Source organism: Alkalihalophilus marmarensis DSM 21297 (genome assembly GCF_000474275.2).
GTDB classification, from domain to species: Bacteria; Bacillota; Bacilli; order Bacillales; family Bacillaceae_D; genus Alkalihalophilus; species Alkalihalophilus marmarensis.
The window spans coordinates 113416-171086 of record NZ_ATAE01000003.1; the positions used below are offsets into that span (position 1 = coordinate 113416).

Here is a 57671-nt window from a genome sequence, read left to right on the forward strand (position 1 = left end):
GTTTGTGTTTCTTACAGATTTTATTATTATGGATGTATAAATTAGACCGTCAGTATCCTATTATTTTAGCGGAGTTAAAGCAGAGAAGAGTGTGAATAATTCTTTTACCAAATGATTTCATATGTCACTTCAAAAATGAGGTAGTTTGACGGCCAATCCAAATGATTGGTCGTTTTTCATTATGAATAATCTTCTTTTCTTATTAAGACACTAAAGAAGCCTGTTAAAAAAAGGAGATGAAAAAATGAAGCAGTTTATGATCGTATTAATGATTAGTTTGATGGTTGGAAGTTTTTCTGGAGTCGTATATGCAAATGAACTAGACGGGGTTCATCAAACATGGTGGGGAGGAAAAGATGACGAGCGTCAAGTTGATGATGAGATTCCAGAGCCTCAAGGTGGTCCTGAATATACAGAGCGCATAAGGCAGCCCGTCTCAAATATCATTTTACAGCAGCGCTATCCAGATACAGTTATTTTAAGAGGACCCGATACGTCCAACCGTATTGCATTAACTTTCGATGATGGTCCTGATCCTAGATTCACTCCTGAGTTGCTTGATGTGTTAAGTGAGTACGGGGTACCGGCAACGTTTTTCGTTATGGGAGCAAGAGCTGAAAGGTACCCAGAAATTGTAGAGCGTATGAATAATGAAGGTCATGTTATCGGCAATCACTCCTACTGGCATCCAAATCTTGTAGAAGAGGGAGATATCGCCACGCTTGAGCGAGAAGTCAATCAAACCGAAGATGTGATTAACGATATTGTCGGCTACCGCACTCGTTTATTCCGTGCTCCGTATGGCTTCTTATATAATCAGCTTGTTGAAAAATTAGCAGAAATGGATTACTCGGTGATAGGGTGGTCGCTAGATACGCTTGATTGGCGTGAGATGCCGGCTGAAGAGATTGCTTATACGGTTATAAGTAATGTGAATCCAGGCGCAATCATTCTCATGCATGATGGGGGCGAGTATGACAGTGATCGCACGAATACGATTGAGGCAGTACGCCAGCTTATACCAGTACTTCAAGAGCAAGGATTTGAGTTTGTAACTGTACCCGAATTAACAGGTATTCCATATCAAAGATAAATATGCGATCCTTCTATTAGTTGCTAATGGACGTTGCAAATAACAAGTGTAAGAGAGGTGGGGAAGCACCGCAAAAAGACGACATTTCATTCAATTATTGAAAGTCGTCTTTTTGATTTCTATTATGCAATTTTCATTAAGCTGGCTGCTAAGTAGCTTTTTCTTTATTCGTTCTCTCCCCTTTCACCTTCATTACATTCTTCATACTTCCATTTGTAATAATCGCACTCTAGCTTATAAATCTGGCGTCTCATCGCATTCCAGTCTTCATTCCCAAGGGAGGATTTACGCAGTTCTTCAGTTATCTCCTCTAGCTTATCCATAGTAATGTCTGATCCGTTCTCAAGCTCATGTCTCATTTCTTGTATTTGATCCTCAAGCTTCTGCAAGCCGTGGTCCCATGTGAAATAGAAATCAACAGGTCTCATTTCTTCTGATAAAATGTGCTTCACTTCACAAACTTCCTGCCGCGGTCCTACAATAGAAATGTCTGTCGCATGAACGGTAATCTCGACCTCATTGTCCCCTAGTTGAGCCGTAATGTATTTCATTTTTTTGGCGATTTTAAAGTTAAAGATATGCTCTAGAACGTACGAGAGCATGATGAAATTGAACCAAACAAGCTTTTTCGGGTCATGTACATATGTTTTGATCTGATGCTTCTTTAACGTTTCTTCCACTTCTTTTAACACATCATCATACTTCCCTTTACGGATCATAATAGCAAACTGCTGCTGAGAGTGCATTTGGAGTATATTCGGCAGCTTTATAAGTGGAATTAAAATAAGCAGGATCATCGACATGCCACCTAAAATGAGTGTGTATGGATATCCCATTAAGGTTTGCTTTATTTTTGAACAATCAGGATCTCTATTTTCCATTCTAGTTGAGATATACCCATTTATTAAAGGGATAAGAAGGATTAACACAATAGAGGCAATTCGTACGATTGTATCATCATCGGGCATTAAAGGAATAAAGGTTTCTGCTAAGTCTGGAAAAACAGTCGTCACCAAAATGTAAATCCAATAAAGAGATAAGAGTCCCATGAAACTAACTTTTGAATCGTCTTGTGATGGAATGCGTCCAAAGAAGGTGAGAGTAGCCATACTAAATACTTTACTTAAAAGTTTAGCTATTCCAGTTAGGATGATTCTAAAATATGGCAATTGATCCACCTGCTTCTTAAAGTTCTTGTGTCACGTTTACTATTCCCTTTATCACAACGGTTAAACGCTGTATCACAGCTTCTAAAGCTCACAAAGAGATACAGGTATGCTATGAAGATATGCTATGATTGAATGACAATAATTCGTATAAAGGATGATCGGTTTTGACCACTGTACTTAGTGATTTTCTCATTCGGCAATTAGCGTCGAGTCAGCCAGTTTATAAACGTGGATTAGAATATTACCGAGCTGGATTAGTAGAGTATGTCTCTTATAATGAACTATACAATTCCTATCAGGCAAAGGTTTCAGGAAGCTACATGTACGAAGTGGAAATTGATATAGAAGATGATGGCAGTCTTGATTTTGCTTGTGATTGTGAAGCGTCCTTTACATATCCAGGAGCCTGTAAGCATGTTGTGGCAACTTTGCTTGAGCTTCAGGAAAGAGGCACTGTATTTGAACGAAATCGGCAAATACTTTCAAAGAAGAGTTCACTGTTAACAGAATTTAAATCTGTTCAAAAGTGGAAACAGCCTGCTCTTAAGAAAAAACAGAAGCTTCTAGTCGAGTTTGAGCTAAAAGTAATGGCTGCTGGTGGATACTTTAAGCATATGGTTAACTACATTCAGTTAGGTATGAAAGTAGGAGAGAACAGAGTGTATGTTGTGAAGGACTTGTATGCTTTTTTAAAAGCAGTAAATCAAAAGCGACCATATGCATTCACTAATAAATTCAGCTATGAACCTGATGAGTATGTTTTTGAAGAGGAGGACGAAGCTGTATTTGATCTCCTGTTCAGGTTGCTCGCTGTTGAAGAGCATCACACAAAAAATACATACGGTCATAAGTCCACAAAACGTCATCTGTTAATGCCGGCTGTGTATATGCATTCCTTTTTAGATTTATTAGCTGCACGCAATACTATCTTGCACGTTGATAGTACGAAAGAATATAAGGAAAGTCTGCAAGTGAAGACACTTGAAAAAGGGGATGATTTTTTTAAATTCTTTCTCGAGGAAGACGATGATATGGTGGAACTTCAGGCAAAACTTCTCCCAGATGTTTTATTTGTTGATCAGCCATACCAGAGTGTTTTAAAAAAAGACACGTTCTATAAGCTGACTGAGGAGCAAGCTAAGTCGCTGGAGATACTAGCTAATGAATATGAAGAGGATGAGCCGATTGATGTTATTCCTAATGATCAGCTAGAATCCTTCTGCTCAGAAGTACTTCCGGTTATTTCCCAGTACGGTATGGTTGAGATGGAGGAAACGTTAAAAGGTAAAATTGATCAAAAGCCTCTTCAAGCCTCTATTAAAGTTGATTATGAAGAGGAAGAATTAGTACTTGACGTATCATTTAGATACGGACAAGAAGTACGAAATCCTTTTGCTAAAAAAGATGCTGCCCACTCAGATACAATCATGGTGCGGGATGTTGAAAAAGAGCAAACAATTCTTCAGGTTCTCGAGCTTCATCCGTTTGAAGTAGAGGGAGAGAAACTTGTCCTACATCGAATTCAGACAATCATTGAGTTTTTATTTGAGCACTTACCAAGTCTAAAATCTTATGCTGATATCTACTTAACGAGTGATGCAAAAAAGCTCTTGTTCCAACCGGGTTCTACCCCATCAGTTTCTGTCGATGTTGAAGGAGAGTCAAATTGGCTTGATGTGAGCTTCTCTATTGATGGAATCTCTGATGAAGAAATTGTTGATGTACTGCGTGCCCTTTATAACAAAAAGAAATATCATCGTCTTTCAAACGGCTCATTCATTCATTTAGAAGAAGAGCAGTATGGTTCACTTCAGAAGGCAGTTGATTCATTAGGTGCTTCAGCTAAAGAGTTAAATAAAAACATGAATGTGCCTCTTCATAAAGCTTTTTCATTAGATGAGAGTCAGGCAGGGTTGAAGTTATCAAAAAAGCTGCACCGGCTCATTCAAGATGTTCAATCACCTGAGTTCAGCGAATGGAGTACGCCTGAAAGACTTGACGCCGATCTGAGAAGTTATCAGGAAACAGGCTTTAGGTGGATACGAACCCTTGCTAAATCAGGGCTTGGTGGAATATTAGCTGATGACATGGGACTTGGAAAAACGCTCCAAACCATCACACATTTGCAAGCTGACAAAGAAGCTGCATCAGAAGCAAAATCTCTAATTATTGCACCGGCTTCAGTCATTTACAATTGGGAAAAAGAGATTAAGCGGTTTGCACCAGAACTCCATGTTGTCGTCATTGCTGGTGCCAAGGGAGATAGAGATCATGCTCGCACTATAAAAGAAGCTGATATTTGGATTACTTCATATCCGCTGATTCAGCGAGATTATGAAAAGTATGAAGGGATTACTTTTGACACGCTGGTATTAGACGAAGCGCAGGCTATAAAAAATGAACAAGCGAAAACGACAAAAGCGGTAAGAGCCATTAAAGCCTCAAGCCGATTTGCTTTAAGCGGTACGCCGATTGAGAACCGTATAGATGAATTGTATACGTTGATGCAGACGATCTTGCCAGGCTTGCTTGGAACAAAGAAACAGTTTCGGGATCGATCGCATGATGAGATCGCTAAACGAATTCGTCCCTTTATCTTAAGACGTCTCAAACGTGAGGTATTAAAAGAGCTGCCAGAGAAGATGGAGTCTGTTCAGTACACGGATCTTTTGCCGGAACAAAAAAAGTATTATTTAGCACAGGTCAAGCAGCTTAGGTCAGATGTAGATGATGCAATTTCTAATGATCAATTCCAGAAAAAACGGATAGAAATCTTAGCCGGCTTAACAAAGCTTAGGCAAATTTGCTGTCATCCTAGACTCGTATCAGAAGAGGATGGGGTGGAGTCAGGGAAATTATTGCGGCTTATGGAGTATGTGGAAGAGGGAATGGAGGCAGGCCAGCGGATGGTCATTTTCTCTCAATTCACGTCCATGTTAGCCATTATAAGAGCTGAATTTGAAGAGCGAGGCTGGGAGTTCTTCTATTTAGACGGACAAACGCCGGCAGCTGAACGTTTGAGGCTTGCTGATCACTTTAACCAAGGAGAAAAAAGTCTGTTTCTCGTCTCACTAAAAGCAGGTGGAACGGGGCTTAATCTTACAGGAGGCGACACCGTGATCCTCTATGATACGTGGTGGAATCCGGCAATCGAAGAGCAGGCTGCTGATCGAGTGTACCGATTCGGACAGACCAAAAATGTTCAAGTAATCAAGCTGATTGCAAACGGAACGATCGAAGAAAAAATCCTTGCCCTGCATGAAAAGAAGAAAGCGCTGGTGGATGCTGTCATTCAACCAGGAGAAGCACAAATGTCCTCTTTATCTGCAGAAGAAATCAAAGAACTGCTTACCTTTTAACGACAGCCTCCTTGCTTTATATGGCAAGGGGGTTTTCGCGTTGGATGATGGGCAAAGTATTGACCAGGTAAATAGTTAGAGGAATATCGGCATGTTTTGTAGAATGTACCAATTACCATTACGAGCACAGGGAGGGGATTAGGTGTCAAGAAAGTGGCTTATCTTAACAGTATTAACAGCTGTTATAACAGTATGTGGAGTCAGCTATTTTTATATATTTCATCAACCAAACAGTGAAGCAACTGCGCACGCAGAAGCACGAATGATACCGTCAGATCATCCTGACCCTGAGATGATGCAGGAAGAAGCTGATTTCCTAGTCACGTTACAATATGGTGAATATGAAGAAGAGATTGTGTATCAAGACGGGCAGGAAAATAAGGTGAAAGCAATTATTTCCGCACAGCACAGCTATTTAAATACATTAGCTGGATGGGGGAGAGCCGAAGATTTAAATGTAGCAGCAACGATGCATACGAAGGAATGGAAAAAGTTACGCGCTGATATAAAATGGCTGCATGACGAAGGGCTTGCTGATTCGCGCATTAAAAATGATATGAAAAATGCGAGGGCCTTTATGTATGTAGCAGAAACGGGTGACTCTATGTCGCTGCGCTATTTACATCGTATCTTTCACGATCTGGACGCCACGTTGAACGGCGCAGAGGTGGAAAAGATCTGGGGAGTAACCCATGCTTTCGGCACCTCTTCAAAACAACGAACCCTTCATAAGTACTTGCAAGGAAACTAAGAAACCAGGATCAGATGAGGACTGATCCTGGTTTCTTAGTTTAATGAGCAGAGCGTGTTGCTGCTCCGGACGGATAGACGCAAATGTGCGATGAACCGGCGCATTTGGTGGTCTGAGCGACGCAATTAGTCCCTGAAAAGGCGCAATTCGGAGCAACTGACGCAATAGTCAGCGAAACCGGCGCAGTTGCCTCATAGGTAAGCGCAATTAGCAGATAGAGCGACGCAATAACATCTTAAACCCGCGCAATTCCAATTCAATCAGTCCACACGCTCTCCTCAGCCCTTTACCTATGTTGCGTCTACGTGGTACTCCGCATTTACTTTCTATTCAATAACTCATCATTCGTCCAGTCTGTGACAAACATATGGCCTGGCGCATGTGTAATCATAAGTGGAAGCTTAGCTTCAGTTGCAGCTGCTTGAGGTGTCACGCCGCAAGCCCAAAAAACAGGCACTTCATCTTCTGCGATCTCAACAAATTCTCCGTAATCCGGCTTCTCGATTGCCGTAATGCCAATCTCAGCTGGATCGCCGATATGAACAGGGCCGCCGTGCATTTGCGGGTATTTTTCAGTGATGGCTACAGCCTTGTCAACCAGAGCCTTCTTAATAGGGCGCATCGAAACAACGAGCGGGCCAGAGAACGGACCAGCCGCTTCTGTTTGAATGGATGTGCGGTACATCGCAACATTTTTATTTAAGTTAATATGTTTTAGAGGAATATCTGATTTCACCATTTCGCTTTCAAACGTAAAGCTGCATCCGATTAAAAAGGAAACAAAATCTTTTTGCCAGTAAGATGCAATCGACGTTACTTCTTCTTGAAAACACCCATCTTTATAGACATGGTATTTGGGAATATCTGTGCGGATATCAGAGCCTTCTGCAAGGGCAGACTTTACTTGGCCTGGTTCTAATACATCAATAACGGGACACGACTTTTGATTACGGTACGTATAGAGAAAGAAATCAAATGCATATTCTTTAGGTACGATGACTAAGTTGGCTTGTACATAATCTTGGCAGTAACCGGCAGTACTTGTATTAAACTTATTTGTTCTTATTTCTTCTCTAAAAGATACGGGACTGATCATGTTGAAAAACTCCTTGTCTGCATATATTTATATCAGTATTACATAAAAGCTTTCTTTATCAAAATAAAGCAATATTCTCTATGAGTCAAATAATTCTGTCATTTTTGTTTGGTAAGATTAAAACTGGATAAATAGGTATTTATCCTTTCTTAATTTTAGCCTCATCTCAAGACTTATAGCCTATTATTCTTACATTTGCTTTACACACACATAAATCAACTATATATTGTAATATGTTGTAAATGAAAATATTGGATAGAGAAGTAAGGGGGAGAGAAAGTGATGAGTGAAAATAGTGTCCAGCTAGAAGTAGAGAACCATAATGCAAGCATTGAAGAGGCTTTTGTTGGAAAAAACTATACTACATATTACAAGAAAAAATGGAATGAAATGGACGAGAAGAAAAGACAGACATCGTGGAATTTTGCTGCTTTTTTCTTAAGTTTATTTTGGTTAGGTTATCGTAAAATGTATCGTTACATTTTTATTATTATGGGACTATTTCTTGCAGTCGATCTGCTGATTTTCTTAGCAGCTTCAGGGGATGAGGGTATGGTGATGCGCTTGAATAATTCAGTCGGAATGGGATTAGCAGTTGCTACAGGATTATTTGGAAATTATATGTATCGCCTTCATATGAATAAACAGATTGAGTTAACCGCAGCGAGTACCACAGATCCAGAAAAGCAAGAAGCAATGCTCAGAAAAAAAGGTGGCAGAAGCTGGTTTGGAGTAGTAAATACGGTTCTTATTTTCATAGGTTACCTAATTGTTACGACTGTTTTATTCGGTTAAGTATCGTTAGCTAATGATTATTTTATCTTAGAGTGCTCCTTTCATAAAGGGAGCACTTTTTTGTTTAAATAAGGTAAACTTATAAGTACAAGATGGGATGGAAGGGAGTGGTGGAATGACTGATAAATGGAAGGCATTAGGATGGATCGCAGCAGCTGAGCTGTTTGCACTTAGCCTTTGGTTTAGCGGATCTGTGGTTGCGTTTGATTTAATCGAGGTGTGGGGAGTGAACGAGAGCTTGTCACCTTGGTTATCTGCTGCTGTACCTGCAGGTTTTGTGATTGGAGCGCTGATCAGTTCGTCTATAGGGTTGGCTGATCGCTTTAATACGAGGTATGTGTTTGCCCTTGCTGCGTTATTCGGTGCTCTTTTTAATGGGTTAATTCTATTTACAGACCAAGCAATCATTGGAATCTTATTCAGGGTGTTAACCGGTGTCATGCTTGCTGGAGTTTATCCTACGGCGGTTAAGCTGGTATCGCAGTGGTTTCCTGCAAAAAGAGGCTTGGCTATAGGAGTACTTATTGCTGGTTTAACAATAGGATCTGCAATGCCGCAGTTTTTCATTACGTTCATTGGAGGCCTCCATTGGCAGTATGTGATCATAGCTAGTTCAACTCTGGCAGTCCTTGCAGCAGCAATCATCTATTTCATACTTGATGATGCTCCAGTTACTCAAAAGAAAACCTATTTCTCATTTAACCTCTTAAAAAGTGTTATCAGAAACAAGCCCGTGATGTTAGCGAATTACGGCTACTTCGGCCATATGTGGGAGCTGTATGCGATGTGGACTTGGCTGCCGATATTTTTCTCAGCAAGCTTTTTAACGTATGATGCTTCTACATCATTAGCTTTTATTGCCTTTGCTTCGTTTCTATGCATTGGAGTTGCGGGAGGTGCAGGGAGTATAATAGGCGGTCTTGTAGCTGACAAAGTAGGCAGGGCGCGCTTAACGATTTACTCAATGGTCATTAGCTCCCTTTGCTGTTTGACAGTAGGGTTTACATTCGGGCAGTCTATTTGGCTGACTCTCACATTAGCGATGATTTGGGGGGCGTCAGTGATCTCAGATTCTGCTCAATTTTCTGCAGCTGTCTCAGAATTTGCAGAGGTTGAATACATTGGAACTGCCCTAACCTTTCAAATGTGTGTCGGCTTTCTCATTACCATCTTTTCTATCAATCTAATTCCGTACGCTGAGGCTATAATGGGCTGGGAATGGGTGTTTTCGATACTTGCAATTGGGCCGATTCTTGGAATTATTTCAATGGCGCGCTTCAAACGTTATGAAGTTACTTAAGGTTTACTATCACCTTTCTGTGCCTATACTATGAAAAAATGGATGGCTCTAGAGTAGGTGAATAGATGAAGGTTTTAATAGCAGCAGGCATCGTTGTTGTTCCTTTTTTCATGATAATCATTGAGCGCTTTTGGTATAAAGGAAGATTTCTTTTTAATGCTCTCGCATATGCGGCGTTCGTTATTTTTGGATTTATTGCTTCGGGTGCCATTCATACGATCTTAAGAGACCAAGAAGTATTTATGACTAGTATTCACGGTATTTTACTAAATAAGTGGTTTTAAATTAGCAGAGCCTATATCGGCTGGTATACGCTATACAGAGTTTTACTCGTTACATTAGTTGAATACCCTGAAAATAAAGAGGTTAGGGCATAAAGAGTGGTTAAACAGTGAAACTGATAAATGATTATTAACTTTGTATATGAGTTTTGAACGTCACTAGTAAAATTCCTCTCTTTATATAGTTGATGATTTCCGGCTGCAGGCACACGTTTTCCGCGGGCGGTCCTGGATCTCCCTGGCCATGCACATCCCGCAGGAGGCGGTGCCTTCCGCTACAATAAACAGAGCGAGGGTGAACTTGTTGCGTGCCTCTACACTAAAAAGGTCCTTATCAGGTACTCTTCTACTTGAAGAGTACGCGATAAGGACCATACTTATTTGAATTTAACGAAGAATAAACTAATTCCACATTAAAATCTCGCCAAAAACATACTTTAGCGGATGAAATATACGTAGACTCCAAAGGGAGCTAAAGCAAAGCTGAGACCCCGGAGGGCAAAGACCAGAGGGGCTCAGCAGCTTCTCAAGTAAAGCGAAGTATATTTCAGGATTTTCCCTCTAACATAAGTTGATTTCCTAGCTCTTTTTATCCTAATTTATCGCAACTTAAGCCTTGGCTACGACAATCTTATCTTCCTTCACATCTACAGCTATTACTTTAACTTCCTCTTCATCTAATAATAAATCCGTTATTTGATCTTCTAATTGCTCTTGAATCACACGGCGAAGCGGACGAGCACCAAATGCTGGATGGTAGCCAAGTTCTGCTATTTTTTCTTTAGCAGGTGCAGTCACCGACATGGTAATGTTTTGCTCAGATAATGTGTGTTCAAGGTCAAGAAGCAGTAGGTCAACAATTTGTACAAGGTTTTCTTTGCTTAGTTGGTTAAATTCGATGATCGCATCAAAGCGGTTCAAGAATTCTGGCTTGAAGTAGGCTGATAGAGCGTCAAGCACGGAAGTTTCGGCAACAGCCTCGCTTGCGCCAAATCCAACTGCCTTCTTTTTCACTCCGATACCAGCGTTGCTTGTCATAATAATGACTGTATCCTTAAAGCTCACTGTTCTTCCTTGGCTGTCAGTTAAGCGCCCGTCCTCTAAAATTTGCAGGAACATATGCTGCACATCAGGGTGAGCTTTCTCAATTTCATCAAGCAGAATAATAGAGTACGGATTTCGGCGCACTTTCTCTGTTAACTGACCCGCTTCATCATGACCTACATATCCAGGCGGCGATCCAATTAATTTAGAGACAGAGTGTTTTTCCATGTACTCACTCATATCAAGACGAACCATTGCCTCTTTTGTGCCAAATAATTGTTCTGCCAATGACTTAGTTAATTCTGTTTTACCCACACCAGTTGGTCCTACAAATAAGAAGGATCCGATCGGGCGGTGTTTTGCTTTTAGGCCGGCACGTGAACGGCGAACGGCTTTGGCTACTTTTTCAACCGCTTTTTCTTGTCCAATGACCTTGCCGCGAAGCTGATCAGCCAGGTTTTTCATTTTTTCTTGATCGTTTGCTTGCAGTTTACCGACTGGAATCCCTGTTTTTTTCTCAATAATGGCTTCAATTTGAGCTGTGTCTACACTCGCTTTTTTATCATCTGATTTATTTAGTTTAGCTTCTAGCTTTGCTTCTTCATCCCGTAATTTTGCAGCTGCTTCATAGTTCTCTTCTTTTAGTGCCTTGTCTTTTTCTTTATGAATTTCTGCAAGGCGTGATTCAATATCGTCGTGGCTTACTGCACCTGCTTGCAAGTTTAACTTCGAGCCAGCTTCATCTAATAAGTCAATCGCTTTGTCGGGCAGGTAGCGGTCTTGAATATAGCGGTGTGATAAGTTCACACAAGCTTTGATCGCATCTTCTGTGTAGCTTACTTGATGGTAATCTTCATACTTACTTTGAATACCCTTTAAAATGTTGATGGCATCTTCTATAGACGGCTCATTGACCATCACAGGCTGGAATCGACGTTCAAGGGCAGCATCTTTTTCGATTTCACGGTATTCTTTTAGTGTTGTCGCACCAACAACTTGGAGCTCGCCGCGCGCTAGGGCTGGCTTTAAGATATTGCCTGCATCCATAGAACCCTCTGCAGAACCAGCACCTACTAATAAATGAATTTCATCGATAAACAGCATCACATTTTTACGTTCTTTTAGCTCAGCGATAAGCTGATTCATCCGCTCTTCAAATTGGCCGCGGATTCCAGTATTGGCAACAAGTGATGCTACATCTAATAGGATGACTTCCTTATTTGAAAGTTTTGAAGGCACGTGACCTTCAACAATTTTTAATGCTAAACCTTCTACAATAGCTGTTTTACCAACGCCAGGCTCCCCAATAAGCACGGGGTTGTTTTTATTGCGTCGGTTTAATATCTCAATCACGCGTTCGATCTCTGTATCTCGTCCAATGACAGGATCAATTAATCCAGCCTTAGCAGCTTGCGTTACGTTTTTCCCATATTGATCGAGGAAACCGCCTCCTCCTCCTTTGTGCCCGCCATTCATAAATTCGGTATGAGGGGGATATGGTTTCTGATCATGAGCGGCTGCATTCATATGGTTGTTTGTTAATTGCTTAAATAGGTCATCGAACGGCATATGAGAAAATCCATGCCCAAAACCTGATGGAATTCCATTTGCAGCACGTATTTCTTGATAGCATGTCTGGCATAACTTAAATTGCCTTTTCTCCTGATTGAATTGCATATTTACATTCACTGTTGCTTGTCGTTGTTCGCAGTTTTGACATTTCATTAACATAACCTCCTCGATTATCATTCATTTTTTCTATTTCATCGGCTGTTTATCTTGTTGAAAGGTTCATCTTGATTTTAAAGATCAGAGTTTGACTTTGACTTTCTTTGACCTTTGTTGACTATATTATACTTTGACCTTTTTTGACTTTCAAGTGTTTTGCCTAATTTTTTTTATAATTATCACCTTGCCTATATAAGTAAGCTTCAGCTCGTTTTCCTTTATTAGTAGATTAATGTTTGAAATGAAGCAGAAAGGACTAAAGACAATTAGAATAACCATTTAGTAGACTTAGGAAAAGGAGGGTTTTATTTGAGAGAAAAATGTATTTATATCACTATCTTTTTAATGTTAGTGGTCTTTTTTTCATCCAGTACTCTAGCACAAACAACTGGTGAGCCTGCAGCTGATCTTGCCTTAGAAATGGTTGGTCCCAATAATCAAGGATTTATTACTTCTGAATTGGTTCAGTACATATATGCAGAGGCAAGAGGAATTGACCTGCCTCGGTTAGCAAGGGAGCAGCGCCAATTAGGAGAGGAAGTTACCCGTGAAAACCTGCAAGCAGGAGACGTTCTTTTCTTTCAAGGAAGCTCATTAATGTCTGGAATTTATATAGGGGACGGCCGCTTTGTAGTGGTAACAAGTGGAGGAATCACAGAGATAAATCTTGATGCCAGTACTTATTGGTCAGGAATTTATGTCGGAGCTATCCGCTATTTAGAGGATGCTGTTCCCGTGGAGGACCCTGCAGCTAGTCTTGCCTTAGAAATGATTGGACCAAATGAGCAAGGGTTTTTAACTTCCGAATTTGTTCAACATGTATATGCACAGAGTAAAGACATAGATTTGCCACGTCTTGCAAGAGACCAACTCTTAATAGGGGCTGAAGTGGAAAAAGATAAACTAGAAGCAGGTGATGTTGTCTTTTTTCAAGGAAGTTCATTAATGTCAGGGATCTATATCCAAAATGGTCAATTTGTTATTGTTACTAGTTCTGGAATTACGCAGGCTAATTTATATTCTAGTAGTTATTGGTCAGGAATTTATGTTGGAGCCAATCGCTATATTGAGGGAAGCAGCATCGAAGATTCTTCAGCAAACTTAGCACTAGAAATGGTGGGTGAAAACCATCAAGGTTTCATTACCTCCGAATTCGTTCAATACATCTATAAAGAAACTAAAGAGTTAGAACTTCCTCGGGCAGCTAGTGATCAGTGGCTGTTAGGAGAGGAAGTAGCTTTAGAAGACTTGCAGCCGGGGGATGTTGTCTTTTTCCAAGGTGCATTTTTAATGTCAGGGATCTATATAGAAAACGGTCGTTTTGTCATTGTAACTAGTGAGGGAATAACAGAAAGGAATATGAACACGAGCGAGTACTGGTCCAATGCGTTCGTTGGAGCTAAGCGCTATACGGATGAAAATCTTACTCTGCCTCCTACGTCAAATGAAATTGTGGAAAAAGCCCGTTCTTTAATCGGGACTCCTTATAACAGAAGAGGAGATAACCCTGTAGATGGTTTTAATACGGGTTCGTTTGCTTATTATGTGTACCGGGAAGTAACAGGAAGCTGGCTCTCAAAACTATCTTACGCGCAATTTGAAGCTGGTCTTGAGATTGAACGCGACGAGCTTCAAGAAGGGGATCTTGTGTTCTTTCAGAATAATGACGAGTGGCTGACCGGAATTTATACAGGAGATGATCGGTTTATAATAGCTGCTTCAGAAGGGGTGCAAGAACGTCATTTAGACTTTCATACCTATTACGCAGATCGATTTGTTGGGGCAGTAAGATATACAGACGAGATTCTCAGTAAATCTAACCCAAATACGTATCGAACCCATGAAAATCCAGTCATCCAAGAGGCAATGAAATATATGGGTACACCTTACCTTATGACTGGAAATACACTCGAAGCCTTTGATTGTTCTTTCTTGATACAAACGTCCTTTAGAGAAGGAAAAGGGATATACCTTCCAAGAATCAGTTATAGACAATGGGAATTAGGAGAAACCATTCTGCCGGAAGGCACCAATATAGAAGAGATCACACTTGATGATCATATCAGACCTGGGGATGCTCTTTATTTTTCAGGCACATGGCAAGAAGGTATTTCACATGTCGCCATTTATTTAGGAGATAACTATATGATTCATGCAACTGGTGAAGAAGGAATGACAACAATCTCTTATATGAATTCATATTGGCGTGAACATTTCACAGGGGTTAAACGCTTTGATGATCTTTCAGTCCGACTAGATCATCTAGCGGTTTACGAGGCTTATCAAGTACTAGGACGCCCTTATCAATTAGGTGGAGCTGATCCTGAGCAGGGATTTGATACAGGAGGGCTTACACAATATATTTACAAGCTGGCATATCAATATGATCTTCCACGCTACGGCAGCCAGCAATGGCAAGTTGGAAGGGAGATACATCCTGATAATGCTGAACCTGGAGATTTGTTATTCTTTGAAGGGACGACATTGATTCCTGGAATTTATTTAGGGAATAACCAAATGGTTGTGGCTACTCAAGCAAATGGGGTGACGATTGTTGACCTTACTGTAAGCTCCTATTGGCCGCCACGTCTTTATGGAGCGAGAACGTATGAGATAGAAGATGTTACTCTTGAAGCCGTTGCTGCCCTAACAGAGAATTATGTGGGAGAAGTGTTTAATGGCTCTTCTGTGGAATTTGTACAAAGCATGTACCTAGAAGCTGCAAATAAACAGTTATCAGGAAATATTCATACGCTTCGTTCAGGCGGGGACTTGATTCATATTGAAGAATTAGAGCGAGGCGATGTGATGTTCTTCAGTGAAGAAACCGAAAGTAATACCCCAAGTTTTATTGGCATTTATTTAGGGGATGGTTTTTTTGCAACGATAAGAGATCAAGTGGTAGAAAAGTATGAGATGAATGATGATATTTACTGGATTAATCGATTATTGGAAGCAAGGAGATATTAATTCTTAAGAATAGGAAGCTGTCAGCTTCCTATTTTCTTTTTGAACAAGGAAATTCCCTCTTTGGAATCGAATTTTGTATATTGAGGGAGGATATCTTTCTTAGACATATATTCGAGGAGGACAACATGGACATTAATCAGCTTTCAAAACGCTTTATTCTTTTTGCCAATGATGAGTGTGCAGACTCTAGCAAGTTATATGAGACATTATCCAAAGAAACAGCGAAAGACGAAGAGCTTCTCACCATTTGTTCGCATGCGAAAGAGGGGCAGCCCATCCCTAATTTATTTTTTGGGGCGGTTCACTATCTTCTATTAAAAGGAGTAAGGCATGAGCTTGCGGATTATTATCTTAGTTTAGTTGAAGAACCGAAAGACTCTACCCATGCATTTGTTCACTTTAAGTCATTCTGCGAGGAGTATAGAGAAGAGATTATACACCTTATACAAACGAAACTCGTACAAACAAATGAAGTGCGGCGCTGTGCATATCTATATCCGAGTTTTTCCTATATATATGAGAAAACAAACAAACCTTTTGCTTTAATTGAGATCGGTACGAGTGCCGGTCTGCAATTGCTATGTGATCAATATCAGTATTCATATGATGGGTTACATCGATATGGGAACCTTAATTCAACTTTAACTCTAAGTTCTGAAATAATAGGAGAGAATGTTCCATCCTTCAAAAAGGAAGCTTATCCTGTGCATTCTCGCTGCGGGCTTGATCTGCATATTAATGATTTAAGAGACCAAGAAGACATATGCTGGCTTAAGGCATTGATTTGGCCAGAACATATGGAGAGAAGAAATGAATTTGAAGCAGCAGGCTCTATTCTAAAAGAAAATGTAGATGAGTTGAATCTGATAGAAGGAGACGGAATTGAATTACTACCTCAAATAGCAGGAGGGCTGCCTCCAAATGTAACCGTTTGCGTGTTTCATACTCATGTTGCCAATCAAATGCCGTTGGAGACAAAAAAGCAGCTGCTTCAAGCAATAGATGAGCTAGGGAGAGATCGAGATATCTTTCATTTGTATAATAATATTTCAGATCGATTCTTACATTTAGACTCTTATATTGATGGAAGGAAAACAGAAGAAACTTTAGCAGAAACTGCTGGACACGGCGAGTGGTTTAGTTGGAGTGTTCAAGAAACAACACATGTTTGATATACATTGCCGCTAAGAAAATGTTCGTGTGTTTGTCATTTATTGATTGCAAAAAAAGGGTTTTTTTGCCTCTTTCTAGTATAATATAGGTAAATTGACGGATACGTTGAAAACTTCTCTGTAAATTGGGCGCTTTGAGAAGTTGGAGTAAGTAGCGCAACCGGCCGATAAAGGGGATACTTTACATGAGCCTATTTTCGTTAATCAAATTTTTCAAAGAAAGTCAAAACGATTGGATGGAGCAAGTAGGTCAGCTGCAAGTGAAGATAGATGTGGCCGATTCGACGATTCATGACAAAATGAGAATGGTTCAATTGACAGAGCAAGATCTGCAAGTAATTAAAAGCATACAACCTCTAGTCATATCACATGTTAATGAGCTGGTTCGTGGTTTCTATGATACGATCCTTAAAGTGCAGGTATTAAGAGAAAAAATTGAGCAGCATAGTTCGGTAGATCGACTTGAAAGAACGTTAGAGAAGCATCTAATTGACTTATTTGAAGGGAATATTAATGAACAGTTTGTTGAAAATAGAGTGAAAGTCGCAAAGATTCATTACAAGATTGGTGTAGAGACTTCTTGGTATATGAGTGCCTTTCAAAACCTTCAACAAGCTATGTTTCTTGTTATTTGCCGAGAATTTGATCAAGGATCTAATAAAATTGATGAAATTAAGCAAATCACAACTGCAGTTAATAAATTATTTAGTTTAGAACAGCAAATTGTACTAGAAGCTTATGAAAATGAAACCGTCACCAAAATGAAAGAACAATTTGAAGTGGGGAAAACAGAAATCCGTACTAAAATTATGGAGATTAGTGAAGGATTAGTAGCTTTAGCCGAAGAAACTCAAGCTTCAGTAGAGATTTTAAGCTCTCACTTCAATGAAGTAAGCGGAAATTCATTAGCAAGTAATGAGCAATCGATTATTGCTGAGAAAAAGGCAAATGACGGTCAAGGACAATTAAGTGACATGCTTCATAAAATCCATTCAATTGAAGAGTATACGAATAATATGCACAAAGCTATTAATCATCTTGGACAAGCAACAAGTGAAATTACTCATGTAATTACGATTGTTAAAGATATTGCTGAACAAACAAATTTACTTGCGTTAAATTCAGCAATTGAAGCTGCCAGAGCAGGAGAGCATGGCCGTGGGTTTGCGGTGGTATCACAAGAAGTGAAAAAGCTTGCAGAACAAACGAAGAATTCAATCAGTCAAATTGATAAATTAATCGCTAATTCAGATCACTACAAACAAGAAGTGGCACAATCATTAAGCCAGGTTATTCAAGCTGTGAAGATGGGGCTTGAGGCATCGGGACAAACCGATGTGGTGTTTGGTCAAATGGTGGAGTCAATCCAACAAAGCAGCCAAACCGTTATGAAAGTGAAAAACCAAATGGACGAGCTTACTCGTGTCGTAAAAGAGATAGAGAAAGCTAGTATGAACGTAGCATTATCAGCCGAGCAGTTAAATGAAGCGGTTGCGACTGCTTGATTGTGCAGCATCTTACTTAGTGTAAGGTGCTTTTTTCAAAATCTTTGGTTAGACTGTGGAGTGAGAAAACTATGTCTTCCTAAAAAGGGGAATCCGTATGCAAAAAGAAAAGCGCAAGGCATACTGGCAAGTGTTGGCCTGGGGTCTGATTGTGGTGATTTTAGTAGGTGTATGGAGAGCGATGCAGTAATGGAACAAAAAAATAATCTTTACAGTAAAAGTGCTTTTCATCAAATCGAAATTGTTGTCAATTCGATCCTTGAAATGATAAACACACTAAAGCAAGAGGATTTACTAATTCGCCCTACACAAGGGAAGCACTCGATAGGTGAGCTTCTTAACCATATAGCATTAATCCCAAAGGCGGATTTTCTAATAAGCGAGGAAGCTGACGTAATAGAATTAACAGGCTTTTATCAAGAAAATGTCTATTATTCAATTGAAGAATTAAAATTAAGTCTTATACAAAATTATCAATCCTTAAAAGTAAGCTATGAAAGCTTTTCCGAGCAAGAGTTACTAGAGGAGAGCACTTCTTATTGGGGAGTCACGTATTCAAGATATGAGTGGCTGCTTGAAATCGCTGCCCACCTTTATCACCACCGTGGCCAGCTGCATGCGATGTTGGTGCACTGTTGTAAACAAGATCCAAATGTAGCATTGTTTGAATGAAAAAATTGATAAATAGGCTCTTTTTGGGAATAATAATGAGACGTATAGGTTTAAACATTTGGAAAAAGAGTAAATAGTAAATAGTAAATAGTAAATAGTAAGTATGGATAAAAGCAAGCCAACTAACTGGAGGCTGAATAATGAAAAAAGAAATTGAAATGAAGATGGCTGGCGAGCTTTCACGGTTAACAAACCATACATTTAAATTTGACGAGAGAATTAAAGAGGGCTGGTACTCTGCGGTATACTTCCTTAAAACAAAAGAAATCGCGAAAAGATATAAGCCTGATAAAATAGTCACGATGCAGTTCTTTCAAAAAGAAGAGGCTGTTTTATGCGGAATTGATGAGGCGATTGCTCTTTTGCACACGTTCTCAGAAGATCCTGAAGAACTTGAAATCCATGCCTTGCATGATGGTGATAAAATCAAGCCTTTTGAAACAGTTCTCACGATTAGAGGGTCCTATCATAAATTCGGCTTTTTAGAAGGAATTATTGATGGTATTTTAGCGAGACGGACAAGTGTTGCAACGAATGTATACAGGGTTGTTTCAGCCGCTAAGCATAAGCGGGTTATTTTTATGGGTGATCGTGATGACCATTTCAGCAATCAAGCAGGAGATGGCTATGCCGCGTTTATCGGAGGGATGTCTGCACAAGCTACTCATGCCATGAATGAATGGTGGGGAGAAAAGGGTCTTGGTACAATGCCCCATGCTCTTATTCAGCTGTTTAATGGGGATGTAGTAGAAGCATCTAAAGCCTATCATGAAACCTACCCTGAAGATGAATTAATTGCGTTGGTTGATTATAATAATGATGTGATTACAGACTCTTTAAAAGTAGCTAGGGAATTTGGTGCTACACTAAAAGGGGTTAGAATTGATACGTCAAGAACGATGATTGATCAATACTTTATTCGTAATCAACATATTTTAGGAAGCTTCGACCCTCGTGGTGTAAATATTCCGCTTGTTAAAGCATTAAGGGAAGCATTGAACGAGGAAGGCTTTCACCATGTACAAATTGTCGTGAGCGGGGGATTCTCAGCCGAGAGGATCCGTGAATTTGAGAAGAATGATGCTCCTGTTGACGTCTATGGTGTCGGAGGCAGTTTATTAAAGCTGTCAGTTGGTTTTACCGGGGATGATGTCTTGCTTGATGATCAACCTGAAGCAAAAGCGGGCAGAAAGTTTAATCCAAATCCACGAATGGAAAAAGTTGAAATTCCGCACTACTAATTCGCAGCATATGTATTCTTACAAAAGAGTGTATGTGCTTTTTTATGTGAGTAAAGAGTAGGACTGTAACAAACAAAAAGGTAACTCTGCCCTATTTGAAAAATATGTCATTTGTCTGCTTGTATTGAGAGGTGATATGATATATCATAATTTTCAGATAATCATTTGCTCTGGTCATCATAAGCTAGCCATCCGATGATCAATCAGTAAGTGGTAAGTAGGTGAAGGGCATGTTCGATCAAGATTCTATCTATATTGTGGGTGAAGCAAAATCACCATCTAATAATCCAATAACCGAACAATACAAAGTATTCTTCATTGGTTTTGTGGTTGACCGGCTATCTGGAAAAATCATTGATGCTGAAGCAACGTCTATATTATCGATTACAAGCTCATTTATAAGGCACTTATTTGTCGGAAAAAATATTCGAGAGACAGCTCAAATAGTGAAGGCCATTGAGGAGAAGTATTACGGCTCTTCTCAAAAAGCTGTCATTGTTGCCTTTCGTCATGCAAGTCAAAAGTTTAATCAACTACATAGCGTGTAAGCTGCTTTGTCCCTTACAGGATAAAATCCAGCTAAGTTCTGTAAAGAACTTAGCTGGATTTTTTACATTGATGTCGAAGGAGTTTTTATATGAACATTCAACAAATAGATGTAACTGAGAAGGTTGTTTCTCTTAAGGAACCCTTCATAACGGCTCTTAGGACAGTGACTGAGGTAGAGGTGATTGAAGTAAAGATTACCCTAGATTCAGGGATTACAGGGGTGGGTTCGGCTGTTCCGACCTATGCCATTACCGGCGAATCAAAAGAGAGCATTATTGCTGCAATTGAACATCCAATTACAGATGCTCTTTTACACACACCAGTTTACTCATTTCAAGAAAGGATAGGGCTCGTTCAAAAGTGTTGTATGCAGAACTACAGTGCAAAAGCAGCCGTTGACATGGCTCTGCATGATGCTTATGTGAAAAGCTTGGGGATTGATCTGCTTGAATTCTTTGGCGGAGGGTCCATTCCTTCGCAAAATGATATGACAATTAGTCTTAGCTCAAAAGAAGAAATGAATCAGCAAATGCAGCGTCATACTAGAGCGGGTTTTACTCAGATGAAAGTAAAGCTTGGAACATCAGGAAAAGAGGACATTGCGCGGATTTTGTATTTAGCAGAGAACGCAAATGAGAACATTGAGTTTCGAATTGATGCAAATCAAGCTTGGTCACCAAAAGAAGCGATCACACTCATTCACGTTCTTCAAGCAAATCAAGTTCCCGTTCAATTTATAGAACAGCCTGTAGCAGCAGATGATTTAGAAGGGTTAAAGTACGTGAGGGAGCACGTACATCTGCCTATTATGGCAGATGAAAGCTGTAGAACTCTAAAGGATGCTCATAACATTATTAAGATGGGTGCTGCTGATATGTTGAATATAAAGTTGATGAAATGTGGGGGGCTGAATGAAGCAAGAGCCATTGCAGACCTCGCGCAAACAGTAAGAATGCCTTGTATGGTCGGCAGCATGATGGAATCACATCTATCTGTTGCACCGATCGCCGCTTTGGCCAGTGCACATCCGAATATTACCATGGTGGACTTAGATGCACCACTTTGGTTAGAAGATGAGGAAGCAAAAAGCAATCTCTTCTATGAAGGCGGGGTTGTTTCTTGGCGCAAGTCAACAAAGGCAAGGCTTTCAATATAAATTCAAAACAGGAGGAGAATGTCTAATGAAAAAATGGTTGCTTATGCTGTTGATGGTAAGTATGGCTGGAATGATCCTAACACCGGCCGGCCTAGCAAAAGAGGTAGGAAAAGGAGATATTGCCTTTGTTGATGTATCTGTGTTGACGGTGTGGGCTGAGCCGAATTTGGACCGCCCGATTGATGCACCTGCTGTATCGAATCCAGTTGATCACTGGAAGTGGACTACTGACATGACCTATGAGGAAAAGCTATGGCTAGTCGGAAAGCTAGAAACACAAGCTCTATACGGAATGAAAGGTAATGTGTTAGAAGAAGCGGGTGACTGGGTTAAGATTTCAGTAGAAGGCCAGCCTACGCCTCGTGAAGAATCAGGTTATCCAGGCTGGGTTCCTAAAGTTCAGTTAACAAATAATGAACGGCTAGAGGACTTATCTAACCGTCCGTTTGCGACAGTCACTGTGCCGACTGCTTCTTTATACGAAGATCGTGCTTTATCAAAAGAATTTATGGAAGTGAGTTTCAATACAAGATTGCCGGTTATGGCCGAGCAGGGAGATAAAGTGCTTGTTGCGACACCAGCTGATGGAAACAAGTGGTTCGACCTAGCAGATATTGAAATATATGAATCAGAGCAAGATATACCCAAACCAACAGCTGATGATTTACTAGCTACTGGTGAATTGTTTTTAGATCTACCATACTTATGGGCTGGTGTATCAGGCTTTGGATTTGATTGTTCAGGATTTACACACACGATTTATAAGGCTCATGGAATAACGATCCCTCGTGATTCAAGCATACAAGCTCAGCATGGTACATTTATTGAAAGAGAAGATTTACAAAAAGGAGATCTCGTATTCTTTGCCCGTAACAATGGCACAGGCGCCGTTCACCATGTCGGAATGTATATTGGTGAAGGGAAAATGATTCACTCACCCAATACAGCCAGCACCGTAGAAATTGTGGTAATTGATGAATCGAGTTATGCATCAAGCTATCATAGCGGACGTCGTTATTTAGACAATTAACAATAGCAGGAGGCTGGTCCATTCGTGAATGGACCAGCCTTATTTGTTAAATAGAGGTACACGCGGTTTACTAGCAAGAACAAAAAAAGCGTGGAAGTGTCCACGCTTTTAACAATTATTGTTGAATAGCAGCCATTGACTGCACCAAACCATTTCCGAACTGATTTGAGCCGCCTAGAGGAAGGGCAGTATCATTTAAGAGATTACGAAGCTCAACATTTGATAAATGAGGCTTCGCTTGCCATACCTGTGCAGCGACACCAGCTACATGTGGAGAGGCCATAGATGTTCCATCAAAGGAAGCATAGGTATTATTAGGAGTTGTACTTAAAATACCGGCACCAGGAGCTGAAATCTCAACAGCTGGCCCTGTACTAGAAAACGTTGCACGTTGATTGTTTTGGTCTGTTGCAGCAACAGCGATAACAGATTCATATTTAGCAGGGTAGCCAACTGTGTCGTTATTACCGCCGCGATTGCCGCTATTCCCTGCAGCAGCGACAACAAGTAATCCTTCGGCGTAGGCAAGGTCACTGAACTCTTTTAAAATAGCAGAGCTTTGAGAACCACCTAGACTCATATTAATAATATCCATTCCATTATTAATGGACCACTCAATTCCTTCTGCAATCCCTGCATAGGAGCCGCTTCCAGCATTATTTAGTACTTTGACAGCATAAAGATCTGCTTCGCTTGCTACTCCAACGACACCAATGTCGTTATTAACGGCAGCTACGGTACCTGCAACATGTGTTCCATGTCCGTCACCATCAAAAAATGGATCGCGGTTTGCTGAATCTGTAAATACAGAGTGACCGCCTTGTACATTCGCTGTAAGATCTGGATGGCTGCGGTCAATTCCTGTATCAAGAATAGCTACTTTTACACCATTGCCAGTGTATCCAGCATTTTGTGCGTCAGTTCCTTGAACACGAGGAATACCCCACGGTACGTTTTGTGCAAGCTTCGTTATCTCTGCATTTTCCTCCACTTATTATTTAGTTGTAGGTATCTATCCAGGGTGAGTATAAAAAGATAGATAATTCTAACTATTGTAATATTAATGATAGAGTGCAAGAGTTCAGGAAGCAATCAATAATTATATAAACATACTTATACAAACACTGTCAGAAGGGATTTTCCTATTATTGGCTAATACATGTAGGAGGAGTGTATAAGGAGCAAAGAGAGGGAGTCACCTATTATGAAACAAATCGTCCATTTTAAAAAGGAAGAGGTCTTTCGGGAGCGAGCAGCTTTAGTGGTAGCTAAGCATACGGAAAGGATCAAAAACGGCCTGCAAAATGCTTGTGTGATTCATGTTGGCAGCACAGCAATTGAAGGGTCTTTAACCAAAGGAGATGTTGACCTTCAAGTTCGTATTCCAATAGAGGAGTTTGACCATGCAAAAAACTTCTTGTTAAAGCACTACACCATAAATACTGGGAGCACTCAAACGTCATTCTTTTGTGCGTTTGAAGACGAGGAAGACCTTCTGCCTTTAGGATTACAGTTAACAGCTGCAGGTTCAGAATTAGATCATTTTTGGAAAGTAAAAGCATACTTTGTCGCATATCCGTGTGAGGTCATTCAATATAATGAGTTGAAGTTAATGTTTGAAGGAAAAGATATGGAAACATACAGACATGCAAAGTCTCTTTATATGAGAAGAATTTTAACATCTAAAGAATACAGAGAATTTGAAAAGAGGTTAGGAGAGAGATAGATATAGGGGGGCCGCTTGAAGCACTCATGAATCCAGCATGGGTGCTTCGTTTTATCTCGTTTTCTGATGGAACTTAAGTAAGAACATAAGCAAAGCCATTAGGAAGACCATGGTTAAGGTTTGCATTGTGATCATTAGTTTTGCTGCATAGTAAAACTCGTTTGTAAGAGAGGTAAAAAAGAAGCTTAACGAAGATACATAAAAGAACACATGAAAAAGAGCTAAGCCAGAAGCCATAACGATTTTCTTTAAATCGTTAGATGCCAAAAAGCTCGTATGTAGAAAAGGGATCGTAACCACAACAAGGCTGGAAATAAAAAAGGAAGGGACCCATCCTGGCCCGCCAATGATTAACCGGTATATATTAAGTACAGCGTAAATAGGAATGGCAACCGGAAACCCGCCGAATAAAGAACCGATAATAAATGGTATATACCTAAGGTCAAATATAAAACCATGGCTGATATGGATAGGGAACGACATACACATCACCATGACGATACTAGATAAGAGAGCTAGTATGATGACATTTCCATCCGTTGTCTTTTTGTATTCGATGATCATTAAATAAAAAAGCATTCCAAGCAGCAAAAAGAAGACGTTACCTAACAACGTTTCAATTAAATCAAACATGAGGATCGTCCTTTCAGTTCTTTCTAAAATCTTACCATAACATCTATGGAAAAAGATACTCTAGGGCATATCACTGTATGATGTATGATAACGCTTATATTTTTTCGAGTATTTCAAGACATGACAAACGTTTCTCAACATAATTACCCCATTTGCCTAGTACACCTCGATAAAGAAAGAAAAAAATATGAAGCCGGATTAAGCTTCATATTTTTAGGGCCTTGTTTATTTATCTTTCATGAACCATAGCGGCGTCTCATCGTCTACTTCTCCGTTATAATTCACGAAGATTTCCTCGCCAGCTTTAATATCGCGGTAGGCATAATAACTGAAAATATGCTTATCAAAATTAATATCATAGGTTGCATTTGGAGTAAAAGAATGATTAAAAAGCATTCCATAGCCCAGCACAATCGCGGTATGATTTTTGCCATATTCATATACATAATCAGCTAAAACTGTTTCTTGGATTAAAATGTGCTCGATATTCGGATAAGGTACGACAGGAGCCTCGTGAAACATGGTTCCTTTTGGGATATCTTCTGTTGCAAAGACTCCTCTATTAAATTCTCCTCCACTGACAGGGGAGGTTTTGACTGTAATCATTTGCGTCACCTTCGCGTTCTTAGAAGTAGTTATATTTATCTTCCTAGCTTGACAGTTGTTCGTATGAAAAGCAACTGTAAAATGCTTACTCTATTCTAGTCATTCTCAAATCGGCTGATAAGGATTATAACACGTCTGCTAGATGAGCCACATTTCCTCAGGGTTTAGTTGATACATCCCATTTTCACGGTGCATAAAATGACACATAATAAATTCCCGTCTAATTGTTGCAAAGTCCTCGTGGTATTGTTTAATAAATTCATTTAATTCTTTTTCACTGTAGATGACTCCAACGTTTAATTTGCTAGCTAGGTATTGTAAAATGATGAGTTTTTTCTTGCGTTGGGCCGGAATAGTTTTTAATTTACCATCGTCTGTGAAGAAGTTATGAATAACTTTGTATTTCTCTTGATCTTCTACTTTAAATGGGTCCATCTCTACTTCACTCCCTACTTTAATAATCGCTGCAGCCATTATTTCAAGCTTCTTCTCATCTAAATGATAGTAAATCGTATTTTTTTCTCGGCGTTGGTAAACAAGATTTATGTCTCTTAATTTAGCGAGATGGTGAGAAATGGTGGGAGGAGTTAAGCCTAACTTCCCAGCAATGGCTTGCCCATGAAGCGGGCTGTTCTTTAATAAAGCAATGATTTGAATACGGGTTTTATCCCCTAATGTTTTATGGAAGTTAACTAAACGGTTTAATTGCATCTTCATATCTCCTTAGATCATTATCTAATTAGATTGTAATCTAATTACTAAGAAATAACAATAGTTAAATTAAGAACTTTTCGGACGGGTTAGACAATTTAGCAAAAAATAGTTATCCTAATGGAACTAAATGCGATAAAGGTGTGTGTAAATGTGGATGTGAAAGAGGAAACAATTATGAAGAGTGGCGACATTTTAAAGACAACCCATGTGTGGTATGCAAGCTATGGTTCAAATATGAATCCAGAGCGATTTTATTGTTATATTCAAGGTGGGAAGCCTGAAGGGTCAACAAAAACCGAAAAAGGATGTCGAGATCACACCCTGCCTGTTGAGGTTCGGTCGTTATCTTTACCATATGAAGCCTATTTTGCTCACTATGCAGACCGCTGGGGAGGAGCCCCTGTTTTTATCGATCCAAATAGAGGGGATAAGCACTCCTTTTTTGTTTGTTATTTAGTAACAATGGAACAATATTTAGATGTGATGGCTCAAGAAAATGGTCTCTTAGAGGTAGAGAGTGAGTTGTCACGTCTCGTTAATGACCAGACCGCTTTATTAAAAGGGTTATATGGAAAGATGATGAACGTAGGGACGATGGATGGCTTCCCTATTTTTACATTTACGAATCCGAAACGACCCGAAGTGGAATCAGAATTCCCGCCAGCCATTCTCTACTTGCGTACCATTTTAAAAGGATTGATGAGCCAATGCGGGTTATCAGAAGAAGAAGCAGCTGATTACTTACTAAGCCTTGAAGGAGTCAGTCCAGCTTATACTCGCTCAGAGTTGATAGAGCTTGCAGTCGATGCACAGGAGAAAATAAGGTGATAAAACAATCGGAACGGGGTACGTCCCTGTTTCGATTGTTTGCTATTAAGGAAACTTTTGAATGAGAATCAGCGTATACTTAGGAAGATGATAAAAAGTATTTTTTGTGTGAGAGGAGTAAGCCTATGAATGAGATCCTTACAGAGCTTGACCAGCTTAACTTAGCTGTCATTGCACCTTTTCTAGTTATTCAATTCATTTTAATGCTTGTAGCTTTATTTGATTGGTTTCGAATCGAGAAAACGAATGGCCCTAAATGGTTGTGGCTCATTATTATTGTATTCGTTAATTTAATCGGCCCAATATTGTATTTTGTAATCGGCAGGAGGCAAGATTAATGTCCTTTTTTCAGGTTGAACAGCTAACTAAAGTATATGGTGATAATAAAGTAGTTGATTCCGTTTCTTTCTCACTTGAAGAGGGGCGTTGTGTAGCATTGCTTGGTCCGAATGGTGCTGGAAAAACCACCACTTTAAAAATGCTGACTCATTTGTTGAAGCCTACTAGCGGCACTATTAGCATGTCAGGTTTTAGTTCGGATTCAGATTTACGAGAGCAGATTGGCTATCTTCCTCAATACCCTGTTTTTCATAACTGGATGAGTGGAAGAGAATTTCTAGAATACGTTGGGAAATTAGCGCATTTGCCTAAAGCTGAGGTGAAGGCGCGTACAAGCGAGCTGCTTGAAGTAATGGGTTTAAGTGATGCGGCAAACCGCAGAATTGGAAAGTACTCTGGTGGAATGAAACAGCGGTTAGGGATCGCACAAGCCATTATACACAAACCAAAGCTGCTTTTATTAGATGAGCCGGTTTCAGCCCTTGATCCTTTTGGAAGGCGTGAGGTGCTTGAGTTAATTCGTCAGCTTAAGAAAGATACAACAATCCTTTTTTCCACTCATGTACTAAATGATGCAGAAGAAGTGAGTGATGATGTCATAATCATTCATAATGGTGAAATAAAGGTGGCAGACAAATTGGGCAATCTTCAAGAAAAGCATCAGAAGCCGATTATCTCAATCCAAACAAAAGGACCAAGTAAGAACTACATTCAACATTGGGAGAAGTGGGAAGACGTACTTGAGGTTGATTATGAAGAAGACTCTGCAAAGGTCCGTCTCAATGACATTGAGAAGACGAAGAGAGCAATGCTTCGAGATATTGTTGAACAAAATATCCCCCTTACCCGCTTTGAAGTAGAAAAATCATCACTTGAGGATTTATTTGTTAAGGTGGTGAGAGGATGAGGCAATGGGTTGTTTTATTTCAAAAAGAAGTACTAGAAATGACACGTAATTATAAATTAATTTGGCTGCCAATCGTGTTTATCCTTTTAGGCATGACAGATCCTCTTACTACTTACTATATGCCTCAAATCCTTGAAATGTCAGGCGGTTTGCCTGAGGGAGCTGTGTTTGAAATGCCTACACCCGCAGCACAAGAGGTATTAATGATGGTCATTTCTCAACTAAATATGCTAGGAGTATTAATCATTGTCTTAGCTTCAATGGGAAGTATCTCCGAAGAACGAAGAAGCGGCTTGGCGGGTATGATTTTAGTGAAGCCAGTTTCATATGCGTCCTATGTGACAGCAAAGTGGGCGGCCCTTAGCATTGTTGGCCTTTCATCACTTTTTTTAGGGTATTTGGCAGGCTGGTATTATGTTGTAGTGTTATTTGAAGCTGTATCCTTTGCAGACTTTTTGCAAAGCTACCTGTTATTAGCCTTATGGTTTTTGTTTATATTTACATTAATCATTCTTTTCAACGCTGCGCTTAAGGTGCCCGGATTAGTAGCATTTGTCACTATTACAACCATTATCATTCTTTCAATAATGACTAGCACTTTTGAGAGTTGGATGGAATGGAGTCCCGCACAGCTTACAAGTCATCTAGGTTCTATTCTGGTTGATGAGACGGTTCCTCAAGGTCTATGGCTGACTGTTAGTGTGACGGTCATACTGATTATTGTATTTTTGTTAGGGTCTATTAAGATCCTTCAAAACAAAGAGTTATCGGAATAGTATCTTCATGATTATGACAAAATACACCTGTACCATTAATTTAAAAAATAAGGTGGGAATCCTATGTCACAATCAAAATCACAAGAAGAACGTCAATGGAGACAGCGTAAAGAATCACAGCATCCACATGGAAAGATTAAGTCTTTAAAAGATCTTTCTAATGAAACAAAGAAACAATAAAAGAACAGCTGCTGTGTCATCACAGCGGCTATTCTTTTTATACTCTCTTTTGTAGTCTCTTTCGTACTATTTATGGACTTACCACAAAACATCTAATACATTTCCATCAAACCAGTTGGTGTCAATATTGCAAGTTTCTGCATCGATCCCGTACTGCCACCCTCCGATTAGCCCTCCTTCAGGGAATTCTGGATTATAGGCAGGTGCGTTCGCTTCTGTCGTAATTCCTTCATTTGGTGAAGCCGTCCAAATGTACATTTCATCGTAAATACTACTATCTTGTTCAGCCGCTGCAACGTAAGCAGTATATAGTTCTTCACTTGGGCTGAAAATACCATAAATACCAGAGTTGTATTCAGATTCCATCATCGTTTCATGCCAGCCTAAAATGAATTGATCATCAATTGGATAGATCGGTTCGACATTTGCAAATAAAGCAACACCTTCAGGAATTCCAAAGTCTCGTGCGAGCTCAATGGCAGCAGATGCTTCACTTTGACCTTTGTCAAATCCAACGGGTTCATTAAATTGATTCCAAATGACAAGAATTTGAATGTCATTTGATTGGAGCAATTCAACTTCTTCCTGAGTTAATCCAAACGATACGCCATCTTTGTCCCCTAGATAACGACCCCATACTTCGGGATTACCGAAATTATCCCGTACACAGGCTAACAGTTCATCATCTGTTAAGCTTGCTGAATCCACTCCCCATACGATATCAGGCGTTTCGCTGTCCCCATTTCCATTGCTGTCTTCATTAGCATTGCCATTATTACTGCCATTCCCCCCGCTAGTGCCATTCCCATTTGAACCTTTGCCATCTTTATCTACTTGATTAGAGATGTCATTTTTAACGGTAACATCTACACTAACGGATATATTATTGAGTACATTGTTATCAATTTCATTGGTTTCTCCGTTATTTACCTGGTTATCAATGGAGTTCTCGACAATTGCATTCTCAGAATCAATGTTATTTTGGATATTATTATTAATCGCAGCATCCCCATCAAACACGACCGAACCAGGTGCAGGAGTTTTACTTTGGCTGATAATTGAGACGGTTAAAACAAACAAAATGGAAAGAGTAGCAACCATAAAAAGCATAAGATTTGTCTTCGTATTCATTAATTCACCGCCTTATTTTACTCGAACTATTGTATGAAAGGCAGGCAAATAAGGTGAAGGAATAACCTTAAATCTTACTGCTTGAAATCTAAAAATACGATAGAATAAAGGGGGAGTTATGATAATTCGGAAAATTTTGTTTCTGGAGGGTGTTTACAAATGGACCATGTGAAAGAACTGAGTAAGCTTTTAACAGAAGATCAAGTGACTACAAATCAAACGATGCGTGAGCAGCATAGCCGTGATGAGAGCTATCACATTCCATCTTTGCCTGATATGGTCATCTTTCCAAAAAGGACAGAAGATGTTCAAAAGGTCATAAACTATGCAAATACATACGAAATTCCGGTAGTGCCTTTTGGGCTAGGCTCAAGTTTAGAGGGAAATGCGATTCCTTATAAAGGAGGAATTTCTCTAGATATGTCTCTTATGAATCAAGTGCTTGAAGTAAGACCAAACGATTTTTTAATTAAAGTGCAGCCAGGGATCACTCGACTCCAGTTAAATAAAGAGCTGAAGAAGTACGGATTATTTTTTACAGTAGATCCCGGTGCTGACGCAACGCTTGGTGGAATGGCTGCTACAAATGCAAGCGGGACTACATCTGTAAGATACGGGATTATGCGAGATCAGGTACGTGATTTGGAAGTTGTGTTAGCGAGTGGTGAAGTTATTCATACGGGAGGTCTCTCAGCCAAGTCGTCCTCAGGATTACATTTAAATGGATTAATGGTGGGGTCTGAAGGGACACTTGGTGTTATTACGGAGTTAACATTAAAAGTACATGGCATACCAGAATGCATCATGGCAGCGAGAGCAACTTTTCCTGATCCAGGGCGCGCTGTGGAGGCAGTGACAAGTATATTAGCTGCTAATATTCCGGTTGCCCGGATGGAATTTGTGGACGAGCATTCCATTCGGCAAGTGAATATTGCCAACGAACGAAACTACGAACTGAAGCCGACACTATTTTTAGAGTTTCATGGTAATGAAGCGGGTCTCAAGCAAGATGTAGAGTTTATGAAAGAAATAGTTAGTGACTTAGGTTGTATGGATATTCATTTTGAAATGGATACAAAATCACGCGCTGAACTTTGGGAAGCACGACACAATCTAGCTTACTCATTTATCCACGGGCATCCAGGCAAGAAGCTGATGGTGACAGATGTCAGTCTTCCTATAACTGAGCTTGCTGGCGCCATTCTTCATGCGAGAGAATCCATTGAAAATACAGGACTTGTGGGTGCAGTCGTGGGCCATGTAGGAGATGGTAATTATCATGCGCTTGTTATGGTCGATTTAGCAGATCAGGCAGAAGTGGAAAAAGCGAAGGAGCTAAATGAACTCATCGTTCTTTATGCATTAGAACGTGGAGGTACTTGTACTGGTGAACACGGTGTCGGCGTTGGAAAAGTGAAGTATCAGCAAAAAGAGCATGGTGCCGCCTATGAAGTGATGAAATCAATAAAGCACACTCTGGATCCTAAAGGAATTATGAATCCGGGAAAAATTTTCTAAAGGGAACTAGCTAGATGCTGCCTCATAAATGAAATGAGGCAGCTTTTTGTGTTAAATCCTATTGACGCAATTCTCCTCTTAAAAATGATAATTCCTATGAGTATTGAAGCATACCGTAGTTGAATTAGAACAATAATCGTAAAGGGACGCAATTCAACTTTCAAAAGATACATTTATCTAATCAATCCGAGCAATCACCTTACGAATGGACGCATAATTGACCCGAAAAAATATAATTCCAGTTTCTCAACCCACATGGCCATTAAAAAAATGAAAAAAAGTGAATTAATTAGAATGATGTCGATATAAAGAGAAAGAAGCAGAATGATAAGGGAAAACCGTCTGAAATAACTTATCTGAATATTTACAAAAATTAAATAATTAGTTATAGTAAGGACAAGCAACACCAAGCAACATCTAAGCAACACCCCAACACAACTTCTTATGAAAGGGGATAGGATATGTAAGATAAGGCAGGAGCATGGCTACACCAATTTGGAACTCTTTGAAGGGACTGATTCCAATGACGTAGCGAAAGCGAAATGTATCGATGATATGAGATACATGGGGACCTTAGAAGAAATAAATACATGGTAATGGTATTAGAAAGGAATTAACAAGTAATGTTAGAAGAATCGATAGTGTAGCGGTCTTTTATCCGGTTGAGTAATGGGATAAAGGGCCGCTTTGTGTTTGTATATACCTTGTTAATTGTTTTAGGTTCTAATTCTTTTGCAGTAATGCCCTTTCAAGTTCTTAGCGTTGTGTTTCATAAGAATATATCTTCCATTCTACTTCCATCCCTTGTACAATGAAGGCGGAATCCAAATCTTTATGTTTACGTACTAGAAAGGAAGATTAGATGTCTGAACGTTTAATTCGATTACTTCGGATTATCATCCTTATTCAATCAAGTCCGGGGATTACGGCAAAAGAATTAGCGGAGCGTTGTGAAACGACTGCTCGTACGATTTATCGGGATCTGGAGCTCTTAAGCGCAGCGAATGTTCCAATTACCAATGAAGGGTACGGAAAAGGGTATGAATACCTCGGGAACTTCTCAGTATATCCTCTAGACTGGACAGAGAAAGAAGCAATGGCCTTTGGTATGCTTCCAAAGGTGATTGATCAAATGACTCATCTATTTCCGCCTGATTTCTATTCGGCTTATGAGAAAGCAATGGCTACTCACCAAAAAGAAAAGAAAGAGTTGCAAGACGTTCTTCAAAAGATGGTTTCTATTATTCAAATGGGAACTCCTGCCTTTCAAGAAGAACAAAATAACTATTTATCTCCCGTTATTGACTCTATTCTGCACTCGAAAACGATCGAAGTTGTCTACCATACACAAAGCCGGGATGTAACGACGTCAAGAGAACTTGATCCCTATTATTTAATCCCCAGAGATCACCGTTTTTACTTAATCGCATACTGTCATAAAAAGAAAAGAGTTCTTACTTTTCGAATGAGTCGTTTTCTTGAAGTGACGCAGACTAATAAAACCTTTGATAAAAAAGAGTTTAATCTAAAGCAATATTTTAAAAATACATGGTCAATTATTCAGGGGCAAGACAACATTCGGTTTAAAGTGCTGTTTAGTAAAGAGGTTGCACGTTATATTAAAGAAGAAGAGTTATTCGTCAATCCGAAACTGACAGAAAATAAAGATGGAAGCTTATTATTTGAAGTGACATTAAATCATGATCGGGAGTTTTTGCAATGGTTAATGCAGTACGGGGTGGATGCTGAGATCTTAGAACCTGTGCATTACCGCGATAAGATGCAGGAAATGTTAGAGGGCTGGCTGGAAAAATATAAACGATAAGAGCAGGGCAGCAACGAGGGTTGCTGCCTGCTTTATGGTGAAAAAATGTTCATACATACCTTTGTTTAAAATCTTTGTTCACTTTTTTAGTTAAAGCGCGTCTTTACTATGAACAGCTGATAAGAGCTTCTTAGATGGGAGGGCGGGAATGAATGATGCACAAGTAGGGGAGCTGCTACAAGAACCGCTAAACATGATTCGGTCATATCTGCTCAAAATGGGTGCGGTAAAAGAAGATGCAGAAGATATTATTCAAGAAACAGCTTATCAATTTCTTCTGTATATGGACTCAGTAAAGATTGAAAATGTGGAAGGATGGCTTTTTCGAGTAGCGGTTAATCGTTATTATGATCTATCGAGAAAGCAGACAAGACGACGAAAAATACTTCTTACCTTTAACGTCGAAAAACTAATAGAAGAAGCAACACCGGAATCAACCTTTTTGAGGCGTGAAGAAGGGACTGTTGTAAGAGCAGTGCTCGGGAAGTTGAAAGAAAAATACAGTGAACTCCTTTTATTGAAATACAGCACGGGACTGTCTATCCAAGAGATAGGTGTGGTTATGAGTATGAAAGAGGGGAGTGTGAAAACGAGTTTATACCGGGCGAGACAACAATTTATTAAGGAATACAGGAGGTTAGAAGATGACCGATAAAAAGCTTTTTTCGAGTGGAAGTGAAGGTCTTGGCCAGCTTGTTAAAAAGGCGAGACGAAAATCAATGATTAAAACAATGATTATATCTATCATCGCTAGTATAGTTGTTTTATTTTCGTTGTACTGGGTAGGAAGCCATGTCCTACAGAGGGCAATCGACCAATCTGGCGATAATGCGTTATGGAGCATGGTTAGTGAGGCAAATGTAGAAGGGACAGGGGCCTCCTATACGTTTTCCTTATTTAGTGCGATTGAGACAAGGGATAGGGAGAAATATATCGATGGAGTTTCCTTAAACTGGGGAGCAGAAGAAACTGAATACACCATGTTTGGAACAAAAAAGCCTCTCTCATCTGTGACATCGACCAGCATTACTCACCAAGAAGGGGAAAGGCCTATTTCATATTTTCAAGGAGAGAGAGTGATCGAGTTCTTTCACCCAGAAGTCAACTATAAAGAGGTATACGATGATCGGCCCCTGCTTGAAAATATCCCGGAATATATGGTAGCAGAAATGGCTTTTTCGTTTGATCAAGCATACCCTTTAGAAGAAGTGATCGATGTCTTTGGTGATCAATTAGAATGGTATTGGATAGATACGTATACAGACGAGGAAATTACCGATTTTAATGAAATGAATAGTGTACGCGAGGATGAGGGAGTGGTATTTGATCATCTTCACACGCTGATGGGCAGCTGGGTACGTGGTTATCCTTATGCAGGTTTATCGGCAGAAGATTCTGCTCAGTCCTTCATCCATACGATCGAATACCTTCAAGAAGAAACAAATGAATTCGAATATGAAATCAATCAGATGATCAATGCCATTACCAATGAAGGGGAAAAAGAATTTGTACCTGAAAATATTGAGATCATTGGTGTTGTAGTCACTGGCAGAGCAGATGAATTAAGTCAGTTTAATGAGGTGGATTTCATTCGGGGAGCGACGCTTGGTGCAACCGCAAAGAAATTCGATTAAAGAAGGCGAATGCCTTCTTTTTTTATGATCTCCTCCTAATGGCTCATCATAAATAGTTACAAGGCTAAATACAATGAGTAGCAAGACAAACAAAAGGGGGGATAGGTATGCTTACACGAGTGGCTGATCGTTTTTCTCGTGGGATTCAGAGATATTTACCTGATGCTTTTGTTATTGCTGTTCTTATGACGATTATTGTTATAGCCGTGGCGATTTTCTTTAATCCTAGTGAGCCTGTTCAAGTGGTTGCAGCATGGGGAGATGGGTTTTGGACTTATTTAGCTTTTACGATGCAAATGGTGCTTTTATTGTTAACGGGGATGGTGTTAGCGTCTGTTCCATTTATTAAAAAGGGATTAAGCGCGATAGCTCAATTCGCAAACACTCCAACTAAAGCGTATTTAGTTACTTTCCTTGTTGCAGCAGCGGCTTATTATATTAATTGGGGTTTAGCTGTGGTTGTAGGTGCAATTATTGCCAGAGAAATTGGAAAAAGGAATAAACGAGCACATTTTCCGCTGCTCATTGCGGCAGCGTATGCTCCAACAGTGCTCTATACAGCTGGTTTTTCAAGTTCAATTGGATTAACAATTGCTACAGAAGGACATTTTTTAGAAGAAACGATGGGTGTGATCCCTACATCAGCTACTATTTTTCATCCTTCAACCATCATTATTTTCTTAGTGCTAGCCATTTCAATCCCTCTTTTCATTATTCTGATGGCTCCTAAAAGAGATATAAGCTCTTATGAACCACCATCGGAATCAAACCAAATGACTTTTGACGTTCCTAAAAAAGAGTCACTTACTCCTGCACAAAAGTTAGAGTATACACCTGTATTAGGAATGCTTATCGGGGCAATAGGGGTTGTATATACAGTGGGGGTCTTTCTATCAGGACGTGACCTTGATTTGAATCTTATCAATTTATTTTTCCTATCAATGGGCCTTTTTTTTCATCGTTCTCTCGGCCAATTTGCACAGGCATTCAAGCAGTCAGTAGGATCAATTTCACCCATCGTCCTTCAATTTCCTTTCTATGCTGGGATTATTGCTGTACTTGGAGGCTCGGGTTTAGGAGATGCGATTATTAATGGGATGACTTCTGTTGCCACAGCAGAGACATTTAATGTGTTCACTTACTGGGCTGCAGGATTTATTAATATTCTAGCTCCTTCAGGGGGAGGCCAATGGGCACTGCAAGGACCGCTTCAAATTCCTGCTGCTATTGAGCTTGGTGTAGATCCAGCTATGACAGCGATGGCTGTTGGATGGGGAGATCATGGACAAATCTCATTCAGCCATTCTGGGCGCTGCCTATTTTAAGTGTCGTTGGGCTTCATATTAGGCATATTATGGGCTATTGTATTTTATTAAGTGTGTGGGTAGGAATTATTACAAGTGTATTGATTTACTTCTTGTATTAAAGAGCAGAAGTGGGACCAAGTTTGGTCTCGCTTCTTTTTTTATAGGAAATAAATTTTACTTTTTTTGATGAAACATTTGTTCGCTGACATAATTGTGTCATTTCTCCTTGGTATTCTCTAGGTATAACAAATTAATTTAAACAAACCAATTGGAGGGATTACACATGAAAAAAACAGCGTTTATTGTGTCAGCCGTAACTGCGGCAATGTTAATCACAGGATGCGTTGAGGAAGCTGCCATTGAAAAAGTAGAAGAGTCAACTGAGGTATCAGCGGAGGCAGCATCTGATGGAGGATCAGTAGGGGAAGATATTGATATTGAGGAAGAGCCTGCTGAAGCGAGTGAGGTTGGAACGAGAAGCGCACCATTACAAATCGGTGAACGTGTAACATTAGATTATAATGATTTATTTTACGGGAATGTCAGTCTTGAGATTGAATTATTAGAAGTAATTAGCGGAGATGAAGCAGCGGAGCTTGTCATTAAAGGAAATCCTTTTAATGATGAGCCCGGTGAAAATCAAGAATATGTGCTTGCAAAATTTAATGTTGAAGCCAATCAAGTAGAAGAAGAACCATTTGATCTAAATCATGCACAGTTTGACGCTGTTAGTGAATCGGGAAACACGTATGATGAATTTATTTCTGTAGCAGGACTCGAACCGGATCTCGGAAATGAGCTGTATACAGGCGCAGAGCGCACTGGGTATACGTATTTCTTAGTCGATAAAGATGATCAGAATCCCCTTGCTGCGTTTAAGAGACGTACAGAGGCTGAACTGTGGTTTGAATTAAAGTCTGAGTAAACAAAAAGAGCCGACTCCTCAAATTGGTGGAGCCGGCTTCTTTAGGCTTCATTACGCTTCCCTAATATGCCATAGAAGAAGATATTTGTAATGTCTTCAGTAAGAGGCAGGATATTTTTATAAACATCTTCACGCTGCACATAGTCCTTCAACATCTGAATGTAGAAGATAATCGCTTGGTCCGAGAGATTAGGATCTACATAGCCTTGCTCTTTTCCCTCTTTAAAAAGGTGTTCAAAATAAGGCAGTGCTTTTTCTATATAGATCTTCTCAATATAATTCTCTTCTTTTGTATACTCCTTCATTAAGTATTGATAAAATTCTTCATTTATTTGTTTTGCGACTTCTTTTTTATTGAAAATAAGCTTCTTGATTTTCTCTGGGAAAGGGATATCTGAGAAAACAGTCTGCTCAAATTGAGCTGAAGCTTGGTCGACATAATAGATAAAGACTTCATGTATAAGTTTATGTTTACTCTCAAAATAATTGTAGATCGTTACTTGTGATACATTTGCTTTTTTTGCGATTTCAGAAATGGAGACCTTTTGAATACCGTACTCCATAAATAACTCTAGAGCAGCTCCTAAAATTTGTTGTTTCTTTTGTTCGCGTCTGCGCTCAAATCCGTCCATAATGTTCACCTCTATAACATAGTTTAATAAAAAATTTGTAATAAAACAAATGAAATAGTTCATAAACTCTTGTCAAGGATTCCCTTTTTGTATATTATGAACTAAAGAGGTTAATAAATTTCAAAACTTGAATAAGGTGTTATAAACATTGAGGGGGAACATACATGACCATTTTAGAAACGAAGGACTTAACGAAGCGATTCGGGAAGTTCACGGCATTAAATGGGGTAAATGTAGAAGTAAATAAAGGGGAAGTCTTTGGATTTATTGGACCCAATGGCGCAGGGAAATCGACAACCATTCGAATTCTTCTTGGACTATTAAAGGCGTCAGAAGGTTCTGCTGCCATTTTTGGTAAGGATGCTTGGAAGGATGCATTGGAGATACACAAAAGGCTGGCTTATGTCCCTGGTGATGTCAATCTATGGCCGAATCTGACTGGCGGGGAAGTCATTGATTTATTTATGAAGCTGCGCGGAGGTGTTAATAGAGCCCGTCGTGATCAATTAATTGAAACATTTAAATTAGATCCTGCTAAAAAATGCCGTACGTATTCAAAAGGGAATCGTCAAAAGGTTGCACTTGTCGCAGCTTTTGCATCTGAGGCGGATTTATATATCCTTGATGAACCGACATCAGGGCTTGATCCGCTGATGGAAAAAGTGTTTCAGAAATGTGTAATGGAAGCCAAGGAAGCCGGTAAAAGTGTACTGCTCTCAAGTCATATCTTATCTGAGGTTGAAAGATTATGTGACCGCGTTGGTATCATACGCGAAGGAGAGATTATTGAAACTGGTACGCTTGATGAGCTTAGACATTTAACACGTACTCAAATGTTTGTGGAGACAAAAACACCGATTACAAATCTCGAAAACATTCCTGGAATTTATGATATTGAAATAAAAGATAGGGGAGTCAGCTTTCAAGTCGATGCAAAGACATTAGATCAAGTAATGAAAGAAATCAGCGAATATGGTCTAGTTAAGTTGGAGAGTTCGCCGCCTACTCTAGAAGATTTATTCATGCGTCATTACGAGGGTTCGTCTGCTCATGGAGGGCAATAAGATGGGTAGACATGGATTTATAAATACAGGCAAGATGACTCGGTTTATCTTAAGGCGAGACCGGGTGCGCCTCCCTATATGGATTCTCTCTATCGTCTTTATCACTATTTTGACAGCGACATCCTTTATTGATCTTTATCAAAATGAAGAGGAAAGACAAGCGATTGCTGAAACAATGAGAAATCCAGCGATGACTGCAATGGTCGGACCTGGTTATGGGCTTGACAATTATACTGAAGGGGCGATGATGTCTCATCAAATGTTATTATTTACGGCCATTGTTGCTGCGATTATGAGTATCCTCTTAGTCACCAGACATACAAGGGCAGATGAAGAAGACGGAAGGATTGAGCTTATTCGTTCATTGCCTGTAGGACCGCTAACGAACCTAAGCTCCGTAATGACAGTGATGGTGGGAGCCAATATTCTGTTAGCTCTTTTAACGGGATTTGGTTTAGCAGCTCTTCAGATTGAAAGCATGGACCTTTCTGCATCCTTGCTTTACGGGTCTGCAATCGGTTCGGCGGGGATCTTTTTTGCGGCTATTACAGCGCTTTTCGCCCAGCTCTCAGAAAATTCAAGAGGTACAATAGGCTACTCGTTTACCATTCTTGGCTTATCTTATTTGATTCGTGCAGTAGGAGATGTTAGTAATGAAACACTTTCACTCTTCTCACCTCTTGGCTGGATTTTAAGTACAGAAGTCTATGTGAATAATTACTGGTGGCCGATTGTGTTAACGTTGGGGGCATCAGTCATTGTCTTCGTTCTAGCTATGTATCTTATGACAAAAAGAGATTTAGAGTCAGGGCTTTTACCATCTAAACCTGGGAAGACCTATGCAAGTAAGCTTTTACTTAGTCCTTTTGGATTGGCTGTAAAACTACAGCGAACAGCGATCATTGCCTGGGCAATCGGAATGTTTATCCTCGGGGTCTCATACGGCTCGATCTTTGGCGATTTAGAGTCGTTTTTTACTAGCAATGAAATGCTGGTAGAAATGTTATCTCCTGTTGAGGGAGTGACCTTAACGGAGCAATTCTCTACGATGCTGATGGCTGTTATGTCAATGATTTCTACGGTGCCTGTTTTATTATTCGTACTGAAACTAAAAGGTGAAGAGAAAAAAGGACGAAGCGAGCATTTACTGACTCGTGTTGTATCAAGAAATCAATTGCTAGGAAGCTATGTGATTCTAGCAACCTTGTTTAGTTTCATTATGCTGTTTCTTGCCATGCTTGGTCTATGGAGTACAGCCAACACAGTGATAGAAGAAGCAATCCCATTTTCATCAATGTTCTTTGCTGCGATGGTCTATCTTCCGGCCATCTGGGTAATGATTGCTCTAGCAGTGTTCGCACTTGGCTGGATACCAAAAGCTACAGGCTTATCATGGCTATATCTCGGATATTCTTTTTTAGTTGTGTATTTAGGCGGGTTGCTGCAATTTCCTGAATGGATGGCTAAGATTTCACCATTCGGTTATATACCCGAATATCCGGTTGAAGAGATAAATGGATGGACGCTTGCCATTTTAACTCTTATTGCGGTAGGACTAATCGTACTTGGATTTATTGGGTATAGAAAGCGAGATATCGAGGGGTAATAATAAGGCCGGCTGCATTTGCAGCTGGCCTAAGTTTTTACTCTAGTGTAAAACAGGTAAATAACAATAGTTTTGCAGTAATGTTATTTGTTGAAATATATGTTTAAAAGAAAAAACCAAAAATAGGTAGCTATCGTCTAATGGTTGAAAGGAGGGAAGGGATGCATACGTATTATGAGAAGACAGAGGAAAAAGAGATGGATAAAGAAGCCTTGCTTACAGAGCTGATGAATGAATATGGAAATGGTGTTTTGAAGCTTATTTTCTCATATGTTCATCAGCAAGATATAGCAGAAGATTTAGCCCAAGAAGTCTTTGTGAAAGTGTATCAAAAAATTGATCAATTCGAACAGCGTTCCAGCTTGAAAACATGGTTATACCGTATAGCGATTAACAGTAGTAAAGATTATTTAAAAAGCTGGCATACCAAAAATGTACAAACATCCAAAGAGGGCAACATGATAGAACATATGGTTGACTTAAGAACACCGGAAAGTAATTTGATAGAGCGGACAGAAGAAGAGGAATTAGTAACAAAGGTTTTAAGTCTTCCTCTTATGTATAAAGAAGTCATCTATCTTTACTATTATGAAGAGTATTCCATCCAGGAAATTAGTGAACTGCTGCAGATAAATAAAAACACGGTAAAAACAAGATTATTTCAAGCAAGAAAGAAATTGAAACAAAGCTTTGTTGGAGGTGTGAACTAAGTGGAAGATCAATTTAAACACTTTAAAAAAGCTATGGACGAAACTCATTTTAAAGGGTTGACATTTGATTTTAAGAACCAAGAAAAGGTAAAAGCTCGAATTAATCAATCTATGAACGAAGAACAAACAAAATTATACTTACTGCAGACTTTACAGCATGAAGCGAAATCAGGCTTTGAGGTTTTGCAGCATATAGAGCAGATGGGAATAACGCATTTTGAATCACAGGAGGGAATGTTATATCAACTTCTTCACCAACTTGAGAGGGAACAAATCATCCAAGGTAATTGGAGCAGTGAAGAAGAAAAATACTATCAACTAACAAAAAAGGGACTGAAGCAATTGAAGAAACTTCAGCAAGAAAGATTTAGTCATCACTCCCATCGTTTAAAGAAGGAGGGCTGGGTATGAATGAGCAGTTCCAAACTTTTTTAAATGCAGTTAAGCAGCAAATGAAATCCAAGGAAGGTCAAAAGCTGGTTGAAAAAGAATTACTGTCTCATTTAAATCATAGTAAGCAAACAGTTATGAAAAGGGGGCATCATGAGGAAGAAGCTGAGAAGATGGCCGTTGAACAGATGGGAAATGCTGTTCTGCTTGGACAAAAGATGAATAAGCTTCATTGTGAAAGAGTAGATTGGTGGCTTGTTTCAATTGTAGGAAGCCTATTACTGCTAAGTTTTGCGCCTTTTCTATTTTTTGACTACCAAATGAATATCTATGCCCAGTTAATATCAGTAAGTGTATCTGTCCTTATTATTTTTACTTTGATGTTCACTGATTATCGTAAGGTACTTCACTACTGGAAATGGTTTGGATTAGCGGCTGGATTTTATATGGTTGCCTTAAACGTTGAGGGGCTCACTTCAATGGTGAATGGGAGAGTGTTTATCTCCATCTTAGGAATGAATATCTCTCATTACTTTCTGCTTTTTCTTTTATTTATAACTATTGTAGGGTTAATGAGTGAGAAGAAATGGACAGATCGTAAACGTATTGTATGGAGTTTATTATTACTGTTTGTATTTGTAAGATGCTTTATGTTAATACCTGAGACCATGCTTGCCGTTCAGTACATCATATTATTTTCAACAATTGTCATATTCTCCAATCAAAATTATAAGGTAAGGTCATGGGTTTTATGGGTAGTTTCTGGTTGCATTTTCATGTTTGCTTATTTGTTTGTGGCCTTTCTACCCTTTTCACATAGACTTGAAAATTTCATTTCCTTTTTAAATCCAGAAGCTTCTTCAAACGGCTCAGGCTATATATACATAATGATGAAAGAAGTATTAAGTAAGGCCGGTGTATTTGGCCCAAAATCAGAATTAACGAATGACCTATTTCTTGGGCACACAGAACTGATCCTAGTGGCTTTAACTTATCACGGTGGATGGATATTAACTTCTATCATCCTCGTAATTTTTGCTGCTTTGTCTGTGAGATTACTGCACTCTTTTAAGAAAATGCATACTGAAGCGGAACGACTATTGATGGTTGGAGGGGGAGTGCTGCTATTATTTCCATTTGTGCTTAATACGCTATTGACTTTTGGTTATGCACCATTTGTAGGTTCGAACCTCCCTTTCATCAGCTACGGCGGGAATGAGAAACTTTACTACTCGTTTATTATTGGATTTATGTTAAGTGTATATCGTAGAAAAGATGTGATGATAAATACCGAGGTAGAAATAGAGAAATAAGTTCAGGTCGATCGAAAAGGGTCGGTCTTTTTTGTGGAATAAAATGTTAAAATAGAAGCTACGCAAATATATAGAGGTGCGATATGAAAAAAGTGAATTGGGTGTTGGTTTCATTACTTGGAATGATCATTGGAACATGGTTTATTATTTCGATTCTACAGCCGCCTATGTGGGTCGGTCATTCTGCTGATAAAAGTTGGACCGCAACATATGAAGTGGAACATAGTTTGAAAGAAACGTGGAAAGGTATGGTTTTTTGGAATGGGGAACAGGAAGTGATTTTTACTGAAGTTGAGCTTACAAAGAACGGAACACCGATTCACGGCTGGGAAAAGGATGAACACATAAGCAGCAAGGGTGAATATATGTATCTCTCTTTAGGAGAAGCAGAGGATAATCGAGATGACAGATTACATTTAACCATTCATTGGCGTGATGAGACTGGTAACTACAAAGAACAAATAGAGCTTTCACCAAAGACAAGGTATTTAATAGTGCCGAGGCTTAATTAATATAAAGTAAAGCCTCGCCTAGAACAATCTGGGCGAGGCCAACTTCTAATGAGGCAAATAATACTGCGGAGTTCTGCTATTAAAAACAGGTACATTCTCTCGTACTTCTTTAACTTTCTCAATAGTAAGAGAAGCAACAACGGTTTCTTCTTTATTTTGTGAAGCGATATAAACAAAGTCTCCCCATGGGTCCACTATCATAGAATGTCCACAAAACTCAACACCGTCATATTCGCCGACTCGGTTAGAAGAGATGATATACATTTGGTTTTCAATGGCTCTTGCTTGCTGCAGTACTTTCCAGTGGTTACTTCTAGCTTCAGGCCATTCTGCTAAAACAAATACAGCTTGCGCACCTTGAAGAGCTAAACCGCGCATGAGCTCAGGGAAACGAAGATCATAACAAATAATTAACCCCATTTTTTGCCCGTCGAGCTCAAAAATTCCCGCGCTATTTTTCCCGCCTTCTAAATAAAGGTGCTCATTAAGCATAGGGACAAGGTGCATCTTGTCATATTGGTAAATAAGCTCACCTGCTCTATTAATCACAACAGCACGATTGTAGATCTTCCCGTGCTCTTTTGTTGCAAAGGATCCACCTACAATATTAATCTGAAATCTTACTGCCAGCTCTTTTAATAAATGAATTGTTGTCTCAGATGTATCTTCTGCTAAATCTTCCAACTCATCTAATGTGTAGGCCGTTGTCCACATTTCAGGCAAGACGACCGTATCTGGAGGATCCTCTTTACAAACAAATTCCACCCAATTGGCTACTTTCTTTCGATTTTGTTCAGGCTTGCCCGGTATGATATCCATTTGATAGACTGCTATCTTCAATGAAATCCCTGCTTTCTGTGTATGAGATGTTTCTATATAAATTGATGTGTTAGTTTTAAGATAAAGTAAATGGAAGATTCGGTCAAATGCTAAAACATGAGTAAGGAATAATTATAATCATCTTCAAAGATATGAACCAAATAAATAGGCACGAATACAATAAAAGATCATTAGTTCGAGTGGGTGATGCTTATGTCACGCAAACATAATCGTAAATACAATCGTTCGTTTAAAAAGAACGTTTTAGATGATAATGGACAGATCAGTAAAGAAAGCAAAGCTGAATTAATGCAAAGATTAAACGAGGCAGAGAAAGAAAGGCACCCAGGACTTACTGCTGCTGAGAATAAAGTGTTAGCTGGAACCTGGATTCAAGCAGTAGGGACACTGCTTGAGGCCCAAGGGGTTACAGAAGAATATTTAATCACAGTAGCAGAAGAAGGGGAAGAGGGATTAGAGGCAGAAAGACAGGCTGTTTTTGGGATATGGCTGCAGGTAATTGGTTCCTTTTTAGGAGCAATCGGGGCTTGGCAGCAGCTCTCAATTGATGAAGAAATTCAGCGTAAAGGCTTAAAACTGGGCATTATCGGCAGCTGGTTTGAAGCGTTTGGTGCTGCCTCAGAAGCGGTTGCAGAGACACAAGGCTTGATTGAAGGTGAGGAAGAAGGCGTTTTACCATAGAACCATTTCAAACGAGAATGGTTCTTTTTAGGGAATACCAGTCTTTAGATGGACATACCCTCTAGAAAGGGGGAGATGTTTTGAAGAAAAGAATCATAGCTGTTGGGGCAGGGGCTATTTTGACGACAGCCATCATCGTATCAACACTATATAGTGATCCGCCTGTTGAGGATGTTGTATTAGAACATGCTGAATTCGATAGTCAGCTGGCTCATCAAGAAATGGTTTCCATTTCTGAAGCTGTTATGAATGCTTTAGCTGATTATGAGATTATTGGGGATATTCAAATCAACTACCAAGAATCGATTTCCATTACAACTTCAGAAGATCAATCAATTGCTGAAGAAATGCAAAATGAGATACTCCAAGCGTTGAATTCAGAAGGGTTATCTTCCGTTGCTAATATTAATACTTATGACATCATTATAAAAAGTGAAGTGTACGAAAAGTAAAAAACGAGCGCTGCAGCAAAGCAGCGCTCGTTTTTTACTTAGTATGTTCCTTTAAAAACGCTAAGAGCTTTGGCCATGTCTCTTTAGCTGCTTTGGCATTGGCAGCCTTAGATCCTCCAAATGTCATCGTCATTCGACCTCCAACTTGCATATGAACATTTGCGGGCATATTTGGGAGACTATAAGGGAACGTCAAAAAATGTCCGGCTTCTTCGAAATAAAGGTGCTGATTGTTATCAACAGTTTCAGATACTGCCAAATTCTTCGCTATTTCTCGTGAATAATAAGTAGAAGGCCAGAGTTGATCATCATCTCCAGATACCGTCATAACCGGTACATTAATCATTTCCACAGGTATCCGAGATGAGGCGATTTTCTCTTCGTTTTTTAAAGTGTGATCCCAGATAGATAGAAATGAAACAGGGCGCTTCAGGAGCCAATTTTTCCAAATCGAGAAGATCGTAGAGGGACGGTAGACAAATTTCATATATGGCAATGACTGCTCTTTGTATGTCCAAGCAGGTATAGGAGCAAAGATTGTATTTTTAAGGCCTGATGTCACGTATGAACTAGGGGCTCCTGCAATAATTGTTTGATAGTCATTAAAAACAGCACCTAAAAGTAGAGCAAGTTCCCCGCCGCGAGAGTAGCCGATTAACGAGACGCCTCCATTCGTTGAAGGGTGTTCTTTTAACCAAGATGTTGCCCCTTGAAAGTATTCAAGGGGAATCTCCTCAAGGTCACGCGGCACACCTTCTACACCAAAGTATGCTAACGCTAACACCGAATATCCTTTAGACGCAAGCAGTGCTGCAGCATGTTCTTGAACTCCTCCGTCAGACCCTCCTAACAAAATAATTCCGTGATGAGACATGTGGTTCTGCGGATGAAATAGGATTCCGTTAAAAGAAGAGTCACAAATTGATACTCTATTAATTTTTTCTTTATCGTAAAAGTAACGAGTAAGAGAAACTTGATCGGCTATCTCCCCGTCTATCTCTAGCTGAAGCACAAAAGTAAGAGGGGTGGCTGTCGTCTTCTCGAAATAATCACGCGGTCTGCATCTGTTCTCTCCACAGACCAAAATAATCCAGAAGCATCAGCTGAACTGTATGTACCTTGAATAGGAATAGTGTGTGAAACTTCAACCTCTCCCTTTTCATCAGCTTGAAAAACAGCATAAGAAGCAAAGTTCTTGCCCTGATCATCATCTGCAAGAACTCGAATGGTAAACTCTTGATTAGCTGGACAATTTATCACTTTGATCGTTAATTTCTCATCAATATAGGAAACTGTTTTTGAAATAAAAAGGCTAGGTTGCGGCATACATTCCTCCTAATAATCAGTAGATATTCATACGTTATACCTTCATGGTTCAATAAAATAAGGATAGAGCTATTACCCTCTATCCTTATGCGTCAACATTTGTAGAATGAAAAAAACTTTACGTTAATTGCTGCTCAGCAAATTCACGGTATAAATCATGAGTGGAAACTAATTCTTGGTGAGTACCAATCCCTGTAATTTTTCCTTTTTCAATAAAGATGATTTTATCCGCATGAACGATGGTTGATAATCGGTGAGCAATGACAAAGGTTGTTCGTCCTTCCATTAAACGAGTCAGAGCTTCTTGTACGATTCCTTCAGATTGACTGTCAAGGCTTGCTGTTGCCTCATCCATCATCAGTATTTTAGGATCACGCAAGAAAGCGCGGGCAATCGCAATTCGCTGCCGTTGTCCGCCGGAGAGTTTCACACCTCGTTCTCCTACTTCTGTTTCAAGCTGCTCTGGAAACTCTTTTATGAATTGATCGGCATAAGCCATTTTCGCAACTTCCCATAGACGGTCATCAGAAATCTCTTCTTTTTTATCTAATCCGTAGCATAAATTCTCACGGATCGTTCCCGCCATCATTGGACTGTCTTGAGAGACATAGCCGATTTGACTTCTCCAGGATGCCATCGACAATTTTGATATAGGTGTTTCACCAACAAAAATCTCACCAGACAAAGGCTTATAAAACCTCTCGATTATCGCAAACATGGTTGTTTTACCACCGCCGCTAGGACCCGCAAATGCAACCATTTCACCTGGTGACACATCAAATGACACGCCATTAATAACCGGTTCATCTGAGCTGTAGCCGAAAGTGAGATCACGGACATGAAGCGGGTGGTTTGTAATGTCCATCGTTATTCCTTCTTGTCCTTCTTCTAGCGGGATCTCTAAAATATCAATAATCCGTTCCGTTGCTCCTTTCGCTTTTTGAAGCTGAGTAAAGAACATCGTAAAGGAGGTGATAGGGAAGATAATTTGAAATAAGTAAAGTAAGAAAGCTACAAGAGACCCAGTAGTCATTGTTCCTTCCGCTACACGAACTCCGCCATAACCAATAATGATCACAATGATTACCATTATCATTAAATAGATCAATGGGCCAATCATAGCGAAGATACGAGCTTCTCTTAGCCCAAATCCAAATAATTTATTGATGCCTGTTACTCCCTTTTCTTCTTCAACGACCTCAGCATTTGAAGCTTTCATCAAGCGGATTTCGCTTAAGGTTTGCTGAACACTTCCAGTAAACGCAGCTGTTTCATCCTGAAGGCCTCGTGAAATCTTAGCCATTTTTCTGCCGAGCGGAATAAGAATGACAGCTGTAAGAGGAACAGAGATGAACATGAGCAAGGTCATTTTCCAATCCATAATAAATAAGATAATAACTGCCCCGATGATGGTGATAATACCTGATATAAAATTAGGAAAATGCTGTGAGATCAAGTCTTTTACGATCCCAGTATCATTTACGACACGGCTTACTGATTCACCGCTCGTTTTCTTATCAAAGTAGTTAACAGGCAGCCGTAGTAATTTAAACCACATTTTCTCACGCAAGGCAGCTACAATTTTTTGCCCGGCATAGGCAAGTAAATACATAGATAATCCATCCGTAACAGCCTGCAGAATAAAGACAACCCCAATTAAAATGATCAGCCACACACTTAAGGATTCAACTGAAAAGCCGTCTACAAGTTCTCTTGTTAACAAGGGGATTGAAAGACCGACGAGTGTTGTAATCAAGCTGCCCACAAGGCCAAGAGTTAGGGCTAGTTTAGGAATCTTTGTTGAAAGGATAAGAGAGATAAAAGGCTTGATGCTTGTTTGTTCATTTTGGTTCATTTGTTCACGTCCTCATTTTGCAATATACATATAATCAGGTTAGTTAAATTTACCATAAACCTGTGCAATAGTCCTGTTTATAGATGAAAAGAAGCTCATTTCAGAAAAATGAAAAAATGGATAGCCTTCTCTCTCTAATTTCGTTTATACTAATGAAAAGTATTTCTGTAATCGAAATATATCGAAAGTAATTTGCCGAGGTGAATAAACATGAAGCGCGGAATGAGAGCAGAAGATTTATACAAATTAAAATCAGTAAAAAACCCACAACTCTCCCCGGATGGTAAAAGAGTTGTGTTTGTACAAACAGTAATCAATGAAGATAAACACGACTATGAATCACATTTGTTTATCAGTGACTTAGATGGTAAACAAGTACGTCAATGGACATTTGGAGATGGATCAGACAATACACCTGCATGGTCTCCAGATGGACGTTTTATTGCCTTTACATCTACTCGCAGCGGGAAATCTCAAATTTACCTTATCAGTGCTGAGGGAGGAGAAGCAAGACAGATTACGTCTTGTCTAAATGGAGCGAAAAATCCAATATGGTCACCCGACAGCTCCAAAATTCTTTTTGAAGGATCAATAGCCCCAGATGAGTTGCTCACCGATATGAAAGAGGATAATAAAGAAAAAAATGACGACAAGCGGCCTGAGCCGATGGTGGTTGAAAGAATCCGCTATAAGTCAGATGCGACCGGGTTTCTTGATGATAAAAATCAGCACTTGGGAATCGTGACGGTTGAGACTGGAGTAGTCGAGCAGCTGACTGATGGTGATCGTGATCATGCTGCTGGCGCTTGGTCAGCGGACGGTCAGAGTATTGTATTTTCTGCAGACTTAGGAGAGGATCCTGATTTTAGCCATATATCTGATGTATACATCATGTCCCTTGCTGACAAACAGATCACAAAGATTACGCCAAGTACTGGTTTCTTCGGAAATTCAAATTATTCACCAGACGGCAGATACATAACATTGATTGGACATGAAAAAGAATACAAGAGTGCGACATTATCTCGTGTATGGCTTTATGAATTGGAGTCACAATCACTGCAATGTCTGACCGCAGACTTGGATATTCATGTTGGAGATATTGCAATAGGCGATTTTCACTCTGGTACCGTAAACCAAGGGGCGGTTTGGACGAATGACAGTAAAGGATTTTATTTTCTTGTAACCGATCAAGGGAGGACAGCTGTATATTATGGCACAATTGAAGGAGAAATGTATCCGGCAATGAATGATGATGAGCATGTGTACGGAATGACCATCAATCCTGATACTCACGAGGCTGTTGCAGCAATAAGTTCCCCGATACATCCTGGTGATCTTTTCAAAGTGGATTTATCAACAGGTGAGAGAACACAGCTTACGTATGTAAATGACGATTTCTTTAAGGAAATAGAACTTTCTTCAGCTGAACCAATCACATTTCATGCACCGGATGGCTGGAAGGTTCATGGCTGGGTAATGAAACCATTTGGTTTTGAAGAAGGGAAGAAATATCCGACGATTATTGAAGTTCATGGCGGACCTCACGCAATGTATGCCAATACGTATTTTCATGAGTTTCAAATGCTCGCATCAGCAGGCTATGTCGTCGTATTTACTAATCCGCGCGGCAGCCATGGTTACGGTCAAGCCTTTGTAGATGCTGTTCGAGGGGACTATGGCGGGAAAGATTATCAAGACGTAATAGCTGCGACTGATTATGCTGTGGAACATTTAGAATATGTCGATGCAGACAACCTAGGAATTACTGGCGGGAGCTATGGCGGATTTATGACGAACTGGGCAGTCAGTCATACTAATCGTTATAAAGCAGCTGTCACACAGCGTTCTATTTCCAATTGGCTGAGCTTTTATGGGGTGAGTGATATCGGCTACTATTTCTCAGAGTGGGAAGTAGGCGGAGATCTGATTGAGAACAGTGAAAAGCTTTGGAAACATTCTCCTATAGCCTATGTTAGCAAAGTGGAAACACCGCTTCTCATCCTTCACGGAGAAAAAGATTACCGATGTCCGATTGAGCAGGCTGAGCAGTTATTTGTGGCACTGAAGAAACAAAAGAAAGTGACAAAATTTGTTCGGTTTCCAGAAGCCAATCACGAACTTTCAAGAAGCGGTCATCCAAAGCTTCGTATCGAAAGGTTGAATCATATTAAAGGTTGGTTTGAAGAGTATTTAGATTAAATGAGTCACAGCCACTTTACTTGAGTAGAGTGGCTGTTTGATTAATAAGGAGGTTTTGTCTTGGATCTGCAAAGCGGTTTTGTACAATCGGTCACTCATTATTTTAAAGAAGCGGGAGTAAAGTGGCTTCAAACCCTTCCAACGTTAATTAAAGAAATTGAAGCTAAATACAACATAAAAATGGGAAAACCGTATGAGCTGTCCATTAATTATGTTGCACCTGCAAGGACTTTTGAAGGCGAAGAGGTTGTTGTTAAAATTTGTTTACCTGGTTTAGGCTTTGAATGCGAACTGGATGCTCTCGAGAATCTAAAGGGAGGTGGAATTGTTCAGGTACTTGGGTCTGATGCCAAGCTCGGTGTAATGATTCTTCAGAAAGTGAGCCCAGGTGATACGTTAGCTTCTTGTGACAGTGAAAAAGAAGCATGCCTGATAGCAGCCAATGTGTACAAAGAATTGAAAGGCTCCATCGTAACAGAAGAGAATGATCTCTCTTTTTCCACAGCGAAAAATAGAGAGGAGAGCCTTCGAAAGATGATTGAAGAGCACCCTGAAGGAATTGGACCTCTTTCAAGAGATAGGCTTGATGATGCGTTAAAGGTCTTTACCTATCTAAATGACTCCACAAAGAAAAGGTATGTTTTGCATGGAGATTTTCATCACTACAATATTCTCAAAGGTGAAAAAGGATGGAAAGCAATCGATCCTAAGGGGCTTGTTGGCGAAAGAGAGTACGATCTTATTCAGTTTATGTTAAATGTATTACCGGAAGCAGGGATCGAGGAAGTCCTTATGCAGCGTGTCACCCTTTTTACAGAGCAGCTCAATTTGGATAGAAAAAGGCTGCTTCTCTACGGCTATGCCCATTCCGTTTTAGCAACTGCTTGGACATTTGATGAAGAGGGAGGATACAACAAGCACTTCTTTCAAACGATTGAATCATTTAAAACTATTTATCTGGCTGAAGCTGGTGAATGGCTCATTAAATAATAAAGAAGGTATTCGACGCGTAACATCAACCAGCTCTCTCCCATAACCTAGTATGGTTAATGAGGAAAATAAGGAGGGGGCTTTATGGGTAATTATTTTGATGAAATACAACACTTGAAGAACTCAGAATATGCCGTTCTACAACCCGTCATAACAGATACCCGAGACGATCAAAATGAAACAGACCATGTGTCAATTGCTGATCAGTGGGTGGAATATATTCAGCCGCTCGTCACATTCGTTCTTTAAGAAGTAAAAGAAGGAATTAATATGACTCATCTATTTCAAGAATAAATTTTAGCCGGCGTTCTTGTCGGCCAAGGCTTCTCACCTGAGGAGGCAATTGCTCAGGTAGAGGAGTGGGAGAAGACGGGAGAATCACAGCTATTACAAGAGAGCAAGCAAATGGACAAAGGTGAAACGAACTAAGAAACAGCCCTTGAATGACACTTCAAGGGCTGTTTCTATTTATCATAAACTTGCGAAGCTTGTATAAACTAAAGAAGTGAACGTTACATTTGGGAGGTCTACATATGAACATGAGCCAATTAGTTGAGAGGATTACTACGTTTTCAAAAAGCATGAGAAAAGAAGTACTTAAACAGTTCTCACATGAAAAAACGCATAGAATCGCTGTTTATCATTTAGCAGAGGCTATTCTAACGAATAAACAAACGGTTAAAAAAACGGAAGAATGGTTAGGACTTGTCTTCAATGAATATCGACTAACAGTAGGCCTGATTGATTTTAAATTAGAAACAAAAGGAACGAACAACGAAAAAATCATGAAATTAACAGCAGTTGAAAATGGGAATGATCTATTCTGCTATGAAGCATATGAACCGATTCAATCTGAACAAGACCTGCACGCCGTTCCCCAATATGTATTTGATTATTTAACGAAAGCATAATTAAAATACAAGGCGCAATTCATGTGCCTTGTATTTTTATGTGTTTCAGGGTTTGATTTACAAAAAATTGAAACCGGAGTTCACGTAATGCCGTAAAGAAAAATGAGTAGACAGACACGTGATAAAGGAGAGGGGAAGTAGGGTGAGAGCTGAAGCTGTTGAAACGAAAAAGCTGCTGTATATCTTTGGAGTGATTGTTTTTGGAGGCATGCTCCTTAATTCAATTATTGATGCAGGCATTTACTTAGAATACTATTCTGTAGAAAAATTATGGGAGTATCGTTTATTTATTGCAGGTGGTGCTGTGGTGTATTATGGAGCTGTTTTCTTATTTTATCGCTTCAGGATCACGACAAACCATGGAGGGTGATATGGAGGGTGATAATGAGGAATCACAATTTGACAGGAAAATGGCTTTTTTGGATAGGGTTTATTGTATTTATGACAGGTGTAGGATTTACTGAAAGTGTAGGAGCTTTTCTATCAAACGATTTTCCTAGCCTCTCTGTTCCTTTACTTATAACAGGAGGGATTATCATGCTGGCAACGAACTTTTTTAGAAATAAAAAGACACGAGGTTGATTACGTTTAAGTGATGATTAGATTTCTCCAAGCAAGAGGATGTAATTGTTTCATTGCTAGTTATATATGCGCTGGCTGAGAAGGCAATTGCTCCGGTGGAGATTGTTATTGTATTAATTAACGCTTTTATTGCGCCGGTTTCATGTTATTGTGCATGTTCAGCTGTGATATGCGTCAAGGTTAGCTCGCATTGTATTTTTTTACGTTTATTTGCGTCACTTAATAAAAACCACCAGTTCGGCCTAATGATAAGTGACCCGCTGGTGGTTTATAATTAATCAGTTCACTCCGATCATCACAGCGGCTACAAGTGCTGCCATGGCAACGATAGACCATAAGAGAATAAGCTTCCAGATAAACTTTGCCCAGCGTTCATACGGTATGCCTGCTACAGCAAGATATCCCATGAGTGAGGCAGAAGTGGGGATGATGGAGTTGCTGATTGCATCGCCGTATTGATAAGCGAGTACAGCGACTTGGCGTTCAAGTCCTAAAATGTCAGCTAGAGGCACCATAATCGGCATTGTAGCTGCAGCTTGTCCGCTTCCTGAAGGGACAAAGAAATTGATAAAGGTTTGAACGAAAAACATGCCGATCACATTTAACGAAGCTGGAAGATGTTGAATGAAAGCAGCTAGAGAGTAGATTACCGTATCTATAATCATACCGTCCTGCATCACCACAAGAATCGTTCGTGCAAACCCAACGATCAAAGCACCGAATACCACGAGTCTCATACCATCAACAAAAGAGGAGAAGGTCTTATTAATACCAAGACCGCCAACCAGTCCGCAAAGCAGCCCAATAATAATAAATGAAGCAGCCAGCTCCGTTAAAAACCAGTCCCAATTAAAGACACCATACATATTAATCAATACACCCGTTAGAAGAGCGAGTAGAACAAGAGCATGACGGTTGTTGAAATCAGCGATTTGACTACGTGCTTGTTCAGCGTCTGCCTCTACCGTATGTTCTAGATCATACATAACGGAGGACCTCGGATCATTTTTCACCTTTTTGGCATAACGTAATACGTACCATACCGCAAGAACGAGTATTAAAATATAAACAATTGAGCGAAAAGCAATTCCTGAAAACAGCGGTACTTCAGCAATCCCTTGAGCAACTCCTACAGTAAAAGGGTTGAGCATGCCGCCTATAAATCCACTAGCTGCCCCGAGTGTAATCATAGCGGTTCCGACAATAGAATCGTAGCCAAGAGATCTAGCAATCGCAATCCCAATTGGTACAAAAATAATACTTTCTTCGGACATACCCGTCGTAAACCCAAGAACCGAGAAGGTGAACATAACCATTGGTATAATTAACATATCTTTATTTTCTAATTTGTGAACCAGTTTGTTAATACCAGAATCAATGGCACCGGTAGACCTGATGACCCCAAAAGCTCCGCCGATTAAGAAGATATAGAAAATAATCGTCGCACCGTCTTGCATACCTTGAGGAATAGATTTAAATAATTCAAAAAAAGTGATCGGATTCTGCTCAACTGACTGGTAACTGTTGTCCACTACAACGGTTCTTCCGTCCACTTCTTGACGCTCATATTCGCCTGCCGGGATGATATATGTAGCAATAGCTGCTAACACAATGACAGCAAAAATAATTGCATATGTGTGAGGTGTTACCCATTTCCTTTTATCGTTTCCCATTACAGCATCATCTCCTCAGACCGAGTCGTCAATTCTTTAATTACAGCATCATCTACGTTAATTCCGAGACCAGGTTTATTGGTTATATTGGCATAAGGGAGAGAGTAGGTCAGGTCCCCAACATCTTTTGTGAATTTCGTTGGCCCTGAGATTTCGGTGGAGACGATATTCTTTTTTGCTAGAGCGACATGAAAGCCTGCTGCTGAAGCGATTGATGATTCAACCATCGAGCCAATCTGACAGTTAATCCCGAAAAGTTCTGCTTGAGTGGCCAATTGATAAGCAGGATAAATTCCGCCGCTTTTCATTAATTTAATATTAATGTAGTCCACAGACTGATGTTCAACTAATGTTCGTAAGTGCTGGGCATTAATTAAGCTCTCATCTGCCATTAAAGGCGTGGGAGATGACTCTTGCAATCTTTGAAACATAGATAAATCCATTTGGGCAATAGGCTGCTCAACCCACGTTACATCAAAAGGTTCAAGCTTTTTGATCATTTGTTTTGCCTTCTGAAAGGAGCCCCAGCCTTGATTAACATCCACACGAATGAGTAGGTCCTCCCCGATTGCTTCTCTTACGGCTTGCACACGAGCAACGTCTTTTTCTGAGTCAATTCCAAGTTTCATTTTGATTTCTTTATAGCCGTTGTTACGAGCTTGGATCGCTTTCTTTGCCAGGACATCAGGTTCAAGAATACTAAATACTTCTGGAATCATAGGCTGATCCCTTTTTCTGCCGCCAAGTAATGAATAGATTGGAAGGTTGCTAGCTTTCCCTAAGATGTCATAACAGGCAATATCAACTGCAGCTTTAGCTGCACCATTTCCTACAAGGGCAGCATTCATAAGCTCATGGATCTCCAAAATATTACGCGGGTCCTTATCAATAACAGCAGGGATCAGCTGATACTTTAAGGCATCAAATACGCTATGTACTGATTCGCCAGTCACATGTTCATCAGGCACGCTTTCTCCGTAGCCAATGATTCCTTGGTCAGTGTACATTTTGATAATAATCGCGGGCATCGTATCATATCTCGCATAGGAAATAATAAATGGTTCATTTAGTGGGAGCTCAATCATATACATATCCACTTTGGATATCCTCATAATTATTACTAACCTCCTCGTTGTTGTCGCTTTAATGTCGTTAATTATAAAATAATAGAATTCGAGTGATGTGTCAAACTTTTCTGTTAATAGTTTCGATCATAAAAAACGAAGGTATGATTATACCTCCGTTGCTGTTCTAATTTGTTTTTCAATATCTTCTTTCAAAATATACACTTTTCGTGGTCTGCCTGATTGGCTGTTTTGTTCCAGTCCTCTTATTTCAATAATGTGAGATTCATAGAGGCGTTTAATAAAACGTTCAGATGTACGTGTTGATACTTTTGAATAGGAGGCATAATCATTCACAGTAAAAGGCTGATATTGATGTACTCTTATAAAATGAAAAAATCGATTGAATGTATTTAGGGTTATATTGGTTTTCTTCATCAATCCATGAAGCCAATTATCAGTGACTCTAACTGGTGTTTCTTTTATAACCCCTCTTATCGGGCCTTTCAATTTTTTATCTTCAGTCAATAAGTAGCCGTTGCTTTCTGATGGAGAGGTCTCTTGTTTTGCAATTTGGATGGCTTGTTTTGCATGCTCTTCTGCTTCGTATAAATGACGTCCGTATCCAATGCCAATATGAAATGGAGAAGTGAGCTTGTTTTCAAGGAATTTAATCCAAGAAGAGTCATTCACCATTAACAGATGTTCCTTAACCATACCTACGGTTGAATAGAAAGTTGCTGTCTCATGTCTTGTTAATGATGAAGTTTGCTGCTTCGTAGTAAGTGTCTCAAAGAAAGAAGATAGTACCGATTGCATATGAGAAGTAATCTTACTATCTGGGAAAGAGAGCGAAATTACAGCAGGCATCCCGTCTTTGAGGCGGGAGAATTGAACTTGTTTAGCAG

General features: G+C 39.7%; 56 protein-coding genes, 1 pseudogene and 1 riboswitch (2 of these 58 only partly in view). Of the genes and pseudogenes, 41 read left to right on the top strand and 16 right to left on the bottom strand.

The genetic code is table 11. From position 1 onward, the window contains the following. Both A33I_RS00660 and A33I_RS00665 read left to right on the top strand, forming a co-directional pair. Positions 1-95 carry the 3' portion of an MFS transporter gene (locus A33I_RS00660; RefSeq protein ID WP_022626547.1) on the top strand. It extends 1282 nt beyond the left edge of the window, so 95 of the gene's 1377 nt are visible here — the last part of the coding sequence; the start codon falls outside the window, past its left edge; it ends in the stop codon at positions 93-95. Positions 96-244: 149 nt separating this feature from the next. Next, complete coding sequence (locus tag A33I_RS00665) at positions 245-1093, top strand: polysaccharide deacetylase family protein (protein ID WP_022626548.1); 849 nt, start codon at positions 245-247, stop codon at positions 1091-1093. Between the two features lie 164 nt (positions 1094-1257). Here A33I_RS00665 and A33I_RS00670 read toward each other — a convergent pair whose 3' ends face one another. Next, positions 1258-2262 carry a hypothetical protein gene (locus A33I_RS00670; protein WP_022626549.1) on the bottom strand — a complete coding sequence of 335 codons (1005 nt, stop codon included), beginning with the start codon at positions 2260-2262 and terminating at the stop codon, positions 1258-1260. A 164-nt stretch (positions 2263-2426) separates the two neighbouring features. On the opposite strand from A33I_RS00670, the gene A33I_RS00675 reads away from it, so the two are divergent. Further along, positions 2427-5621, top strand: coding sequence for a DEAD/DEAH box helicase (locus A33I_RS00675; protein ID WP_022626550.1), 3195 nt, complete (start codon positions 2427-2429; stop codon positions 5619-5621). A gap of 142 nt (positions 5622-5763) precedes the next feature. Next, positions 5764-6372: a hypothetical protein gene (locus A33I_RS00680; RefSeq protein ID WP_022626551.1), complete on the top strand. Its 609-nt coding sequence runs from the start codon at positions 5764-5766 to the stop codon at positions 6370-6372. A 319-nt stretch (positions 6373-6691) separates the two neighbouring features. Here A33I_RS00680 and A33I_RS00685 read toward each other — a convergent pair whose 3' ends face one another. Then, on the bottom strand, positions 6692-7468 hold the full coding sequence (locus A33I_RS00685) for a putative hydro-lyase (RefSeq protein WP_022626552.1): 777 nt from the start codon (positions 7466-7468) through the stop codon (positions 6692-6694). A 282-nt stretch (positions 7469-7750) separates the two neighbouring features. Here A33I_RS00685 and A33I_RS00690 point away from each other — a divergent pair, with 282 nt between their 5' ends. The 3 genes from A33I_RS00690 to A33I_RS00700 all read left to right on the top strand — a co-directional run bounded on the left by A33I_RS00690 (position 7751) and on the right by A33I_RS00700 (position 9847). After that, positions 7751-8263 (top strand): DUF2628 domain-containing protein, encoded by a 513-nt coding sequence (locus A33I_RS00690; RefSeq protein WP_152976417.1) that lies wholly within the window; start codon positions 7751-7753, stop codon positions 8261-8263. A 115-nt stretch (positions 8264-8378) separates the two neighbouring features. Beyond that, positions 8379-9563: an MFS transporter gene (locus A33I_RS00695; RefSeq protein ID WP_022626554.1), complete on the top strand. Its 1185-nt coding sequence runs from the start codon at positions 8379-8381 to the stop codon at positions 9561-9563. A 65-nt stretch (positions 9564-9628) separates the two neighbouring features. Next, on the top strand, positions 9629-9847 hold the full coding sequence (locus A33I_RS00700; protein WP_022626555.1) for a hypothetical protein: 219 nt from the start codon (positions 9629-9631) through the stop codon (positions 9845-9847). A gap of 606 nt (positions 9848-10453) precedes the next feature. Here the strand turns inward: A33I_RS00700 and A33I_RS00705 are convergent. Next, entirely contained in the window at positions 10454-12613 is a 2160-nt protein-coding gene (locus A33I_RS00705) for an ATP-dependent Clp protease ATP-binding subunit (RefSeq protein WP_022626556.1), read from the bottom strand. Positions 12614-12925: 312 nt separating this feature from the next. Between A33I_RS00705 and A33I_RS00710 the strand changes: the two genes are divergently transcribed. The 8 genes from A33I_RS00710 to A33I_RS00745 all read left to right on the top strand — a co-directional run bounded on the left by A33I_RS00710 (position 12926) and on the right by A33I_RS00745 (position 22911). Continuing rightward, positions 12926-15586 carry an NlpC/P60 family protein gene (locus tag A33I_RS00710; protein ID WP_022626557.1) on the top strand — a complete coding sequence of 887 codons (2661 nt, stop codon included), beginning with the start codon at positions 12926-12928 and terminating at the stop codon, positions 15584-15586. A 125-nt stretch (positions 15587-15711) separates the two neighbouring features. Further along, complete coding sequence (locus tag A33I_RS00715; protein ID WP_022626558.1) at positions 15712-16758, top strand: DUF2332 domain-containing protein; 1047 nt, start codon at positions 15712-15714, stop codon at positions 16756-16758. Positions 16759-16848: 90 nt separating this feature from the next. Continuing rightward, a riboswitch (cyclic di-GMP riboswitch) is annotated at positions 16849-16933 on the top strand. A gap of 10 nt (positions 16934-16943) precedes the next feature. Then, positions 16944-18263, top strand: a complete 1320-nt coding sequence (locus tag A33I_RS00720; protein WP_022626559.1) for a globin-coupled sensor protein — start codon at positions 16944-16946, stop codon at positions 18261-18263. 189 nt (positions 18264-18452) lie between these two features. Continuing rightward, positions 18453-18935, top strand: a complete 483-nt coding sequence (locus A33I_RS00725) for a DinB family protein (protein ID WP_022626560.1) — start codon at positions 18453-18455, stop codon at positions 18933-18935. Between the two features lie 140 nt (positions 18936-19075). Beyond that, positions 19076-20176, top strand: coding sequence for a nicotinate phosphoribosyltransferase (locus tag A33I_RS00730; RefSeq protein WP_022626561.1), 1101 nt, complete (start codon positions 19076-19078; stop codon positions 20174-20176). Between the two features lie 230 nt (positions 20177-20406). Continuing rightward, a complete protein-coding gene (locus tag A33I_RS00735; protein ID WP_022626562.1) occupies positions 20407-20724 on the top strand; it encodes a DUF3870 domain-containing protein in 318 nt (105 codons plus the stop codon). 89 nt (positions 20725-20813) lie between these two features. Beyond that, on the top strand, positions 20814-21881 hold the full coding sequence (locus A33I_RS00740; protein WP_022626563.1) for a dipeptide epimerase: 1068 nt from the start codon (positions 20814-20816) through the stop codon (positions 21879-21881). A 25-nt stretch (positions 21882-21906) separates the two neighbouring features. Continuing rightward, positions 21907-22911: a C40 family peptidase gene (locus tag A33I_RS00745; protein ID WP_022626564.1), complete on the top strand. Its 1005-nt coding sequence runs from the start codon at positions 21907-21909 to the stop codon at positions 22909-22911. A 115-nt stretch (positions 22912-23026) separates the two neighbouring features. On the opposite strand, the gene A33I_RS00750 is transcribed toward A33I_RS00745, so the two are convergent. Beyond that, entirely contained in the window at positions 23027-23902 is an 876-nt protein-coding gene (locus A33I_RS00750) for a S8 family peptidase (RefSeq protein ID WP_022626565.1), read from the bottom strand. Positions 23903-24115: 213 nt separating this feature from the next. Here A33I_RS00750 and A33I_RS00755 point away from each other — a divergent pair, with 213 nt between their 5' ends. Then, positions 24116-24637: a GrpB family protein gene (locus tag A33I_RS00755; RefSeq protein ID WP_022626566.1), complete on the top strand. Its 522-nt coding sequence runs from the start codon at positions 24116-24118 to the stop codon at positions 24635-24637. 51 nt (positions 24638-24688) lie between these two features. Here A33I_RS00755 and A33I_RS00760 read toward each other — a convergent pair whose 3' ends face one another. From A33I_RS00760 to A33I_RS00770, 3 genes are all read right to left on the bottom strand, one after another. Further along, positions 24689-25270, bottom strand: coding sequence for a LytS/YhcK type 5TM receptor domain-containing protein (locus A33I_RS00760; protein ID WP_022626567.1), 582 nt, complete (start codon positions 25268-25270; stop codon positions 24689-24691). A gap of 225 nt (positions 25271-25495) precedes the next feature. Further along, the gene (locus A33I_RS00765; RefSeq protein ID WP_022626568.1) at positions 25496-25876 is read right to left on the bottom strand and encodes an SET domain-containing protein; all 381 of its coding nucleotides are present in this window, start codon (positions 25874-25876) and stop codon (positions 25496-25498) included. Between the two features lie 138 nt (positions 25877-26014). Next, positions 26015-26587 (bottom strand): DUF2087 domain-containing protein, encoded by a 573-nt coding sequence (locus A33I_RS00770; RefSeq protein ID WP_022626569.1) that lies wholly within the window; start codon positions 26585-26587, stop codon positions 26015-26017. A gap of 153 nt (positions 26588-26740) precedes the next feature. Here A33I_RS00770 and A33I_RS00775 point away from each other — a divergent pair, with 153 nt between their 5' ends. The 5 genes from A33I_RS00775 to A33I_RS21220 all read left to right on the top strand — a co-directional run bounded on the left by A33I_RS00775 (position 26741) and on the right by A33I_RS21220 (position 29620). After that, the gene (locus A33I_RS00775; RefSeq protein ID WP_022626570.1) at positions 26741-27418 is read left to right on the top strand and encodes a hypothetical protein; all 678 of its coding nucleotides are present in this window, start codon (positions 26741-26743) and stop codon (positions 27416-27418) included. A gap of 125 nt (positions 27419-27543) precedes the next feature. After that, complete coding sequence (locus A33I_RS00780; protein ID WP_012957840.1) at positions 27544-27756, top strand: PLD nuclease N-terminal domain-containing protein; 213 nt, start codon at positions 27544-27546, stop codon at positions 27754-27756. Then, positions 27756-28664 (top strand): ABC transporter ATP-binding protein, encoded by a 909-nt coding sequence (locus A33I_RS00785; RefSeq protein WP_022626571.1) that lies wholly within the window; start codon positions 27756-27758, stop codon positions 28662-28664. The genes A33I_RS00780 and A33I_RS00785 overlap by 1 nt, the downstream gene beginning before the upstream one ends. Then, entirely contained in the window at positions 28661-29440 is a 780-nt protein-coding gene (locus A33I_RS00790; RefSeq protein ID WP_022626572.1) for an ABC transporter permease, read from the top strand. Before A33I_RS00785 ends, A33I_RS00790 begins: the two co-directional genes overlap by 4 nt. A 63-nt stretch (positions 29441-29503) precedes the next feature. Next, the gene (locus tag A33I_RS21220; protein WP_012957843.1) at positions 29504-29620 is read left to right on the top strand and encodes a DUF6254 family protein; all 117 of its coding nucleotides are present in this window, start codon (positions 29504-29506) and stop codon (positions 29618-29620) included. A gap of 78 nt (positions 29621-29698) precedes the next feature. On the opposite strand, the gene A33I_RS00795 is transcribed toward A33I_RS21220, so the two are convergent. Then, complete coding sequence (locus A33I_RS00795; RefSeq protein WP_022626573.1) at positions 29699-30751, bottom strand: glycoside hydrolase domain-containing protein; 1053 nt, start codon at positions 30749-30751, stop codon at positions 29699-29701. Between the two features lie 159 nt (positions 30752-30910). Between A33I_RS00795 and A33I_RS00800 the strand changes: the two genes are divergently transcribed. From A33I_RS00800 to A33I_RS00825, 6 genes and pseudogenes are all read left to right on the top strand, one after another. Next, the gene (locus tag A33I_RS00800; RefSeq protein WP_022626574.1) at positions 30911-32269 is read left to right on the top strand and encodes an FAD-binding oxidoreductase; all 1359 of its coding nucleotides are present in this window, start codon (positions 30911-30913) and stop codon (positions 32267-32269) included. Positions 32270-33131: 862 nt separating this feature from the next. Next, on the top strand, positions 33132-34094 hold the full coding sequence (locus A33I_RS00805) for a helix-turn-helix transcriptional regulator (protein ID WP_022626575.1): 963 nt from the start codon (positions 33132-33134) through the stop codon (positions 34092-34094). 148 nt (positions 34095-34242) lie between these two features. Then, entirely contained in the window at positions 34243-34749 is a 507-nt protein-coding gene (locus A33I_RS00810) for an RNA polymerase sigma factor (RefSeq protein WP_022626576.1), read from the top strand. Beyond that, positions 34739-35728, top strand: coding sequence for an anti sigma factor C-terminal domain-containing protein (locus tag A33I_RS00815; protein WP_022626577.1), 990 nt, complete (start codon positions 34739-34741; stop codon positions 35726-35728). The genes A33I_RS00810 and A33I_RS00815 overlap by 11 nt, the downstream gene beginning before the upstream one ends. Positions 35729-35835: 107 nt before the next feature. Beyond that, positions 35836-37154: pseudogene (locus A33I_RS00820) on the top strand (short-chain fatty acid transporter). A 164-nt stretch (positions 37155-37318) separates the two neighbouring features. Then, positions 37319-37960: a hypothetical protein gene (locus tag A33I_RS00825; RefSeq protein WP_022626578.1), complete on the top strand. Its 642-nt coding sequence runs from the start codon at positions 37319-37321 to the stop codon at positions 37958-37960. Between the two features lie 41 nt (positions 37961-38001). Here A33I_RS00825 and A33I_RS00830 read toward each other — a convergent pair whose 3' ends face one another. After that, positions 38002-38592, bottom strand: coding sequence for a TetR/AcrR family transcriptional regulator (locus A33I_RS00830; protein WP_022626579.1), 591 nt, complete (start codon positions 38590-38592; stop codon positions 38002-38004). A gap of 164 nt (positions 38593-38756) precedes the next feature. Here A33I_RS00830 and A33I_RS00835 point away from each other — a divergent pair, with 164 nt between their 5' ends. From A33I_RS00835 to A33I_RS00860, 6 genes are all read left to right on the top strand, one after another. Continuing rightward, positions 38757-39656, top strand: coding sequence for an ABC transporter ATP-binding protein (locus A33I_RS00835; RefSeq protein ID WP_022626580.1), 900 nt, complete (start codon positions 38757-38759; stop codon positions 39654-39656). A 1-nt stretch (position 39657) separates the two neighbouring features. Beyond that, on the top strand, positions 39658-41262 hold the full coding sequence (locus A33I_RS00840; RefSeq protein ID WP_022626581.1) for an ABC transporter permease: 1605 nt from the start codon (positions 39658-39660) through the stop codon (positions 41260-41262). 161 nt (positions 41263-41423) lie between these two features. Beyond that, a complete protein-coding gene (locus A33I_RS00845; RefSeq protein WP_022626582.1) occupies positions 41424-41972 on the top strand; it encodes a sigma-70 family RNA polymerase sigma factor in 549 nt (182 codons plus the stop codon). Next, positions 41973-42383: a PadR family transcriptional regulator gene (locus A33I_RS00850; protein ID WP_022626583.1), complete on the top strand. Its 411-nt coding sequence runs from the start codon at positions 41973-41975 to the stop codon at positions 42381-42383. It begins immediately after the preceding gene. After that, the gene (locus A33I_RS00855) at positions 42380-43675 is read left to right on the top strand and encodes an FtsW/RodA/SpoVE family cell cycle protein (protein WP_022626584.1); all 1296 of its coding nucleotides are present in this window, start codon (positions 42380-42382) and stop codon (positions 43673-43675) included. The genes A33I_RS00850 and A33I_RS00855 overlap by 4 nt, the downstream gene beginning before the upstream one ends. An 83-nt stretch (positions 43676-43758) precedes the next feature. Continuing rightward, positions 43759-44187 (top strand): hypothetical protein, encoded by a 429-nt coding sequence (locus A33I_RS00860; protein WP_022626585.1) that lies wholly within the window; start codon positions 43759-43761, stop codon positions 44185-44187. A gap of 45 nt (positions 44188-44232) precedes the next feature. Here the strand turns inward: A33I_RS00860 and A33I_RS00865 are convergent, their stop codons facing one another. Further along, a complete protein-coding gene (locus A33I_RS00865; RefSeq protein WP_022626586.1) occupies positions 44233-45027 on the bottom strand; it encodes a carbon-nitrogen family hydrolase in 795 nt (264 codons plus the stop codon). 192 nt (positions 45028-45219) lie between these two features. On the opposite strand from A33I_RS00865, the gene A33I_RS00870 reads away from it, so the two are divergent. Together A33I_RS00870 and A33I_RS00875 are read left to right on the top strand one after the other, a co-directional pair. Continuing rightward, the gene (locus A33I_RS00870; protein ID WP_022626587.1) at positions 45220-45708 is read left to right on the top strand and encodes a hypothetical protein; all 489 of its coding nucleotides are present in this window, start codon (positions 45220-45222) and stop codon (positions 45706-45708) included. An 80-nt stretch (positions 45709-45788) separates the two neighbouring features. After that, positions 45789-46160, top strand: coding sequence for a hypothetical protein (locus tag A33I_RS00875; RefSeq protein ID WP_022626588.1), 372 nt, complete (start codon positions 45789-45791; stop codon positions 46158-46160). A gap of 34 nt (positions 46161-46194) precedes the next feature. Here A33I_RS00875 and A33I_RS00880 read toward each other — a convergent pair whose 3' ends face one another. The 3 genes from A33I_RS00880 to A33I_RS00890 form a co-directional block, all read right to left on the bottom strand. Next, on the bottom strand, positions 46195-47034 hold the full coding sequence (locus tag A33I_RS00880) for an acyl-CoA thioester hydrolase/BAAT C-terminal domain-containing protein (RefSeq protein WP_152976418.1): 840 nt from the start codon (positions 47032-47034) through the stop codon (positions 46195-46197). Positions 47035-47159: 125 nt separating this feature from the next. After that, positions 47160-47486: an acyl-CoA thioesterase/BAAT N-terminal domain-containing protein gene (locus A33I_RS00885; protein WP_031311291.1), complete on the bottom strand. Its 327-nt coding sequence runs from the start codon at positions 47484-47486 to the stop codon at positions 47160-47162. Positions 47487-47604: 118 nt separating this feature from the next. Continuing rightward, a complete protein-coding gene (locus tag A33I_RS00890) occupies positions 47605-49341 on the bottom strand; it encodes an ABC transporter ATP-binding protein (protein WP_022626589.1) in 1737 nt (578 codons plus the stop codon). A gap of 210 nt (positions 49342-49551) precedes the next feature. On the opposite strand from A33I_RS00890, the gene A33I_RS00895 reads away from it, so the two are divergent. The 6 genes from A33I_RS00895 to A33I_RS00915 all read left to right on the top strand — a co-directional run bounded on the left by A33I_RS00895 (position 49552) and on the right by A33I_RS00915 (position 54026). Further along, the gene (locus tag A33I_RS00895; RefSeq protein ID WP_022626590.1) at positions 49552-51543 is read left to right on the top strand and encodes a S9 family peptidase; all 1992 of its coding nucleotides are present in this window, start codon (positions 49552-49554) and stop codon (positions 51541-51543) included. A gap of 60 nt (positions 51544-51603) precedes the next feature. Further along, on the top strand, positions 51604-52533 hold the full coding sequence (locus A33I_RS00900) for an aminoglycoside phosphotransferase family protein (protein ID WP_022626591.1): 930 nt from the start codon (positions 51604-51606) through the stop codon (positions 52531-52533). An 84-nt stretch (positions 52534-52617) separates the two neighbouring features. Beyond that, positions 52618-52782, top strand: coding sequence for a hypothetical protein (locus A33I_RS20695; protein WP_022626592.1), 165 nt, complete (start codon positions 52618-52620; stop codon positions 52780-52782). Positions 52783-53066: 284 nt separating this feature from the next. Continuing rightward, on the top strand, positions 53067-53444 hold the full coding sequence (locus tag A33I_RS00905) for a hypothetical protein (RefSeq protein WP_022626593.1): 378 nt from the start codon (positions 53067-53069) through the stop codon (positions 53442-53444). 142 nt (positions 53445-53586) lie between these two features. Continuing rightward, on the top strand, positions 53587-53814 hold the full coding sequence (locus A33I_RS00910) for a hypothetical protein (protein ID WP_022626594.1): 228 nt from the start codon (positions 53587-53589) through the stop codon (positions 53812-53814). A gap of 14 nt (positions 53815-53828) precedes the next feature. Beyond that, entirely contained in the window at positions 53829-54026 is a 198-nt protein-coding gene (locus tag A33I_RS00915; RefSeq protein ID WP_022626595.1) for a hypothetical protein, read from the top strand. Between the two features lie 278 nt (positions 54027-54304). On the opposite strand, the gene A33I_RS00920 is transcribed toward A33I_RS00915, so the two are convergent. The 3 genes from A33I_RS00920 to A33I_RS00930 form a co-directional block, all read right to left on the bottom strand. Continuing rightward, a complete protein-coding gene (locus tag A33I_RS00920) occupies positions 54305-55699 on the bottom strand; it encodes a YfcC family protein (RefSeq protein WP_022626596.1) in 1395 nt (464 codons plus the stop codon). After that, the gene (locus A33I_RS00925; protein ID WP_022626597.1) at positions 55699-56811 is read right to left on the bottom strand and encodes a mandelate racemase/muconate lactonizing enzyme family protein; all 1113 of its coding nucleotides are present in this window, start codon (positions 56809-56811) and stop codon (positions 55699-55701) included. Before A33I_RS00925 ends, A33I_RS00920 begins: the two co-directional genes overlap by 1 nt. A 120-nt stretch (positions 56812-56931) precedes the next feature. Beyond that, on the bottom strand, positions 56932-57671 hold the 3' portion of the coding sequence (locus A33I_RS00930) for a hypothetical protein (RefSeq protein WP_022626598.1). Its footprint extends 598 nt past the window's final position; 740 of the gene's 1338 nt are visible here — the last part of the coding sequence; its start codon lies off the right edge, out of view; the stop codon is at positions 56932-56934.

Coding starts and splice junctions, on each gene's coding strand:
- A33I_RS00665 (WP_022626548.1), top strand. CDS start 245: ATGAAGCAGTTTATGATCGTATTAATGATTAGTTTGATGGTTGGAAGT.
- A33I_RS00685 (WP_022626552.1), bottom strand. CDS start 7,468: ATGATCAGTCCCGTATCTTTTAGAGAAGAAATAAGAACAAATAAGTTT.
- A33I_RS00690 (WP_152976417.1), top strand. CDS start 7,751: ATGAGTGAAAATAGTGTCCAGCTAGAAGTAGAGAACCATAATGCAAGC.
- A33I_RS00695 (WP_022626554.1), top strand. CDS start 8,379: ATGACTGATAAATGGAAGGCATTAGGATGGATCGCAGCAGCTGAGCTG.
- A33I_RS00700 (WP_022626555.1), top strand. CDS start 9,629: ATGAAGGTTTTAATAGCAGCAGGCATCGTTGTTGTTCCTTTTTTCATG.
- A33I_RS00705 (WP_022626556.1), bottom strand. CDS start 12,613: ATGAAATGTCAAAACTGCGAACAACGACAAGCAACAGTGAATGTAAAT.
- A33I_RS00715 (WP_022626558.1), top strand. CDS start 15,712: ATGGACATTAATCAGCTTTCAAAACGCTTTATTCTTTTTGCCAATGAT.
- A33I_RS00720 (WP_022626559.1), top strand. CDS start 16,944: ATGAGCCTATTTTCGTTAATCAAATTTTTCAAAGAAAGTCAAAACGAT.
- A33I_RS00725 (WP_022626560.1), top strand. CDS start 18,453: ATGGAACAAAAAAATAATCTTTACAGTAAAAGTGCTTTTCATCAAATC.
- A33I_RS00730 (WP_022626561.1), top strand. CDS start 19,076: ATGAAAAAAGAAATTGAAATGAAGATGGCTGGCGAGCTTTCACGGTTA.
- A33I_RS00735 (WP_022626562.1), top strand. CDS start 20,407: ATGTTCGATCAAGATTCTATCTATATTGTGGGTGAAGCAAAATCACCA.
- A33I_RS00740 (WP_022626563.1), top strand. CDS start 20,814: ATGAACATTCAACAAATAGATGTAACTGAGAAGGTTGTTTCTCTTAAG.
- A33I_RS00745 (WP_022626564.1), top strand. CDS start 21,907: ATGAAAAAATGGTTGCTTATGCTGTTGATGGTAAGTATGGCTGGAATG.
- A33I_RS00755 (WP_022626566.1), top strand. CDS start 24,116: ATGAAACAAATCGTCCATTTTAAAAAGGAAGAGGTCTTTCGGGAGCGA.
- A33I_RS00760 (WP_022626567.1), bottom strand. CDS start 25,270: ATGTTTGATTTAATTGAAACGTTGTTAGGTAACGTCTTCTTTTTGCTG.
- A33I_RS00765 (WP_022626568.1), bottom strand. CDS start 25,876: ATGATTACAGTCAAAACCTCCCCTGTCAGTGGAGGAGAATTTAATAGA.
- A33I_RS00770 (WP_022626569.1), bottom strand. CDS start 26,587: ATGCAATTAAACCGTTTAGTTAACTTCCATAAAACATTAGGGGATAAA.
- A33I_RS00780 (WP_012957840.1), top strand. CDS start 27,544: ATGAATGAGATCCTTACAGAGCTTGACCAGCTTAACTTAGCTGTCATT.
- A33I_RS00785 (WP_022626571.1), top strand. CDS start 27,756: ATGTCCTTTTTTCAGGTTGAACAGCTAACTAAAGTATATGGTGATAAT.
- A33I_RS00790 (WP_022626572.1), top strand. CDS start 28,661: ATGAGGCAATGGGTTGTTTTATTTCAAAAAGAAGTACTAGAAATGACA.
- A33I_RS21220 (WP_012957843.1), top strand. CDS start 29,504: ATGTCACAATCAAAATCACAAGAAGAACGTCAATGGAGACAGCGTAAA.
- A33I_RS00795 (WP_022626573.1), bottom strand. CDS start 30,751: ATGAATACGAAGACAAATCTTATGCTTTTTATGGTTGCTACTCTTTCC.
- A33I_RS00800 (WP_022626574.1), top strand. CDS start 30,911: ATGGACCATGTGAAAGAACTGAGTAAGCTTTTAACAGAAGATCAAGTG.
- A33I_RS00805 (WP_022626575.1), top strand. CDS start 33,132: ATGTCTGAACGTTTAATTCGATTACTTCGGATTATCATCCTTATTCAA.
- A33I_RS00810 (WP_022626576.1), top strand. CDS start 34,243: ATGAATGATGCACAAGTAGGGGAGCTGCTACAAGAACCGCTAAACATG.
- A33I_RS00815 (WP_022626577.1), top strand. CDS start 34,739: ATGACCGATAAAAAGCTTTTTTCGAGTGGAAGTGAAGGTCTTGGCCAG.
- A33I_RS00825 (WP_022626578.1), top strand. CDS start 37,319: ATGAAAAAAACAGCGTTTATTGTGTCAGCCGTAACTGCGGCAATGTTA.
- A33I_RS00830 (WP_022626579.1), bottom strand. CDS start 38,592: ATGGACGGATTTGAGCGCAGACGCGAACAAAAGAAACAACAAATTTTA.
- A33I_RS00835 (WP_022626580.1), top strand. CDS start 38,757: ATGACCATTTTAGAAACGAAGGACTTAACGAAGCGATTCGGGAAGTTC.
- A33I_RS00840 (WP_022626581.1), top strand. CDS start 39,658: ATGGGTAGACATGGATTTATAAATACAGGCAAGATGACTCGGTTTATC.
- A33I_RS00845 (WP_022626582.1), top strand. CDS start 41,424: ATGCATACGTATTATGAGAAGACAGAGGAAAAAGAGATGGATAAAGAA.
- A33I_RS00855 (WP_022626584.1), top strand. CDS start 42,380: ATGAATGAGCAGTTCCAAACTTTTTTAAATGCAGTTAAGCAGCAAATG.
- A33I_RS00860 (WP_022626585.1), top strand. CDS start 43,759: ATGAAAAAAGTGAATTGGGTGTTGGTTTCATTACTTGGAATGATCATT.
- A33I_RS00870 (WP_022626587.1), top strand. CDS start 45,220: ATGTCACGCAAACATAATCGTAAATACAATCGTTCGTTTAAAAAGAAC.
- A33I_RS00880 (WP_152976418.1), bottom strand. CDS start 47,034: ATGTCTCATCACGGAATTATTTTGTTAGGAGGGTCTGACGGAGGAGTT.
- A33I_RS00885 (WP_031311291.1), bottom strand. CDS start 47,486: ATGCCGCAACCTAGCCTTTTTATTTCAAAAACAGTTTCCTATATTGAT.
- A33I_RS00890 (WP_022626589.1), bottom strand. CDS start 49,341: ATGAACCAAAATGAACAAACAAGCATCAAGCCTTTTATCTCTCTTATC.
- A33I_RS00895 (WP_022626590.1), top strand. CDS start 49,552: ATGAAGCGCGGAATGAGAGCAGAAGATTTATACAAATTAAAATCAGTA.
- A33I_RS20695 (WP_022626592.1), top strand. CDS start 52,618: ATGGGTAATTATTTTGATGAAATACAACACTTGAAGAACTCAGAATAT.
- A33I_RS00905 (WP_022626593.1), top strand. CDS start 53,067: ATGAACATGAGCCAATTAGTTGAGAGGATTACTACGTTTTCAAAAAGC.
- A33I_RS00915 (WP_022626595.1), top strand. CDS start 53,829: ATGAGGAATCACAATTTGACAGGAAAATGGCTTTTTTGGATAGGGTTT.
- A33I_RS00920 (WP_022626596.1), bottom strand. CDS start 55,699: ATGGGAAACGATAAAAGGAAATGGGTAACACCTCACACATATGCAATT.
- A33I_RS00925 (WP_022626597.1), bottom strand. CDS start 56,811: ATGAGGATATCCAAAGTGGATATGTATATGATTGAGCTCCCACTAAAT.